Origin of the sequence: Pseudomonas sp. NPDC089918 (assembly GCF_050280605.1) — a bacterium.
Classification (GTDB): Bacteria; Pseudomonadota; Gammaproteobacteria; order Pseudomonadales; family Pseudomonadaceae; genus Aquipseudomonas.
Genome location: NZ_JBNNVP010000038.1, coordinates 1 through 56,493 on the forward strand (window position 1 = coordinate 1; position 56,493 = coordinate 56,493).

Annotated in this window: 52 protein-coding genes and 1 other RNA gene (1 of these 53 only partly in view); 35 read left to right on the top strand and 18 right to left on the bottom strand. The window is 59.2% G+C overall.

The window, feature by feature from the left end:
* The coding region (locus ACQKPC_RS23085) for a M10 family metallopeptidase C-terminal domain-containing protein (RefSeq protein ID WP_427626550.1) at positions 1 to 2,496 on the bottom strand (2,496 nt) is incomplete at its 3' end.
* A 216-nt stretch (positions 2,497 to 2,712) separates the two neighbouring features.
* On the opposite strand from ACQKPC_RS23085, the gene ACQKPC_RS23090 reads away from it, so the two are divergent.
* A complete protein-coding gene (locus tag ACQKPC_RS23090) occupies positions 2,713 to 3,357 on the top strand; it encodes an MBL fold metallo-hydrolase (protein ID WP_427626552.1) in 645 nt (214 codons plus the stop codon).
* A gap of 117 nt (positions 3,358 to 3,474) precedes the next feature.
* On the top strand, positions 3,475 to 4,200 hold the full coding sequence (locus tag ACQKPC_RS23095; RefSeq protein WP_427626554.1) for an OmpA family protein: 726 nt from the start codon (positions 3,475 to 3,477) through the stop codon (positions 4,198 to 4,200).
* 159 nt (positions 4,201 to 4,359) lie between these two features.
* On the opposite strand, the gene ACQKPC_RS23100 is transcribed toward ACQKPC_RS23095, so the two are convergent.
* A complete protein-coding gene (locus tag ACQKPC_RS23100) occupies positions 4,360 to 4,794 on the bottom strand; it encodes a YhcB family protein (protein ID WP_007905278.1) in 435 nt (144 codons plus the stop codon).
* A gap of 145 nt (positions 4,795 to 4,939) precedes the next feature.
* Between ACQKPC_RS23100 and ACQKPC_RS23105 the strand changes: the two genes are divergently transcribed.
* The 3 genes from ACQKPC_RS23105 (at position 4,940) to zapE (ending at position 8,149) form a co-directional block, all read left to right on the top strand.
* Positions 4,940 to 5,584: an alpha/beta hydrolase gene (locus ACQKPC_RS23105; protein ID WP_427626612.1), complete on the top strand. Its 645-nt coding sequence runs from the start codon at positions 4,940 to 4,942 to the stop codon at positions 5,582 to 5,584.
* A gap of 24 nt (positions 5,585 to 5,608) precedes the next feature.
* Complete coding sequence (locus ACQKPC_RS23110; RefSeq protein ID WP_427626556.1) at positions 5,609 to 6,964, top strand: tryptophan--tRNA ligase; 1,356 nt, start codon at positions 5,609 to 5,611, stop codon at positions 6,962 to 6,964.
* 90 nt (positions 6,965 to 7,054) lie between these two features.
* The gene (gene zapE / locus ACQKPC_RS23115) at positions 7,055 to 8,149 is read left to right on the top strand and encodes a cell division protein ZapE (protein ID WP_192345497.1); all 1,095 of its coding nucleotides are present in this window, start codon (positions 7,055 to 7,057) and stop codon (positions 8,147 to 8,149) included.
* A gap of 195 nt (positions 8,150 to 8,344) precedes the next feature.
* Here zapE and ACQKPC_RS23120 read toward each other — a convergent pair whose 3' ends face one another.
* Complete coding sequence (locus ACQKPC_RS23120) at positions 8,345 to 9,241, bottom strand: GlxA family transcriptional regulator (protein WP_173667540.1); 897 nt, start codon at positions 9,239 to 9,241, stop codon at positions 8,345 to 8,347.
* Positions 9,242 to 9,485: 244 nt separating this feature from the next.
* Here ACQKPC_RS23120 and ACQKPC_RS23125 point away from each other — a divergent pair, with 244 nt between their 5' ends.
* Complete coding sequence (locus ACQKPC_RS23125) at positions 9,486 to 10,622, top strand: acyl-CoA dehydrogenase family protein (RefSeq protein ID WP_008004989.1); 1,137 nt, start codon at positions 9,486 to 9,488, stop codon at positions 10,620 to 10,622.
* A 102-nt stretch (positions 10,623 to 10,724) separates the two neighbouring features.
* Here the strand turns inward: ACQKPC_RS23125 and ACQKPC_RS23130 are convergent, their stop codons facing one another.
* Positions 10,725 to 11,765 (bottom strand): NADP(H)-dependent aldo-keto reductase, encoded by a 1,041-nt coding sequence (locus ACQKPC_RS23130; RefSeq protein ID WP_008072121.1) that lies wholly within the window; start codon positions 11,763 to 11,765, stop codon positions 10,725 to 10,727.
* Positions 11,766 to 12,010: 245 nt separating this feature from the next.
* On the opposite strand from ACQKPC_RS23130, the gene rplM reads away from it, so the two are divergent.
* The 7 genes from rplM to ACQKPC_RS23165 all read left to right on the top strand — a co-directional run bounded on the left by rplM (position 12,011) and on the right by ACQKPC_RS23165 (position 16,898).
* Entirely contained in the window at positions 12,011 to 12,439 is a 429-nt protein-coding gene (gene rplM, locus ACQKPC_RS23135; protein WP_007905295.1) for a 50S ribosomal protein L13, read from the top strand.
* 14 nt (positions 12,440 to 12,453) lie between these two features.
* Positions 12,454 to 12,846 (top strand): 30S ribosomal protein S9, encoded by a 393-nt coding sequence (gene rpsI / locus ACQKPC_RS23140; RefSeq protein ID WP_002555064.1) that lies wholly within the window; start codon positions 12,454 to 12,456, stop codon positions 12,844 to 12,846.
* A 267-nt stretch (positions 12,847 to 13,113) separates the two neighbouring features.
* A complete protein-coding gene (gene petA / locus ACQKPC_RS23145) occupies positions 13,114 to 13,707 on the top strand; it encodes a ubiquinol-cytochrome c reductase iron-sulfur subunit (RefSeq protein WP_007905300.1) in 594 nt (197 codons plus the stop codon).
* Positions 13,707 to 14,918, top strand: a complete 1,212-nt coding sequence (locus ACQKPC_RS23150) for a cytochrome b (protein ID WP_008072120.1) — start codon at positions 13,707 to 13,709, stop codon at positions 14,916 to 14,918. The genes petA and ACQKPC_RS23150 overlap by 1 nt, the downstream gene beginning before the upstream one ends.
* Entirely contained in the window at positions 14,918 to 15,700 is a 783-nt protein-coding gene (locus ACQKPC_RS23155; protein WP_008072119.1) for a cytochrome c1, read from the top strand. Before ACQKPC_RS23150 ends, ACQKPC_RS23155 begins: the two co-directional genes overlap by 1 nt.
* Positions 15,701 to 15,850: 150 nt before the next feature.
* Complete coding sequence (locus tag ACQKPC_RS23160; protein ID WP_007905304.1) at positions 15,851 to 16,468, top strand: glutathione S-transferase N-terminal domain-containing protein; 618 nt, start codon at positions 15,851 to 15,853, stop codon at positions 16,466 to 16,468.
* A gap of 16 nt (positions 16,469 to 16,484) precedes the next feature.
* Positions 16,485 to 16,898, top strand: a complete 414-nt coding sequence (locus ACQKPC_RS23165; protein ID WP_008004998.1) for a ClpXP protease specificity-enhancing factor — start codon at positions 16,485 to 16,487, stop codon at positions 16,896 to 16,898.
* 113 nt (positions 16,899 to 17,011) lie between these two features.
* On the opposite strand, the gene ACQKPC_RS23170 is transcribed toward ACQKPC_RS23165, so the two are convergent.
* The 4 genes from ACQKPC_RS23170 to ACQKPC_RS23185 all read right to left on the bottom strand — a co-directional run bounded on the left by ACQKPC_RS23170 (position 17,012) and on the right by ACQKPC_RS23185 (position 20,458).
* Positions 17,012 to 17,590 carry a BON domain-containing protein gene (locus ACQKPC_RS23170; protein WP_427626562.1) on the bottom strand — a complete coding sequence of 193 codons (579 nt, stop codon included), beginning with the start codon at positions 17,588 to 17,590 and terminating at the stop codon, positions 17,012 to 17,014.
* The gene (locus ACQKPC_RS23175; protein WP_007904374.1) at positions 17,587 to 18,180 is read right to left on the bottom strand and encodes a phosphoheptose isomerase; all 594 of its coding nucleotides are present in this window, start codon (positions 18,178 to 18,180) and stop codon (positions 17,587 to 17,589) included. Before ACQKPC_RS23175 ends, ACQKPC_RS23170 begins: the two co-directional genes overlap by 4 nt.
* A 104-nt stretch (positions 18,181 to 18,284) precedes the next feature.
* Positions 18,285 to 18,647 (bottom strand): YraN family protein, encoded by a 363-nt coding sequence (locus ACQKPC_RS23180; protein ID WP_007904371.1) that lies wholly within the window; start codon positions 18,645 to 18,647, stop codon positions 18,285 to 18,287.
* Positions 18,647 to 20,458 (bottom strand): penicillin-binding protein activator, encoded by a 1,812-nt coding sequence (locus ACQKPC_RS23185; protein WP_427626564.1) that lies wholly within the window; start codon positions 20,456 to 20,458, stop codon positions 18,647 to 18,649. The genes ACQKPC_RS23180 and ACQKPC_RS23185 overlap by 1 nt, the downstream gene beginning before the upstream one ends.
* Positions 20,459 to 20,634: 176 nt before the next feature.
* On the opposite strand from ACQKPC_RS23185, the gene rsmI reads away from it, so the two are divergent.
* The 18 genes from rsmI to lpxC all read left to right on the top strand — a co-directional run bounded on the left by rsmI (position 20,635) and on the right by lpxC (position 40,145).
* Positions 20,635 to 21,540, top strand: coding sequence for a 16S rRNA (cytidine(1402)-2'-O)-methyltransferase (rsmI, locus tag ACQKPC_RS23190; RefSeq protein ID WP_427626566.1), 906 nt, complete (start codon positions 20,635 to 20,637; stop codon positions 21,538 to 21,540).
* A 73-nt stretch (positions 21,541 to 21,613) separates the two neighbouring features.
* An RNA gene (gene rnpB / locus ACQKPC_RS23195) (RNase P RNA component class A) lies at positions 21,614 to 21,967 on the top strand.
* Positions 21,968 to 22,321: 354 nt separating this feature from the next.
* Positions 22,322 to 22,777, top strand: coding sequence for a division/cell wall cluster transcriptional repressor MraZ (gene mraZ / locus ACQKPC_RS23200; protein ID WP_003205355.1), 456 nt, complete (start codon positions 22,322 to 22,324; stop codon positions 22,775 to 22,777).
* Positions 22,774 to 23,721, top strand: coding sequence for a 16S rRNA (cytosine(1402)-N(4))-methyltransferase RsmH (rsmH, locus tag ACQKPC_RS23205; RefSeq protein WP_008072115.1), 948 nt, complete (start codon positions 22,774 to 22,776; stop codon positions 23,719 to 23,721). Before mraZ ends, rsmH begins: the two co-directional genes overlap by 4 nt.
* Positions 23,718 to 24,011, top strand: a complete 294-nt coding sequence (gene ftsL / locus ACQKPC_RS23210; RefSeq protein ID WP_032830409.1) for a cell division protein FtsL — start codon at positions 23,718 to 23,720, stop codon at positions 24,009 to 24,011. Before rsmH ends, ftsL begins: the two co-directional genes overlap by 4 nt.
* Entirely contained in the window at positions 24,011 to 25,750 is a 1,740-nt protein-coding gene (locus tag ACQKPC_RS23215; RefSeq protein ID WP_177409379.1) for a peptidoglycan D,D-transpeptidase FtsI family protein, read from the top strand. Before ftsL ends, ACQKPC_RS23215 begins: the two co-directional genes overlap by 1 nt.
* The gene (locus ACQKPC_RS23220) at positions 25,750 to 27,213 is read left to right on the top strand and encodes a UDP-N-acetylmuramoyl-L-alanyl-D-glutamate--2,6-diaminopimelate ligase (protein ID WP_427626569.1); all 1,464 of its coding nucleotides are present in this window, start codon (positions 25,750 to 25,752) and stop codon (positions 27,211 to 27,213) included. The genes ACQKPC_RS23215 and ACQKPC_RS23220 overlap by 1 nt, the downstream gene beginning before the upstream one ends.
* On the top strand, positions 27,206 to 28,573 hold the full coding sequence (locus tag ACQKPC_RS23225; protein WP_401177404.1) for a UDP-N-acetylmuramoyl-tripeptide--D-alanyl-D-alanine ligase: 1,368 nt from the start codon (positions 27,206 to 27,208) through the stop codon (positions 28,571 to 28,573). The genes ACQKPC_RS23220 and ACQKPC_RS23225 overlap by 8 nt, the downstream gene beginning before the upstream one ends.
* Positions 28,573 to 29,655, top strand: a complete 1,083-nt coding sequence (gene mraY / locus ACQKPC_RS23230; protein WP_007904350.1) for a phospho-N-acetylmuramoyl-pentapeptide-transferase — start codon at positions 28,573 to 28,575, stop codon at positions 29,653 to 29,655. Before ACQKPC_RS23225 ends, mraY begins: the two co-directional genes overlap by 1 nt.
* A gap of 5 nt (positions 29,656 to 29,660) precedes the next feature.
* Positions 29,661 to 31,007 (top strand): UDP-N-acetylmuramoyl-L-alanine--D-glutamate ligase, encoded by a 1,347-nt coding sequence (gene murD / locus ACQKPC_RS23235; protein ID WP_427626572.1) that lies wholly within the window; start codon positions 29,661 to 29,663, stop codon positions 31,005 to 31,007.
* Positions 31,004 to 32,221 (top strand): putative lipid II flippase FtsW, encoded by a 1,218-nt coding sequence (gene ftsW / locus ACQKPC_RS23240; protein WP_123494465.1) that lies wholly within the window; start codon positions 31,004 to 31,006, stop codon positions 32,219 to 32,221. The genes murD and ftsW overlap by 4 nt, the downstream gene beginning before the upstream one ends.
* Positions 32,211 to 33,281, top strand: a complete 1,071-nt coding sequence (gene murG, locus ACQKPC_RS23245; RefSeq protein WP_007904335.1) for an undecaprenyldiphospho-muramoylpentapeptide beta-N-acetylglucosaminyltransferase — start codon at positions 32,211 to 32,213, stop codon at positions 33,279 to 33,281. Before ftsW ends, murG begins: the two co-directional genes overlap by 11 nt.
* A complete protein-coding gene (murC, locus tag ACQKPC_RS23250) occupies positions 33,274 to 34,734 on the top strand; it encodes a UDP-N-acetylmuramate--L-alanine ligase (RefSeq protein WP_008005018.1) in 1,461 nt (486 codons plus the stop codon). The genes murG and murC overlap by 8 nt, the downstream gene beginning before the upstream one ends.
* Positions 34,731 to 35,714: a D-alanine--D-alanine ligase gene (locus ACQKPC_RS23255; protein WP_192345504.1), complete on the top strand. Its 984-nt coding sequence runs from the start codon at positions 34,731 to 34,733 to the stop codon at positions 35,712 to 35,714. The genes murC and ACQKPC_RS23255 overlap by 4 nt, the downstream gene beginning before the upstream one ends.
* Positions 35,715 to 35,718: 4 nt before the next feature.
* Positions 35,719 to 36,585 (top strand): cell division protein FtsQ/DivIB, encoded by an 867-nt coding sequence (locus ACQKPC_RS23260; RefSeq protein WP_007904320.1) that lies wholly within the window; start codon positions 35,719 to 35,721, stop codon positions 36,583 to 36,585.
* 15 nt (positions 36,586 to 36,600) lie between these two features.
* The gene (ftsA, locus tag ACQKPC_RS23265; protein WP_007904319.1) at positions 36,601 to 37,860 is read left to right on the top strand and encodes a cell division protein FtsA; all 1,260 of its coding nucleotides are present in this window, start codon (positions 36,601 to 36,603) and stop codon (positions 37,858 to 37,860) included.
* 67 nt (positions 37,861 to 37,927) lie between these two features.
* Positions 37,928 to 39,121: a cell division protein FtsZ gene (gene ftsZ / locus ACQKPC_RS23270; RefSeq protein ID WP_007904318.1), complete on the top strand. Its 1,194-nt coding sequence runs from the start codon at positions 37,928 to 37,930 to the stop codon at positions 39,119 to 39,121.
* 112 nt (positions 39,122 to 39,233) lie between these two features.
* A complete protein-coding gene (gene lpxC, locus ACQKPC_RS23275) occupies positions 39,234 to 40,145 on the top strand; it encodes a UDP-3-O-acyl-N-acetylglucosamine deacetylase (RefSeq protein ID WP_007904315.1) in 912 nt (303 codons plus the stop codon).
* A 196-nt stretch (positions 40,146 to 40,341) separates the two neighbouring features.
* Here lpxC and ACQKPC_RS23280 read toward each other — a convergent pair whose 3' ends face one another.
* The 5 genes from ACQKPC_RS23280 to ACQKPC_RS23300 form a co-directional block, all read right to left on the bottom strand.
* Positions 40,342 to 41,835 carry a sensor domain-containing diguanylate cyclase gene (locus tag ACQKPC_RS23280; RefSeq protein WP_427626576.1) on the bottom strand — a complete coding sequence of 498 codons (1,494 nt, stop codon included), beginning with the start codon at positions 41,833 to 41,835 and terminating at the stop codon, positions 40,342 to 40,344.
* 343 nt (positions 41,836 to 42,178) lie between these two features.
* Complete coding sequence (locus ACQKPC_RS23285; protein WP_427626578.1) at positions 42,179 to 43,543, bottom strand: heavy metal sensor histidine kinase; 1,365 nt, start codon at positions 43,541 to 43,543, stop codon at positions 42,179 to 42,181.
* Positions 43,533 to 44,210: a heavy metal response regulator transcription factor gene (locus ACQKPC_RS23290; protein WP_427626580.1), complete on the bottom strand. Its 678-nt coding sequence runs from the start codon at positions 44,208 to 44,210 to the stop codon at positions 43,533 to 43,535. The genes ACQKPC_RS23285 and ACQKPC_RS23290 overlap by 11 nt, the downstream gene beginning before the upstream one ends.
* A gap of 9 nt (positions 44,211 to 44,219) precedes the next feature.
* On the bottom strand, positions 44,220 to 47,312 hold the full coding sequence (locus ACQKPC_RS23295) for a multidrug efflux RND transporter permease subunit (RefSeq protein WP_427626582.1): 3,093 nt from the start codon (positions 47,310 to 47,312) through the stop codon (positions 44,220 to 44,222).
* Complete coding sequence (locus tag ACQKPC_RS23300) at positions 47,309 to 48,469, bottom strand: efflux RND transporter periplasmic adaptor subunit (RefSeq protein WP_427626584.1); 1,161 nt, start codon at positions 48,467 to 48,469, stop codon at positions 47,309 to 47,311. The genes ACQKPC_RS23295 and ACQKPC_RS23300 overlap by 4 nt, the downstream gene beginning before the upstream one ends.
* A 609-nt stretch (positions 48,470 to 49,078) precedes the next feature.
* Between ACQKPC_RS23300 and ACQKPC_RS23305 the strand changes: the two genes are divergently transcribed.
* The 3 genes from ACQKPC_RS23305 to ACQKPC_RS23315 all read left to right on the top strand — a co-directional run bounded on the left by ACQKPC_RS23305 (position 49,079) and on the right by ACQKPC_RS23315 (position 51,276).
* The gene (locus ACQKPC_RS23305) at positions 49,079 to 49,447 is read left to right on the top strand and encodes a DUF6124 family protein (RefSeq protein WP_427626586.1); all 369 of its coding nucleotides are present in this window, start codon (positions 49,079 to 49,081) and stop codon (positions 49,445 to 49,447) included.
* Positions 49,448 to 49,733: 286 nt separating this feature from the next.
* Positions 49,734 to 49,991 carry a hypothetical protein gene (locus ACQKPC_RS23310; protein WP_007905458.1) on the top strand — a complete coding sequence of 86 codons (258 nt, stop codon included), beginning with the start codon at positions 49,734 to 49,736 and terminating at the stop codon, positions 49,989 to 49,991.
* Positions 49,992 to 50,133: 142 nt separating this feature from the next.
* The gene (locus tag ACQKPC_RS23315) at positions 50,134 to 51,276 is read left to right on the top strand and encodes a transporter substrate-binding domain-containing protein (protein WP_427626588.1); all 1,143 of its coding nucleotides are present in this window, start codon (positions 50,134 to 50,136) and stop codon (positions 51,274 to 51,276) included.
* A 53-nt stretch (positions 51,277 to 51,329) separates the two neighbouring features.
* On the opposite strand, the gene ACQKPC_RS23320 is transcribed toward ACQKPC_RS23315, so the two are convergent.
* From ACQKPC_RS23320 to norR, 5 genes are all read right to left on the bottom strand, one after another.
* Positions 51,330 to 52,079, bottom strand: a complete 750-nt coding sequence (locus ACQKPC_RS23320; RefSeq protein WP_427626590.1) for a YkgJ family cysteine cluster protein — start codon at positions 52,077 to 52,079, stop codon at positions 51,330 to 51,332.
* An 83-nt stretch (positions 52,080 to 52,162) separates the two neighbouring features.
* Positions 52,163 to 52,489 carry a hypothetical protein gene (locus tag ACQKPC_RS23325; RefSeq protein WP_427626592.1) on the bottom strand — a complete coding sequence of 109 codons (327 nt, stop codon included), beginning with the start codon at positions 52,487 to 52,489 and terminating at the stop codon, positions 52,163 to 52,165.
* Between the two features lie 178 nt (positions 52,490 to 52,667).
* Entirely contained in the window at positions 52,668 to 53,126 is a 459-nt protein-coding gene (locus ACQKPC_RS23330) for a GNAT family N-acetyltransferase (protein ID WP_427626594.1), read from the bottom strand.
* A 27-nt stretch (positions 53,127 to 53,153) separates the two neighbouring features.
* Positions 53,154 to 54,056 carry a chemotaxis protein CheV gene (locus ACQKPC_RS23335; protein WP_008072097.1) on the bottom strand — a complete coding sequence of 301 codons (903 nt, stop codon included), beginning with the start codon at positions 54,054 to 54,056 and terminating at the stop codon, positions 53,154 to 53,156.
* A gap of 291 nt (positions 54,057 to 54,347) precedes the next feature.
* A complete protein-coding gene (norR, locus tag ACQKPC_RS23340; protein ID WP_427626596.1) occupies positions 54,348 to 55,901 on the bottom strand; it encodes a nitric oxide reductase transcriptional regulator NorR in 1,554 nt (517 codons plus the stop codon).
* Between the two features lie 147 nt (positions 55,902 to 56,048).
* On the opposite strand from norR, the gene hmpA reads away from it, so the two are divergent.
* Positions 56,049 to 56,493 carry the 5' end (the start) of an NO-inducible flavohemoprotein gene (gene hmpA, locus ACQKPC_RS23345; protein ID WP_427626598.1) on the top strand. It continues 737 nt past the right edge of the window, so the window shows 445 of its 1,182 coding nt (coding positions 1-445); it begins with the start codon at positions 56,049 to 56,051; the stop codon falls past the right edge of the window.

Genomic DNA, 56,493 nt, shown 5'->3' on the forward strand with positions numbered 1-56,493 from the left:
GCCGCTGTTGCCAGTCAGCACGTTGTTCAGGGTGTTGCCGACGCCAGTGAGGTTGTCGCTGCCGGTGAGGGTGAGGTTTTCCAGGTTGGCGCCCAAGGTCCAGCTGACCGAGGAGCGCACGGTGTCGGTATCCCACAGCGAGAAGCCGGTCTCAATGACCACATCCTTGAGGTTGTCGACGATGTAGGTGTCGCTGCCGCGGTCGTCGATCATGACGTCGGCGCCAAGGCCTCCGTCCAGGGTGTTGTCGCCGAAGTTACCGACGAGGCGGTTATTCAGGGCATTACCGGTAGCATTCAGGTCGTGTAAGTAGGTAAGGGTCAGGTTCTCGAGGTTGCTGCCCAGGGTGTAGCTGATGGACGACATGACCGTGTCGATTTCGCTCTGCGAGGTGCCGCGTTCGATCACCGTGTCGCCGAGGTTGTCGACGTAGTAGGTGTCGTTGCCGGCGCCGCCGTCCAGGGCGTCGGCCCCACCCCGGCCGTCGAGGATGTTGGCGGCAGCGTTGCCGGTGAGGCTGTTGTCGAGTTTATTACCTGTGAGGCTCAGCGCTGCAGATCCGAGCAGCACGCCGTCTTCGACGTTGTCTTCTAAGTAGTAACTTATTGCCGTCTGGATCAGGTCGTGGCCTTCGTCAGCCAGTTCAGTGACTTGTACACCATAGTTGTAGATGACATAGGTGTCATCTCCGCTGCCGCCACTGAGCTTGTCAGCCCCGGCCCAGCCATCCAGCCAGTCGTTGCCGGCCCCGCCCAGCAGGGTGTTGTCGTAGTTGTTGCCAATCAAGATGTTGTTCAGGTCGTTGCCGATCACGGTGAATTCACCGAGCCCGGTGACGATGACATCCTCGACGTTTTGCAGGTTGCTTTGACTGAGATCGACAGTGTTGGTGGCCAAGGTTGATGCGTAGTTGATGTACAGCAGGTCGCTGCCTTGATCAACGTCATCCTGCAGTAGCGCCAGTTCGCCGGCCTGGTCGAGGACGTAAGTGTCGTTGCCGGCGCCGCCGCTCAGCGTGTCCAGGCCAGCCCCGCCGTTGAGGATGTTGTTGCCGCTGTTGCCGGTCAGCACGTTATTCAGGGCGTTGCCGATACCGGTGAGGTTATCGTTGCCGGTGAGGGTGAGGTTTTCCAGGTTGGCGCCGAGGGTCCAGCTGACCGAGGAACGCACGGTGTCGATTTCGCTCGCCAAGGTGCTGGTTTCGGTGACCACGTCCTTGAGGTTGTCGACGATGTAGGTGTCATTGCCGGAACCGCCAATCATCACGTCGGCGCCGAGGCTGCCGTCCAACGTGTTATTGCCAGCGTTGCCGACGAGGCGGTTGCTCAGCGCATTACCGGTACCGTCCAGATTATCGCTACCGGTGAGAGTCAGGTTCTCCAGATTGCTACTGCTGCCCAAGGTGTAGCTGATGGACGACATAACCGTGTCGATTTCGCTCAGCGAGGTGCTGGTTTCCACCACCACGTCATCAGCGTTATCCACAACATAAACGTCGTTGCCTGCACCGCCAATCATGACGTCTTGGCCGGCACCACCATCGAGAACGTTACCCAGCGCATTGCCGATCAGCTCATCGTCAAAGGCCGAACCGGTGGCATTTTCGATTTTGGTGCCAAAGGCGATCGCCAGCCCGTCATTGATCAGTTCCAGGTTCGCAATGTCGACGAATGCCTTGCCGATGTTACTGAACTCACCCTCATTCAGGTTCAGTCTGACGGCCGCCTGCTGGTTGCTGGCATCGATCGTATCGTTTCCGCCGGCATCCCAGATGGTTTCGAACACTGATTGGTCGGGTGCCCAGCTATAGACGTTGTTACCGGTTTGCCAAAGCATGTTGGCGCCGTAAATCTTCTGGATAGCGAGAATATCCAGCAGCATCGGCGTCGTCGGCTGGTAGGAATACGCATTGTTGTAGCTCATGATCGTGTAATGCGTATCATCGAGCAGAGGCGAGATCAGCGTACTGTTGGATTGGCTCGACTCAAATGGATGCTTGAGGCCCAGGGCGTGACCGATTTCATGCACGAACGTCATGAAGTCATAGGTGCCTTTGACGGGGGTAGGGTTGTTCGTATCCGGGCTGATCCAGACATCCCCGGCCAGCGGTGTCCGGTCTGGGAAGTAGGCCCAGGCAGCAGCGTCGTCGTCCATGTCCCAATAGCCGCCGAATCGCAAGTCACCCACGGTGTTGATGTTGTCACTGACCAGAGTGAACTTGACGTTGGCCACAGCGCTCCAGGCGCCAAGCGCACCGGTCACGGCGTTTTGTTGGGCCGAAGTCAGGACGAAGCTGTTCAGGTATTCATTTTCGGCGCTGTACTTGGTAGCGAAATACGATTGGCTGTTGATGAAACTATAGGTCAGCCGTGTCGCGAAGATGTCTGTGCCGAAGTCAGGACTCAGCCAAGAGGTGCCGTATATCAGACTGTCGATTTGTTGGTTACCGGTCAGAACAGATGGCTTTGTTAAAACGTAACCAAGAGGAGACGACATTCTAAATATCCTGAGAGGGATGCGACCGTCCTGTATGTGGTCGCTACAAGGAAGCGATTTTGCACCAGAGTCAGCGTCAATTGATATTACATAGCCACTATTTTTTTTATTGATGGCGTCAAAAAACTGGCCGGCAAATCTGTATCGGCGTGCGCCAGTGAGTCTTGAGGAATGCGCGCTGGTATCCTGTTCGAAATTGACTTATCAGGGCCTCCCATGAACGCTCCGAACCCAGTGCTCATCCGCGAAACCTTCCCCGTCGGCCCCCTCCAGTGCAACTGCACAATCATCGGCGACCCGATCACCAAAAAAGCCATCGTCGTCGACCCGGGCGGCAATCACGAACTGATCCTGGCGCGTCTCGACGCCTTGGGCCTGAAAGTGGTCAGCATCATTCATACCCACGCGCACCTGGATCACTTCCTGGCCTCCGGTCAGTTGAAGGAGAAAACCGGCGCGACGCTGCATCTGCATAAAGAAGATCAATTCCTCTGGGACAACCTGGAAATGCAGTGCCAGATGTTCGGCGTGCCTTACACCCCCGTGCCATCGCCAGATCGCTGGTTGGCCGACGACGAAGAGTTGGCTTGCGGGTGTGGCGTGGCGTTGCACACGCCGGGTCATACACCAGGTTCCATGAGCTTTTGGTTTTCAGAGGCTAAGCTGCTGATAGCCGGCGATACGCTGTTCAAGCGCGGGGTAGGGCGCACGGATTTATGGGGAGGCGATCAGGCGACTCTCGTGCGTTCGATCAAGCAACGGTTGTATACCCTCGACGAAGAGGCGACGGTAGTGACCGGTCATGGTCCGGACACGTGTCTGGGCGATGAAATGCGCGGTAACCCCTTTGTACGAGCCTGAAGATGCAGTTGTGAAAGGCACGACGGAATTTTTGGCGTTGGCCATGATCCAACGCCCGCAAAGGTTCATTGCTTAAGTCCGCTGCACCACAGAATGCAAAAAAAGTAGGAGCTCTCCATGTTCACCTCGCGTCGTTTGATTATTGTCGCTACTGCTGTGGCTTTGTTGTCCGGTTGCGCATCGCAGAACCCTTATGACAGCCAGGGTCAGGCTGATGGCGGCACCACGGGCATGAGCAAAACCGCCAAATACGGTGGCCTCGGCGCCTTGGCCGGTGCACTGGCCGGTGCTGCCATCAGTCACGATAACCGTGGCAAGGGCGCGCTGATTGGCGCCGCCGTGGTGGGGGCTTCTGCCGCCGGTTACGGTTACTACGCTGACCAGCAGGAGAAAAAATTGCGGGCCAGCATGGCCAACACTGGGGTTGAAGTGCAGCGCCAAGGCGATCAGATCAAGCTGATCATGCCGGGCAACATCACATTCGCCACTGATTCGGCGAATATCGCGTCGGGCTTCTACCAGCCGCTGAACAATCTGGCGGGCTCGCTCAAGGAGTTCAACCAGAACCAGATCGAGATCGTCGGCTACACCGACAGCACCGGCAGCCGTCAGCACAACATGGACTTGTCCCAGCGTCGTGCCCAGAGTGTGGCGACTTACCTGACCTCCCAGGGTGTCAGCGGCGCCAACCTGACAGCACGCGGTGCCGGGCCGGATAACCCGATTGCCAGCAATGGTGATGTGAATGGCCGGGCTCAGAACCGTCGCGTCGAGGTCAACCTGAAGGCGATTCCTGGTCAGGAATATCAGCAGCAGGGTCAACCTGTTCAGCAATATCAGTAACAGCCTGACTGAATCCCAGGCGTACAAAAAAACCGCTCGATCCTCTACAGATCGGGCGGTTTTTTGTTTTTGACAGGCAACGCAAAACGAGACAACAGAAACAAAAAAGCCCTCGAACAATCGCTTGTCCGAGGGCTTTTTGTGTCGCGCGAAACCTGATTACTTCTTCAGGCCGTAATGCTCATCAAGCATGCCCGGCGCGTTTGGGGCTTTGGGGGCGTAGTCGCGAGGCGGTTCCTGATCGCGCGGTGGCGTCAGGCGTTCCCGTGGAGCCTGCGCCGCGTCGGCGTGCAAGGCAGCCAGCAAGCGTTGGCGAGTCTGCTCGTCCAGGGCCAGACGGTTGGCACCCTCGGCGAGATGATCCTGCACTTCCTGATAGCTCGCAGTCAGTTTCTTGACCAGGTTTGCAGTGCTGTTGAAGTGGGTGACCACTTCGTTCTGATAACTGTCAAAACGTTCCTGAATGTCATCCAGCTGACGTTGCGTGCTGCTAGGCGCGGCATTCGGCACCAGGCGAGCGATCAGGAATCCAATGGCGACACCCACAACCAGGGCAAGAGTCGGCAACAACCAAACTAAGAGCGAGTGTTCCACGAGTCCTTCCTCTATAAACGGCTTTGCTTTACGTTAACGGCTCGAACCTGCGCTGTATACCGCGATTCACTCGCAATAGAATTGGCACAGACAATTGGCTAGACGAATCGACCCGATTCGAGGTCACGGAGTTCCTTCCTTGCTTATGCGCGAAACCCCTGAAGTGATTGATGGCCCGGTCGGCCAACTGGAAGCCCTGTACTTAAATAACGAGGGGTCGGATAACGAGCAACCCCGCGGCCTGGCGCTGATCTGCCACCCGAACCCGGTGCAGGGCGGCACCATGCTCAACAAAGTCGTCTCGACCTTGCAGCGCACCGCGCGCGACGCCGGTTTTATTACCTTGCGGTTCAATTACCGTGGCGTCGGCGCCAGTGAAGGTTCGCACGACATGGGCACTGGCGAAGTCGACGATGCCCAGGCGGTGGCCGAATGGCTGCGGGCCAAACATCCTGACTTGCCCCTGACCCTGTTCGGTTTCTCCTTCGGCGGATTTGTTGCAGCAAGTCTCGGCGGACGTCTGGAAGCCAAGGGCGAGCAACTCAAGCATTTGTTCATGGTGGCGCCCGCCGTCATGCGCTTGGGCGATCAGGATCAACTGCCGCAACAAGGTACGTTGACCCTGATCCAGCCGGAAACCGACGAAGTCATCGATCCGCAGCTCGTTTACGACTGGTCCGACGCACTCGATCGCCCCCATGAGCTGCTGAAAGTGGCAGAATGCGGACACTTTTTTCATGGCAAGCTGACCGATCTCAAGGATCTGATCCTGCCGCGTCTTTCGAATTGATTGCAGTCTGACAAGCGATTACCCATGACGACTCGTACCCGTATCCTCACCGGCATCACCACCACTGGCACGCCGCACCTGGGCAACTACGCCGGCGCCATCCGTCCGGCGATCATCGCCAGCCGTGACAGCAATGCCGATTCGTTCTACTTCCTGGCCGACTACCACGCCCTGATCAAATGCGATGACCCGCTGCGCATCCAGCGCTCGCGTCTGGAAATCGCCGCGACCTGGCTGGCCGGTGGGCTGGACGTGGACCGCGTGACGTTCTATCGCCAGTCCGACATCCCGGAAATCCCTGAACTGACCTGGCTGCTGACTTGCGTGGCCGCCAAGGGCCTGCTCAACCGCGCCCATGCCTACAAGGCCTCGGTGGACAAGAACGTCGAGACCGGCGAAGACCCGGACGCGGGCATCACCATGGGTTTGTACAGCTACCCGGTGTTGATGGCTGCGGACATTCTGATGTTCAACGCCCACAAGGTGCCGGTCGGCCGTGACCAGATCCAGCATGTGGAAATGGCCCGGGACATCGGCCAGCGCTTCAATCACTTGTTCGGCCAAGGCAAAGAGTTCTTCACCATGCCTGAAGCGCTGATCGAGGAAAGTGTCGCCACCTTGCCGGGCCTCGACGGTCGCAAAATGTCGAAGAGCTACGACAACACCATTCCGTTGTTCAGCAGCGCCAAAGAGATGAAAGACGCGATTTCGCGGATTGTCACCGACTCCCGTGCCCCGGGCGAAGCCAAGGATCCGGACAATTCGCACCTGTTCACCTTGTTCCAGGCTTTCGCTACGCCGGCACAATCCGACGAATTCCGCAGCGAATTGCTCCAGGGCCTGGGTTGGGGCGAGGCGAAGAATCGTCTGTTCCAGTTGCTCGACAGCGAGTTGGGCGAATCCCGCGAGCGTTATCACCAGTTGATCGAACGCCCGGCGGATCTGGAAGACATGCTGCAGATCGGCGCTAAAAAGGCGCGCTCGGTTGCGACGCCGTTCCTTCACGAACTGCGTGAGGCGGTCGGCCTGCGTTCTTTCGTCGCTCAGACCCAAGTCGTAGCGACCACCAAGAAGAAAGCTGCAAAAGCCGCGCGCTTCGTCAGCTTCCGTGAAGACGACGGCAGTTTCCGCTTCCGTCTGCTGGCGGCCGATGGCGAGCAACTGTTGCTGTCGCGCAACTTCGCTGACGGTAAAACCGCAGGGCAGGTGACCAAGCAACTGCAATCCGGTCAAGCCTTGGACGTGCGCAGTGAAGAACTGAGCTTCAGCGTCTGGCTGGAAGGCGAGTGTGTTGCCGACAGTCCGGCCTTCGCCGACAGCGCTGCTCGCGATGCTGCCATCGGTGCTTTGCGCGTTGCCCTGACACCGGTTCAGGAATAATCAACGGCTCGGTCCGACCAAGGGCCGATTGCCATTCCCACGGGCCGTCGCTACAGTGACGGCCCGTTTTTGTTGCCTTGCTAACGAATTATGACGCCCCTAGAACGATATCAAGCTGATCTGAAACGCCCGGAATTCTTCCATGACGCCGCGCAGGAAACTGCCGTGCGCCATTTGCAGCGCCTGTATGACGATCTGGTCGCGGCCTCGCAGAACAAACCGGGCCTGCTCGGCAAACTGTTTGGCAAGAAAGACCAGGTGCCGGTCAAGGGCCTGTACTTCTGGGGCGGCGTTGGTCGCGGCAAGACTTACCTGGTCGACACTTTCTTCGAAGCGCTGCCGTTCAAGGAAAAGACCCGCACTCACTTCCACCGCTTCATGAAGCGCGTGCATGAAGAGATGAAGACCCTGGGCGGCGAGAAAAACCCGCTGACCATCATCGCCAAGCGTTTCTCCGACGAGTCGCGAGTGATCTGTTTCGATGAGTTTTTCGTCTCCGATATCACCGACGCAATGATCCTTGGCACGTTGATGGAAGAGTTGTTCAAGAACGGCGTGACCCTGGTCGCGACCTCGAACATCGTGCCGGACGGCCTGTACAAGGACGGCCTGCAGCGTGCGCGTTTCCTGCCGGCCATTGCGCTGATCAAGCAGAACACCGAGATCGTCAACGTCGACAGTGGCGTCGATTACCGTCTGCGTCACCTCGAGCAAGCGGAACTGTTCCACTTTCCGCTGGATGACGCTGCCCAGGAAAGCCTGCGCAAGAGCTTCCGGGCTCTGACGCCGGAATGCACGGCAGCCATCGAGAACGACGTGCTGGTGATCGAGAACCGTGAAATCCGTGCCGTGCGCACTTGCGATGACGTGGCCTGGTTCGACTTCCGCGAGCTCTGCGACGGCCCACGCAGCCAGAACGATTACATCGAACTGGGGAAAATCTTCCACGCCGTGTTGCTCAGCGATGTCGAGCAGATGAGCGTCACCACCGACGACATCGCGCGACGCTTCATCAACATGGTCGACGAGTTCTACGACCGCAACGTGAAGCTGATCATTTCTGCCGAAGTCGAGCTCAAAGACCTCTACACCGGCGGTCGCCTGAACTTCGAGTTCCAGCGCACCCTGAGTCGTCTGCTGGAAATGCAGTCTCACGAATTCCTGTCTCGGGCGCATAAGCCGTAGACAATTCGAAAACATAAAAAGGGCCTGCATATGCAGGCCCTTTTTTGTGCGCTGTAGAAACTCTCTGGCACACCAAGATCCCTGTGGGAGCGAGCCTGCTCGCGATTGCGGTGTGTCAGTCACATCAATGTTTAATGTGATACCGCTATCGCGAGCAGGCTCGCTCCCACATGGGATGTGTGTTGGATTTGAGTATTACGCCGCCTGCTGAAACTGCTGTCGATACTGGTTCGGCGACAACTCCGTGTGCTGGCGGAACAGTCGCGCAAAGAAACTCGCGTCATCGTAACCGACCTCATAACTGATGGTCTTGATGCTCTTGCGGCTGCCGGACAACAAGCCCTTGGCCGTCTCGATGCGCAGTCGTTGCAGGTAATGCAGCGGTTTGTCGCCGGTAGCGGTCTGGAAGCGGCGCATGAAGTTGCGGATGCTCATGCCGTGTTCGCGGGCCACGTCTTCGAAGCGAAACTTGTCGGCGAAGTGTTCTTCGAGCCAGTGCTGGATCTGCAGGATGATCACATCCTGGTGCAGCTTCTGACCGCCAAAACCGATTCGTCCTGGCGCATAGCTGCGCTGCACTTCGTAGAGAATGTCGCGGGCCACGGCCTGGGCCACATTGGCGCCGCAAAAACGCTCGATCAAGTAAATGTAGAGATCGCAGGCCGAGGTGGTGCCGCCGGCGCAATACAGGTTGTCGGCGTCGGTCAGGTGTTTGTCCTGATTGAGCTGGACCTGCGGGAAGCGTTCGGCAAAGGCATTGAAGAAACGCCAGTAGGTCGTCGCTTCCTTGCCGTCGAGCAGCCCGGCCTCGGCCAGCCAGAACACACCGGTAGCTTCGCCACACAACACGGCGCCGCGTGCATGCTGCTGACGCAGCCATGGCAGGACCTGTGGATAACGTTTGCAGAGGGTGTCGAAATCGTCCCAGAAGGCGGGAAGGATGATGACGTCGGCATTCTCCAGGCCGCCGTCCACCGGCATGATCACGTCGCTGAAGCTGTTCACCGGTTTGCCGTCGGGGCTGACCAGGCGGGTTTCAAACGCCGGTGTCAGGCCGTGGCCCAGTTGTTTGCCATAGCGCAGGCTGGCCAGATGGAAGAAATCCTTGGCTTGCATGAGGGTGGAAGCGAAAACCCGGTCGATAGCCAGGATGCTGACGCGCCGCAAGGGCGTGGAGACGTGGTTAGACATAATTCAACTTTATTCTTATAGGGGAAAGTGGTCACCAGACGGCTGGATCGTCTTATTTTTTGTCGGATGTGTCCAGTGTCCTGTATCGGATACGAGGCTTAGTCTCTAAAGGTCAATTCCGGCTAACAATAACCACAGGTGCCGCATGATCCCCAGAACCTTGTTCAGTTCCGAGCACGAACTTTTTCGCGACAGCGTGCGAACGTTCCTCGAAAAAGAGGCCGTGCCGTTCCATGGGCAATGGGAAAAACAAGGCTATATCGACCGCCAACTCTGGAACAAGGCGGGGGAGGCGGGGATGCTCTGTTCGCATCTGCCGGAAGAATACGGCGGGCTGGGGGCAGACTTTCTCTACAGCGCGGTGGTGATCGAGGAGGTCGGCCGCCTGGGGCTGACCGGCATCGGTTTTTCACTTCATTCGGACATTGTGGCGCCTTACATCCTGCATTACGGCAGTGAAGCGCTGAAACACAAATACCTGCCAAAACTGGTGTCTGGCGAGATGGTCACCGCGATTGCCATGACCGAGCCGGGTGCCGGTTCCGACCTGCAAGGGGTGAAAACCACCGCTGTGCTGGATGGCGACGAATACGTGATCAACGGTTCGAAGACCTTCATCACCAATGGCTTTCTGGCTGATTTGGTGATCGTCGTGGCCAAGACCGATCCAAAGGCAGGAGCGAAGGGCACCAGTCTGTTTCTGGTAGAGGCCAATACGCCCGGCTTCGCCAAGGGCAAGCGTCTGGAAAAGGTCGGGATGAAGGCTCAGGACACCTCGGAGCTATTCTTCCAGGACGTCCGGGTACCGAAAGAAAACCTGCTGGGCCAGGCCGGGATGGGCTTCGCTTACTTGATGCAGGAACTGCCGCAGGAGCGTCTGACGGTCGCGGTAGGTGGCTTGGCGTCAGCTGAAGCGGCGTTGCAATGGACGCTGGATTACACCCGTGAGCGCAAGGCTTTCGGCAAGGCCATCGCCGACTTCCAGAACACCCGCTTCAAACTCGCTGAAATGGCGACCGAAATCCAGATCGGCCGGGTTTTCGTCGATCGCTGCCTGGAGCTGCACTTGCAAGGCAAGCTCGACGTGCCGACAGCGGCGATGGCCAAGTACTGGGGCACCGACCTGCAATGCAAGGTGCTCGATGAGTGCGTGCAGTTGCATGGCGGTTACGGGTTCATGTGGGAATACCCGATCGCCCGGGCGTGGGCGGATGCGCGGGTGCAGCGGATCTATGCCGGGACCAATGAGATCATGAAGGAGATTATTGCGCGGTCGCTTTGATTGGCGTTGCCTGGGCGGACGCCATCGCGGGCAAGCCACGCTCCCACAGGTTTGTGATTCCTGTGGGAGCGTGGCTTGCCCGCGATTGGGCCTATGAATCAATCAAGGAGCAGGATTCGGATGGTCCTGGTGAATCGCCTCGATCCCTGCCAACACTTCGTCGGAAAGTTTCAGCTCGAAGCTGGCAATGTTGCTGTCCAGTTGCTCAAGCGTGGTGGCGCCAATGATGTTGCTGGTGACGAACGGTTGCTGTGTGACGAAGGCCAGTGCCATCTGCGCCGGATCCAGACCGTGTTCACGAGCCAATGCCACATAACGGCTGCACGCTGCCTCTGACTGAGGATTGAAGTAGCGGCTGAAGCGGCTGTAGAGGCTCAGGCGACCTTTGGGCGGACGCGCGCCACCTTCGTACTTGCCCGACAGGAAACCGAACGCCAGCGGCGAGTAGGCGAGCAGGCCGCACTGTTCGCGGATGGCGATTTCCGCCAGGCCGACTTCGAAGCTGCGATTAAGCAGGTTGTAGGGGTTCTGGATCGATACGGCGCGCGGCCAGCCACGGGCTTCGGCGAGGGCGAGGAAACGCATGGTGCCCCACGGCGTTTCGTTGGACAGGCCGATGTGGCGGATCTTGCCGGCCTTGACCTGTTCGTCCAGTGCTTCGAGGGTGTCTTCCAGCGGGGTGAGGTTGACTTCGCTCGTGTGCTTGTAGCCCAGTTGTCCGAAGAAATTGGTACTGCGTTCAGGCCAGTGCAGCTGATAGAGATCGATGTAGTCGGTCTGCAAGCGCTTGAGGCTTGCATCCACGGCCTGGACGATGTTCTCGCGGTTGTGCTTGAGGTTTTTGTCGCGGATGTAGTCGATGGTGTTGCCGGGGCCGGCGATCTTGCTCGCCAGGATCCAGTCGGCGCGATCGCCGCGACTTTTGAAGTAATTGCCGATGTAGCGCTCGGTGGTGGCGTAGGTTTCGGCCTTGGGTGGCACCGGGTACATTTCGGCGGTGTCGATGAAATTGATGCCCGCGCTCTTGGCTCGTTCGATCTGGGCGAAGGCTTCAGCCTCGCTGTTTTGCTCGCCCCAGGTCATGGTGCCGAGGCAGATTGCACTCACGTTCAGATTGGTTCGGCCTAGCTGGCGATAGTCCATCGGGTGCTCCTTGGGCAAAACAATCATAAAAGCAGGTTGAAATATTTTTCGCAATCTGCATAATTGCGCACCTCTTTCTGCAGTGGAAGTGATGCGCCGCCGCCGAAGAATCTTGCCGTTGAACGGACGCGCCGACCCGAGCCCCCGAAAGCGTCTGTATCCGGCTGCCTTTGACTTGTCAAAGTACGCACTATTCAGTAAGATCCGCCGTCTAATTTACAGGGCGGCCCCTGAGGCTATAAAGAATGAAAACTTTTACTGCTAAACCGGAAACAGTACAGCGCGACTGGTTTGTCGTCGACGCTGCAGGTCAGACCCTGGGTCGTCTGGCCACCGAAATCGCGAGCCGTCTGCGTGGCAAGCATAAAGCTGAGTACACTCCTCACGTTGACACCGGCGATTACATCGTCGTTATCAACGCCGAGCAGATTCGTGTAACCGGTGCTAAAACCACCGACAAAATCTACTACTCCCACTCCGGTTTCCCGGGCGGCATCAAGTCGATCAACTTCGAAAAGCTGATCGCTAAAGCCCCTGAGCGCGTGATCGAGACCGCGGTCAAAGGCATGCTGCCTAAGAACCCGCTGGGTCGCGACATGTATCGTAAGCTGAAAGTCTATGCGGGCGCTGTACACCCTCATACTGCTCAGCAGCCCCAAGAACTGAAGTTTTAACGGAATAGTTCATTATGTCGGCGACTCAAAATTACGGCACTGGCCGTCGCAAGACCGCAACCGCACGCGTTTTCCTGCGTCCGGGTACTGGTAACATCTCCATCAACAACCGTTCGCTGGATAATTTCTTCGGCCGCGAAACTGCCCGCATGGTAGTTCGTCAGCCGCTGGAATTGACTGAGACTGTCGAGAAGTTCGACATCTACGTCACCGTGATCGGCGGTGGTGTAAGTGGTCAAGCTGGCGCAATCCGCCACGGTATCACTCGCGCACTGATGCAGTACGACGAAACCCTGCGTGGCGCTCTGCGCAAAGCTGGCTTCGTTACTCGCGATGCTCGTGAAGTTGAACGTAAGAAAGTTGGTCTGCGTAAAGCGCGTAAGCGTCCGCAGTACTCGAAGCGTTAATTCGCTTTCGCGTTCAAAAAGAACGCCCAGTTTCCTCGCGAAGCTGGGCGTTTTTTTATGGGCGCGATTTATCAAGGAATTGCGCTGTGACAACTTGCCACATCCGCAGAGGCCCTATACTGCAAGGCTTGGCAATGAAGCCCCTCGGTAATTACCTTGTCAGAATTGGGGCTTTTCATTACCATTCGGCAAAATTTTTATAAGTTCAGATTTTTACTTAGTAGACGCCTGATTTAACAGGCCACAAAGCTGATGGGAGAGGACTGAATGAGCAATGACGGCGTGAATGCAGGCCGGCGTCGCTTCTTGGTAGCAGCCACATCCGTGGTGGGTGCTGCAGGAGCGGTGGGGGCTGCGGTCCCGTTCGTGGGGTCATGGTTTCCCAGTGCCAAGGCGAAAGCCGCAGGTGCACCGGTGAAAGTGAATGTCAGCAAAATCGAGCCAGGTCAGCAAATGATTGCTGAGTGGCGCGGCCAGCCGGTGTTCATTGTCCGCCGTACCGAGGAAATCCTGGGGAATCTGAAAAAGATCGAGGGCCAGCTGTCTGACCCGACCTCCAAGAACTCGACGCAACCGACCTATGTCGACCCGGAGACGCGTTCGATCAAGCCAGAAGTTCTGCTGCTGATCGGTATCTGCACGCATCTGGGTTGCTCGCCGACTTTCCGTCCAGAAGTGGCACCTGCAGACCTGGGCAAGGATTGGGTAGGGGGGTATTTCTGTCCTTGCCACGGTTCTCACTACGATTTGGCTGGCCGCGTCTACAAGTCGCAACCTGCGCCTTTGAACCTGCCAGTTCCCCCGCATTCCTATGAGACCGATGACATCATTGTCATTGGCGTCGATACGGAGAAAGCGTGATGAGCAAGTTCATGGATTGGGTTGATGCGCGCTTCCCCGCGACCAAAATGTGGGAAGACCATCTCAGCAAGTACTACGCCCCGAAGAACTTCAACTTCTTCTATTTCTTTGGCTCCCTGGCACTGCTCGTTCTGGTCAACCAGATCGTTACCGGTGTCTGGCTGACCATGAGTTACACCCCGTCGGCGGAAGAAGCGTTTGCTTCCGTCGAATACATCATGCGCGACGTCGAGTACGGCTCGATCCTGCGTCTGCTGCACTCCACTGGCGCTTCGGCGTTCTTCATCGTGGTCTATCTGCACATGTTCCGTGGCCTGCTTTACGGTTCGTACCAGAAGCCGCGTGAGCTGGTGTGGGTGTTCGGCATGCTGATCTACCTGGCGTTGATGGCTGAGGCCTTCATGGGTTATCTGCTGCCGTGGGGCCAGATGTCCTACTGGGGTGCCCAGGTGATCATCTCGCTGTTCGGCGCGATCCCGGTCATTGGTAACGACCTGACCCAGTGGATTCGTGGTGACTACCTGATTTCCGGTATTACCCTGAACCGCTTCTTCGCCTTGCATGTGGTTGCCCTGCCGATCGTGATTCTCGGTCTGGTGGTGGTGCATATTCTGGCGCTGCACGAAGTCGGTTCGAACAATCCGGATGGCGTCGACATCAAGAAGCACAAAGACGAAAACGGTATACCGCTGGACGGCATTGCCTTCCACCCGTACTACACCGTGAAAGATATCGTCGGAGTGGTGGTGTTCCTGTTCATCTTCTGCTCGATCGTGTTCTTCTTCCCTGAAATGGGCGGCTACTTCCTCGAGAAGCCGAACTTTGAAGTGGCGAACGCCTTCAAGACCCCTGAGCACATCGCTCCGGTCTGGTACTTCACACCGTTCTACGCGATTCTGCGGGCGGTTCCGGACAAACTCCTGGGCGTAATCGCCATGGGCGCGGCCATCGCTGTGCTGTTCGTCCTGCCATGGCTGGATCGCAGCCCGGTCAAGTCGATGCGTTACAAAGGCTGGCTGAGCAAGATCTGGCTTTGGGTGTTCTGCATCTCGTTCGTGATCCTGGGTGTGTTGGGTGTTCTGGCGCCAACGCCAGGCCGTACGTTGCTGTCGCAGGTATGTACCTTCCTGTACTTCGCCTACTTCATTCTGATGCCGTTCTACACCAGGCTCGAGAAGACCAAACCGGTTCCGGAAAGGGTGACTGGCTGATGAAAAAGCTATTTGCTGTACTGATTCTTGCGGCGATGCCTGTACTGTCCTTTGCGGCCGAACACGGTGGTCCCGAACTGGAAAAAGTCGACATCGACGTTTCCGACAAGGCTGCCATGCAGGACGGCGCACGTACGTTCGCCAACTATTGCATGGGCTGCCACAGCGCGAAGTTCCAGCGCTACGAGCGTGTCGCCGATGACCTGGGCATTCCTCACGAGTTGATGCTTGAGAAGCTGGTGTTCACCGGCGCCAAGATTGGCGATCACATGAACATCGGCATGCAGCCGGCTGACGCCAAGACCTGGTTCGGTGCGGCGCCGCCCGACCTGACGCTGGTGGCTCGTGTTCGTGGCACCGACTGGCTCTACGGCTATCTGCGTTCGTTCTATGAAGACCCGTCACGTCCATGGGGCGTGAACAACAAAGTGTTCCCGAACGTCGGCATGCCTAACGTTCTGGTCGGCCTGCAGGGTCGTCAGGTGGTAGGCTGTAAACAAGTTCAAGTCGTCGAAGACGGCAAGAAGCAATACGATCCGCTGACTGGCACCGCTTTGACCCATGAAGCCTGCGATCAACTGACTGTATTGCCGAAAACCGGCACGCTGAACGAAGAGCAGTTCGACGAGAAGGTCAAGAATCTGGTGACCTTCCTGGCCTACTCGGCCAACCCGGTGAAGCTGCAGCATCAGCGCATCGGTACCTATGTGTTGCTGTACCTGGCGTTCTTCTTCGTATTCGCTTACTTGCTCAAGCGTGAATACTGGAAAGACGTCCATTGATAAAGCTGTAAGCCATTGCTGTTAATCGCGCGCGCCCAGGGGCGTCTCTGAAGGTGTAACGAGTCTGGTGATCCAGGCGTTACGGGAGGCGCCCTCTGGGCGCGCGTGTTTTTCCGTTTCCGATAATTTCAACAAGCGAGGAGGACCGCCATGGGCGTGACCAATCGGTTGGCCTGTTACTCCGACCCCGCCGACCACTATTCCCACCGAGTGCGCATCGTACTTGCAGAGAAGGGTGTCAGCGCCGAGATCATTTACGTGGAAGCTGGTCGCCAGCCGCCTAAACTGATTGAGGTGAACCCTTACGGAAGCCTGCCCACCCTGGTCGATCGTGACCTGGCGTTGTGGGAGTCGACCGTGGTGATGGAGTATCTGGATGAGCGTTACCCGCACCCGCCGCTACTGCCGGTTTATCCCGTGGCGCGTGCCAACAGTCGTCTGCTGATTCATCGTATTCAGCGTGACTGGTGTGGCCTGGTGGATCTGATTCTGGATTCGCGGACCAAGGAAGCAGCCCGTGTCGTGGCTCGTAAAGAGCTGCGCGAAAGCCTGACAGGCGTGTCGCCGTTGTTTGCCGACAAGCCGTTTTTCCTCAGTGAGGAACAAAGTCTGGTGGATTGCTGCCTATTGCCAATACTCTGGCGATTGCCGATTCTGGGTATTGAACTGCCGCGGCCTGCCAAGCCGCTGCTTGATTATATGGAGCGCTCGTTTGCGCGTGAGGCTTTCCAGGCGAGTCTGTCTGGTGTCGAACGCGATATGCGCTAAGGCTTAAGGAGCCGCTATGAACTCCAGTCGACCTTATCTGGTCCGCGCGCTCTACGAGTGGATTGTGGACAACGATTGCACCCCGCACATGCTGGTCAATTCCGAGTATCCATCGGTGCAGGTGCCTCAGGGTTTTGCCAGTGACGGACAGATTGTCCTGAACGTTTCCCCGGCAGCCGTGCGTCATCTGCATATGGACAACGAGGCAGTCAGTTTCGAGGGGCGCTTCGGTGGCGTGCCGCATACCCTGTACGTGCCTATCGCATCGATCCTGGGCATTTACGCCCGGGAGAACGGTCAGGGCATGGTGTTCGATATGGAATCGCCTCTGGAAGACGAGGAAGAGATCGAGCCGGATGATGATGTTCCGCCACCCGACAGTGAGCCGCCGCGTCCCAGCGGTCGACCGAGTTTGAAGGTGGTGAAGTAATAAAAAAGGCGATCCGAATGGATCGCCTTTTTTATTACTTCACCACTTCAAACGCGTAGAAGCTGCCGAAGGGCGATGGCGATCTCAAGGATGCCATCGCCGGTAAGCAGGTATCAGTCGATGTACTCAAACAACTTCACGATCTTCTGCACGCCGGAAACGCCTTGTACCAAATTGGTCGCCTGAGCCGCTTCCTGCTTGGTCAGCAGACCCAGCAAGTAGACGATGCCGTTTTCGGTCACAACCTTGATGCGCGAACCCGGGATGGAGGCATCGGTGAGCATCTGGGTCTTGATCTTGGTGGTCAGCCAGGTGTCGTTCTGGCGCGCCAGCAGCGAGGAGGGCGCCAGTACTTGCAGCTCGTTGTGCACCCTCTTCACGCGCTGAACGGAGGCGGCAACCTGTTCGGCCTTGGCCTTGAGATCGGCGCGCGGCGTTTGCCCGGCGAGCAGCACGACACCGTTGAAGCTGGTGACGACGATGTGCGAGTCGTTGTCCAGGGCAGGATCAGCCTTGGCGATGTTCACGCCGACCTTGGTGTCGATCAGGGAGTCGTCGATCTTGCTGCCGAAGGTGCGGGTGCCGCGGTCATCATCGATCGGCGCTTCACGGCTGGCGTTAACCACCGACGTGCAGCCGCTGATGCCAAGGCACAGGGTCAAGGCCAGAAGGCCTAGGCGATTAGGGGTCATTCTTCACTCCCGAACAGTTGGCTGTCGATCAGATCGCAAAGGCAATGGATCGCCAGCAGGTGGACTTCCTGAATACGTGCGGTGACGTTGGCCGGTACGCGAATCTCGACGTCCTCAGGCAATAGCAGTGACGCCATGCCGCCGCCATCACGACCGGTCAATGCTACGACAATCATTTCGCGATCATGTGCGGCCTGGATCGCTTGAATTATGTTTGCCGAGTTGCCGCTGGTGGAAATCGCCAGCAAAACATCACCCGGCTGACCGAGGGCGCGGATCTGTTTGGAGAAGATTTCGTTGTAGCTGTAATCGTTGGCGATCGAGGTGATCGTCGAGCTGTCGGTGGTCAGCGCGATGGCGGGCAGGCTCGGGCGCTCGCGTTCGAAGCGGTTGAGCAGCTCGGAGGAGAAGTGCTGTGCGTCACCGGCGGAGCCGCCGTTGCCGCAGGACAGCATTTTGCCCTCGTTAAGCAGGGCGTTGACCATGACCTGGCTGGCTTGCTCGATGTGCGGTGCAAGTACGTCCATCGCCTGTTGCTTGGTGTCGATACTGGCCTGAAAAAGCTGGCGAATTCGCGATTGCATGTCCATCTGTGTGACCTTAATTAGCGCGGCTACTCGGCACATGAATGTGCAGCCCGCAAAGCAAAGAGCAAAAGTGTTGGGTGAAGGTGTCCGGTTCGGGACGCAAGCGATCAGCTGTCGAAGGCATTCTGCAACCAGTTCAACTGATCAAGGTTGCTGTCGATGGCAACCACGTCGAAGCGGCAGGGGGAATTGGCCCAACGCGACTCGCGCTGAAGAAAATACTGCGCGGCAAAAATCAGTTTCTGCCGTTTGCGCCCATCGATGCTATCGAGCGCACCACCCCATTGGGTGTTTTTTCTATAGCGGACTTCGACGAATACTACTGTATCGCCATCAAGCATGACCAGATCAAGCTCGCCGCGTTTACACAACCAGTTCTGCGCCAGCAGGCGCAGACCTTGTTGCTGAAGATGCTCGAGCGCATGACGCTCGGCATCTTTACCGCTTTGCTGGCGTGACCTGTCGGGCATCAGCGTGAGGTGTCCGGCAGGCGTTGAACCTGACCGTTAGTGAATTCTGCCCATGGCAACTGACGCTCGACCCGTTGACTCTGAGTCATGCCCAGGCTGCCCGATTGACCCTGGATGCGGCTATCCGGCAAGGCCTTGAGTTGCCCCAGGCGCGGTGCCAGGCGATAGGCGTCAACGCCCATCGCGTACAGACGGCCCAGGCTGCCGCCGGCTTGTGGCCATTGTGCAGTGACCTGTTTGCGCAGCGGGTCATTGGCATCCAGTAGCCATGGGGTTTCGCAGAAGCGAATACCGTTCATGTCGTTGTACTGGTTCTGATCGCCACTGGCGCTGAATACGTGGGAGGTGGCGTAAACCGGCACATCACCCGCGTACTGGAAGTTCAGGGTCGGTTTGATCTGTTGAGCCTGTTGCGGCGTCGCGGCCAGGAAGATGAACTCGATGTCCTGACGACGCGAAGGTTGTGCGGCAACCTGCGAGCCAACGGTGCTTTGCAGGCTCTTGGCACGGCCTTCGCTCTGGCGCAGCTGGAACATGTCGGCAATCTGCTGGGCCAGTTGTACCGGCTGGTCGACGCGCTCGGTAGCGACAATGCTGCCACCGTTGGCTTGCCAATCCTGGCTGAACGCCTTGTAGACGCGGTCGCCCCATTCGCCTTTCGGCACCATGATCGCGGCGCGATGCAGGCCATCGGCGCGTGCACGGCGAGACACTTCGCGGGCTTCGTCTTCAGCGGCAAGACCGAACTGGAACAGTTGGGCCGGACCTTGTGCGCCTTCGCTGTAGTTCAGGGCCAGGGTAGTGATCGGCAGTTGCGGGCGGGCGCTGAGCTGTTTGACCAGCGGCTTCTCCAGCGGACCGACTACCAGTTGCACGCCATCGGCCTGGGCCTTGCGATAGAACTCGTCGAGGGAGGTCAGGCGCGAGCTGTCATAGAACTCGATGGCTGGCGGCTTCTGCCCGGCTTGTTGCGCCTGGTAGTGAGCAGCCATGAAGCCTTCACGCAGTGCTTTGCCGACCGAAGCCAGCGGGCCGTCTTGCGGCAGCAGCAGGGCAATCTTGCTCAGGGGCTGGCTGGCCAGTTCCTTGAGTTTGGTCAGTGGTAGCGGCAGCTGGATGGCAGCCGGGTGTTTTGGATTCTGCTCGCGCCAGTTGTCGATCGCGGCTTGCTGCTGTTCCAGGGTGCCGGCCGTTTTCACCACCAGCGCCAGACGGATCCAGCCGCCGAGGTCATCGTCGGTGGTCGGCTGCAATTGATCGGTCGGCAGCGAAGCGATCAGGGTCCAGATCGCTTCGTGGTTTTTGCTGGCTGCTTCACCTTCAAGCATCGGCGCAATAAAGATGCGCTCCCGTGCGGCGGCCAGGGTCTGGCCGTCGGCCTCAAGGGCGCGGGCATGAACGGTGCCGGTGCGAACCTGTTGTTCGACGGGCAGTTCGCTCAGGCGTTGCAGGCTCGGATGGCTCAGGGCAGTCAGCGCCGCTTTGGGCTGATTGCGGGTCATGGCCAGTTCAGCCGCCAGGGTGTTGGCGAAGACTTGTTGGCCAGGCTTGAGTTGTTCCACCGGCACCTGTTGCAGGATTTGCGCGGACTGGCCGGCATTGCCCTGGCGATAAGCCAGGTCTGCCGCGCTCAAGCGCAGTAGAGCGGCTTTTTCCGGGTCTTTGCTTCGAGTGGCCTGTTCGAGCAGTTGCTCGATACTGGCATCCGGGGTCCGTGGAAGTTCGCCAAGGCTGGAAGAGGGCGAGCTGGCGCAAGCCGCCAGCAAGGCAGCGAGGCAGAGGGCAGTGAACAGCCGCAGGCAAGCGATCATGTAGTGTTCCTGATACTCGATCAAATTAGCGTGGAATTGTACCCAAGCACTGGCCGGGGCGCGATGTTACTGGCGTGAATCGATCAATTTAGCTCATGCAAATGTTGCAGCACTGCACAAAAGGCTGGAAAAACCGCGGAGGGGGAGGCGTATCGCAAGCGCCGCTACGCGCTACAATGTCGCCTTTTACCGATCATGAGGTGTGCGCTTTGACTGTTCCAGGTGCTTTGAATTCCGCTGCTGGCTCGCTTTATGTGGTGGCGACGCCCATCGGCAACCTGGACGACATCAGTGCGCGTGCGCTGAAGATCCTGCGTGAGGTCGCCTTGATCGCGGCCGAAGACACTCGCCATTCCCAGCGATTGATGCAGCATTTCGGTATCCCCACACCGCTGGCGGCCTGCCATGAACACAATGAGCGTGAGGAGGGTAACCGCTTTATCATGCGTCTGCTGGCGGGCGATGATGTGGCGTTGATTTCCGACGCTGGGACGCCGCTGATTTCCGATCCGGGTTATCACCTGGTGCGTCAGGCTCGTGCCGCAGGGATCAATGTGGTGCCGGTTCCGGGGGCGTGTGCCTTGATTGCGGCATTGTCGGCCGCGGGCCTGCCGTCCGACCGTTTCATCTTCGAAGGTTTTTTGCCGGCCAAGGCTGTCGGCCGACGGGCTCGTTTGGAGCTCGTTAAAGAAGAGCCGCGCACGCTGATTTTCTATGAAGCACCGCACCGCATCCTCGAGTGCCTGCAAGACATGGAGCTGGTATTTGGTGCCGAGCGTCCGGCGTTGCTGGCGCGGGAACTGACCAAGACCTTCGAAACCCTCAAAGGCTTGCCGCTGGCCGAGTTGCGCGAGTTCGTCGAATCGGACAGCAATCAGCAGCGTGGCGAGTGTGTAGTGCTGGTGGCGGGCTGGACTGCCCCTGAGACCGAAGACGCTGTCAGCAGTGAAGCCATGCGTATTCTCAATCTGTTACTCGAAGAGATGCCGCTCAAGCGTGCGGCGGCATTGGCGGCGCAAATTACCGGCGAACGCAAGAATGTGCTCTATCAGGTCGCGCTGGATAAACAGAAGGGCGAGTAAACCGACGTGCAGCGCCGGCCAGAGGCTTTTAGCGCTTGTTCTTCGGTCGCTCTGCCGTTAATCTTCGCGGCGGAGAGTCGATCGGACAGTCGCTGCCCTCTATGAAAATTAGGGGGGGGAGGAAAGTCCGGGCTCCATAGGGCGAAGTGCCAGGTAATGCCTGGGAGGCGTGAGCCTACGGAAAGTGCCACAGAAAATAACCGCCTAAGCGCTTCGGCGCCGGTAAGGGTGAAAAGGTGCGGTAAGAGCGCACCGCACGTCTGGCAACAGTTCGTGGCTAGGTAAACCCCACTTGGAGCAAGACCAAATAGGGTCCCAAGGCGTGGCCCGCGCTGGGACCGGGTAGGTTGCTAAAGATGTCCAGTGATGGCCATCGTAGACGAATGACTGTTCAAGACAGAACCCGGCTTACAGATCGACTCTCCACCTTTTTTTCCTCTCTGCCGAGTCATTGGCAGCGATGTGTGTAATGGCAATTTCCCTCCCTGCTGAATCAATAGCAGAAGCGCTTTTGTAATACCGAAAAAATCTTACTCTTAACAAACTACTTTAACTTCTGAACGCAGCCTTCTGTGCTGATTCAAGTTATTGAGTGAATTCATCCGTCAGATTCTCGTTAACCCTCCTTTTACGCTCCTAAATCTCCGTTCTGTAAGGCTTTTCCTTTAATCCGCGCCTTGACGGTGTGGTGGGCGCATTCCTATAGTGTGCGCAAGTGGCGGAAAGTGGCATGAAGTGGGTTTTTTGAGCGTAAAACGCTAATATTTGGAGAAACGCTGACGTGTTTCGCGGAGCTAACGCTATCAGTCTCGATGCAAAGGGCCGTCTCGCTATGCCGAGCCGGTACCGTGACGAGCTGGTTTCGCGTAGTTCCGGTCAATTAATCGTCACCATCGATGCCGTTGATCCGTGTTTGTGTGTTTATCCCCTCGATGAGTGGGAAATTATCGAAACCAAACTGCGCGCACTGCCTTCGCTTCGCGAAGAGAACCGCCGCCTGCAACGTTTACTGATTGGTAATGCCGTCGACCTCGAGCTCGATGGCAGTGGTCGTTTTCTGGTTCCGCCGCGTCTTCGCGAATATGCCAAGTTGGATAAGCGCGCGATGTTGGTAGGCCAACTGAACAAGTTCCAATTGTGGGACGAGGATGCCTGGAATGCGGTTTCTGCCGCTGACCTGGCTGCTATTCAACAACCGGGCGCCATGCCTGATGAACTGCGTGATTTAATCCTGTGACTATTGATAGCGGCTTTAACCACATCACCGTACTGCTTGACGAAGCCGTCGAGGCTCTCGCCGTACGTCCTGATGGCTGCTATCTGGACGGTACGTTCGGACGTGGCGGGCACAGTCGGTTGATCCTCAGCCAGCTCGGGCCTGATGGCCGGTTGCTCGGATTCGACAAAGATCCTCAAGCGATTGCCACCGGGCAAACGCTAGCGGCCGAAGACGGCCGCTTTGTCGTTGTGCAGCGCAGCTTTGCCGAGCTCGGCTCGGAAGTCGCCGAACGCGGTCTGGCCGGCAAGGTCAGTGGTGTTCTGCTCGACCTCGGCGTGTCTTCGCCGCAGCTCGACGATCCTGAACGCGGCTTCAGCTTCCTCAACGACGGTCCGTTGGACATGCGCATGGACCCGTCCCGCGGGATCAGCGCCGCCGAGTTCGTCAACACCGCGCCGGTGGAAGAAATTGCCCGGGTGTTCAAGCAATACGGCGAGGAGCGTTTCTCCGGACGCATGGCGCGTGCCGTGGCCGAGCGTCGCGACATCAAGCCGTTCGAGCGCACTGGCGATCTGGCTGAAGTGCTGAAAGTCGCCAACCCCGCATGGGAAAAGGGCAAGAACCCGGCCACCCGTGCATTCCAGGGCCTGCGTATTCACGTCAACAACGAACTGGGCGATCTGGAAGCCGGCCTCGAAGCGGCGCTGGAATGCCTGGAAGTGGGCGGCCGTCTGGTTGTCATCAGCTTCCACTCGCTGGAAGACCGCATCGTCAAACTGTTCATGCGCAAACTGGTGAAAGGCGAAGCCGACAACCTGCCGCGCAACCTGCCGGTCCGTCACGTTGCTTTCGAACCGGTAATCAAAATCCATGGCAAAGCGCAGACCGCCTCGGAGGCCGAACTCAAAGCCAACCCACGTTCCCGTAGTGCCGTCATGCGTGTCGCGGAGAAGTTGCGGTGAGCAAGCTTTTCGCCAAGCCACTTCCCGGCGGAAGCTTTTTCATGCTGCTGTTGTTTGCCGGCGTGCTTGTGTCGGCTATAGGCGTGTCCTATAGCGCGCACTGGAACCGTCAGTTGCTCAATTCGCTGTACGGCGAATTGAGCGTGCGCGACAAGGCGCAGGCGGAGTGGGGCCGGTTGATTCTCGAGCAGAGTACCTGGACCGCCCATAGCCGCATCGAAGTCCTGGCCACCGAGCAACTGAAGATGCGCATTCCCGGCGCCGCTGAAGTGCAGATGGTGGCGCCATGATGAAACTCGAAGGCGCGCTTTTTCCATGGCGGTTCCGTCTGGTGGTCGGGTTGCTCGGCATCATGGTGGCGGCGATTGCCTGGCGCATCATCGATTTGCAAGTGGTCGACCGTGCCTTCCTTAAAGGTCAGGGCGATGCGCGCAGTGTTCGTCATATTCCAATTCCGGCTCACCGTGGTCTGATCACCGACCGTAACGGCGAGCCGTTGGCCGTGAGTACCCCGGTCACCACCCTGTGGGCCAACGCCAAGGAAATGCAAACGGCCAAAGAGAAGTGGCCGGCACTGGCGGCTGCCTTGGGGCAGGACCCGAAAGCCCTGGCCGAACGTCTCGAAGCCCAGGCCAACAAAGAATTCATTTATCTGGTGCGCGGGCTGACCCCCGAGCAGGGCCAGGCTGTGCTCGATCTGAAAGTGCCGGGCGTTTATGGCATCGAAGAGTTCCGGCGTTTCTACCCGGCCGGTGAAGTCACCGCCCACATGGTCGGCTTTACCGACATCGATGACCACGGACGCGAAGGCGTCGAGTTGGCCTACGACGAATGGCTGGCTGGCGTCCCCGGCAAGCGGCAGGTGATCAAGGACCGGCGCGGCCGGCTGATCAAAGATGTCCAGGTCACCAAAAACGCCAAGGCCGGCAAGCCCTTGGCGTTGTCCATTGACCTGCGTCTGCAATATCTGGCCAACCGTGAACTGCGCAATGCGATCATCGAGAATGGCGCCAAGGCCGGTAGCCTGGTGATCATGGACGTGAAGACCGGCGAGATCCTCGCCATGGTCAACCAGCCGACCTACAACCCGAACAACCGTCGCAACCTGCAACCGGCGATGATGCGCAACCGCGCGATGATCGACGTATTCGAGCCGGGTTCGACCATGAAAGCGATCTCCATGAGTGCCGCGATTGAAACCGGGCGCTGGAAGCCGACCGATACCGTCGAAGTGTATCCAGGCACCTTGCAGATTGGTAAGTACACCATCAAGGACGTATCGAAGAGTGAAGGCCCGGTACTCGACCTGACCGGTATCCTGATCAATTCCAGTAACGTCGGCATGAGTAAGGTCGCATTCGATATCGGCGGCGAAACGATTTTCCGCCTGGCGCAGAAAGTCGGCCTCGGCCAGGATACCGGGCTCGGATTCCCGGGCGAGCGCGTCGGCAACCTGCCGAACTACCGCGAATGGCGCAAGGCTGAAACCGCCACGCTGTCCTACGGCTACGGTATTTCCGTGACTGCGATCCAGTTGGTCCACGCCTTCTCGGCCCTGGCCAACAATGGTCGCCTTGCGCCGCTGACCCTGATCAAAACCGACAAGGCACCGCAAACCACGCAGGTATTGCCGGAAGCTGTCGCGAAAACCATGCAAACCATGCTGCAACAAGTGATCGAAGCCCCGCGCGGTGTATTCCGTGCGCAGGTGCCGGCGTATCACGTGGGCGGCAAGTCGGGTACCGCGCGTAAAACGTCGGTCGGCACCAAAGGCTACGCCGAGAATTCCTACCGCTCGCTGTTCGCCGGCTTCGGCCCGATGAACGATCCGCGCTACGCAATCGTGGTGGTGATCGATGAACCGACCAAGGCCGGTTACTTCGGTGGTCTGGTATCGGCCCCGGTGTTCAGCAAAGTGATGTCCGGGACCCTGCGCCTGATGAACATCACCCCAGACAACCTGCCTGCCACTCAACAAGCGAACGCCGCACCGGTCGTTCCGCTGAAAGCTAATGGAGGGCGCGGCTGATGTCGCTGAGCCTGAACAAGATTTTCGCCCACGCCGGCCGCGATCTGTTGATCCGCGAATTGGCGCTGGACAGCCGCAACGTACGAGCAGGCGATCTGTTTCTCGCGGTTCCTGGTGGCAAGTTCGACGGGCGTGCGCACATCGCCGACGCCTTGCAACGCGGCGCTGCTGCCGTGGCTTATGAAGTCGAAGGCGCGACTGTGCTGCCGATCACCGACGTGCCGCTGATTCCGGTCAAAGGCCTGGCGGCGCAGCTGTCGGACATCGCCGGGCGCTTTTATGGCGACCCGAGCCGTCATTTGAACCTGATCGGCGTGACTGGCACCAACGGTAAAACCAGCGTGACGCAATTGATCGCCCAGGCGCTCGACCTGCTGGGGCAGCACTGCGGCATTGTCGGCACCCTGGGCTCCGGTTTCTACGGTGCGCTGGAAAGCGGTCTGCACACCACGCCAAACCCGATTGCGGTGCAAGCGACCCTCGCCGACCTGAAAAAAGCCGGCGCCAAAGCCGTGGCCATGGAAGTCTCTTCCCACGGCCTGGATCAGGGCCGCGTGAGCGCGTTGGCCTTCGATGTGGCGGTGATGACCAATCTGTCGCGCGATCATCTGGATTACCACGGCACCATGCAGGCCTATGGCGAAACCAAGGCCAAGTTGTTTGCCTGGAATGATCTGAAGTGCCGGGTGGTCAACCTGGACGACGATTTCGGCCGGCAACTGGCTGCCGATGAAGGCGAGTCGCGACTGATCACTTACAGCCTGGAAGATTCCGGCGCCTACCTGTATTGCCGCCAGGCGCAGTTCGACGACGAAGGTGTGCGCGCCACGCTGGTCACGCCGCAAGGCGAGCACCATTTGCGCAGCACCTTGCTCGGCCGTTTCAACCTGAGCAACGTGTTGGCCGCGATCGGCGCCTTGCTCGGGCTGGACTACGCGCTGGACGAAATCCTCAAAGTACTGCCGAAACTCGAAGGTCCGGCTGGTCGCATGCAGCGCCTGGGCGGCGGTACTCAGCCGTTGGTGGTGGTCGATTATGCCCACACACCGGATGCGCTGGAAAAAGTCTTGATGGCCCTGCGTCCTCACGCCAAAGGCCGGTTGCTGTGCCTGTTCGGTTGCGGCGGTGATCGGGATCGCGGCAAGCGTCCGCTGATGGCTGAAGTGGTCGAGCGTCTGGCCGATGGCGTACTGGTCACCGATGACAATCCGCGCACCGAAGACCCTACGGTGATTTTCGACGACATCCGCGCCGGTTTCACCGCTGTGGATAAAGTCACCTTCGTCGCCGGCCGTGGCCAGGCGATTGCCCAATTGATCGCCAGCGCATCGGCCGATGACGTGATTGTCCTGGCCGGTAAAGGTCACGAGGACTATCAGGAAATCAACGGTGAGCGCCACGCTTTCTCCGATCTGGTCGAGGCCGATCACGCCCTGACCGCGTGGGAGGTGGCCCATGCTTAAAGCCTTGAAACTGAGCGAGCTGACCAGTGCATTGAATGGCCGTCTGATTGCCAGCGACGCCAGCTTCGACGGCGTCAGCATCGACAGCCGCGCGATCAAGCCCGGCCAACTGTTTATTGCCCTGGCCGGCCCGCGTTTCGATGGCCATGACTACCTCAATGACGTCGCCGCCAAAGGCGCCGTGGGTGCCTTGGTCGAGCGCGAGGTTGCCAACAGCGCGCTGCCGCAACTGCTGGTCAAGGACACCCGCCAGGCCCTCGGCCAATTGGGCGCGATGAACCGCGCTGCGTTCACTCATCCGGTCGCGGCCATCACCGGTTCCAGCGGCAAGACCACGGTCAAGGAAATGCTTGCGAGCATCCTGCGCACGCGCGGTCCGGTGCTGGCGACCCGTGGCAACCTGAACAACGACCTCGGTGTTCCGCTGACCCTGCTCGAACTGGCGCCGGAACACACGGCGGCGGTCATCGAGTTGGGGGCTTCGCGTCTTGGCGAGATTGCCTACACCGTTGCCATGACCAAACCGCATGTCGCTGTGCTGAACAATGCCGGCACTGCCCACGTCGGTGAGTTCGGCGGCCCGGAAAAAATCGTCGAGGCCAAGGGCGAGATTATTGAAGGGCTTGATGCCTCGGGCATCGCCGTGCTGAATCTCGACGACAAGGCGTTCCCGATCTGGAAGGCCCGTGCCGCTGCCCGACGGGTGCTGAGTTTCTCTCAGCTGGATGCCACCGCAGATTTCCATGCCAGCTTCATCGTTTCCGATGCACGCGGCTGCCCTGCATTCGAACTGCACACGCCGCAAGGTATTGCCCGGATTCAATTGAACCTGCTCGGCGGGCACAACGTCACCAACGCAGTCGCCGCCGCCGCGGCGGCTCACGCCCTGGGCGTGTCCTTGTCGCATATCGCTTCGGGGCTCAATGCAGTGCAACCGGTCAAGGGTCGTGCCGTCGCGCAACTGGCAACTAACGGTATGCGCGTGATCGATGACACGTACAACGCAAACCCCACCTCCATGTGCGCCGCCGTTGATATACTCGCCGGCTTTTCCGGTCGCACCGTTTTGGTGCTCGGAGATATCGGCGAGTTGGGCGATTGGGCGGAGCAGGGGCACCGTGATGTGGGCGAGTACGCCCGCGGCAAGGTTTCCGCGCTTTACGCGGTCGGGCCAATGATGACCCACGCCGTAAACGCTTTCGGCGAGCAGGCTTTTCACTTCAGCACTCAGGCTGAGCTGATCAAGGCCCTGGAAGCCGAGCAGGACCCAAACACCACCATTTTGATCAAGGGCTCGCGCAGCGCCGCGATGGAAAACATCGTCGCCGCTTTGTGCGGGACCCGTCTGGAGAAACATTAATGCTGCTGCTGCTAGCGGAGTATCTGCAACAGTTCTACAAAGGCTTCGCGGTCTTTCAGTACCTGACCCTGCGCGGGATTCTCGGTGTGCTGACCGCGCTGGTCTTGTCGCTGTGCTATGGCCCGTGGATGATCCGCACTTTGCAGAACCGTCAGATCGGTCAATCCGTTCGCAACGACGGCCCGCAATCGCACCTGTCCAAATCCGGCACCCCGACCATGGGCGGCGCGCTGATTCTTTCGTCCATCGGTGTCAGCACCTTGCTTTGGGCCGACCTGGCCAACCGTTACGTTTGGGTGGTGTTGTTGGTCACCCTGCTGTTCGGTGCCATCGGCTGGGTAGACGACTACCGCAAAGTCATCGAGAAAAACTCCCGTGGCCTTCCGAGCCGCTGGAAGTATTTCTGGCAGTCGGTGTTCGGCCTGGGCGCGGCGATCTTCCTTTATATGACTGCCGCGACGCCGGTAGAAACCACCCTGATCCTGCCGATGCTCAAGGACTACAGCATTCCACTGGGCGCGGGTTTCATCGTCCTGACCTATTTCGTGATTGTCGGCTCGAGCAACGCGGTCAACCTGACCGATGGCCTCGACGGTCTGGCGATCATGCCTACCGTGATGGTCGGCGGCGGTTTGGGGATCTTCTGCTACCTGTCGGGTAACGTGAAATTCGCTGAATACCTGCTGATCCCTTACGTACCGGGCGCGGGTGAGTTGATCGTGTTCTGCGGCGCGTTGATCGGCGCGGGCCTGGGGTTCCTGTGGTTCAACACCTATCCGGCCCAAGTGTTCATGGGCGACGTCGGCGCACTGGCGCTGGGCGCGGCTTTGGGCACCATCGCAGTGATCGTCCGTCAGGAAATCGTCCTGTTCATCATGGGCGGCGTGTTCGTGATGGAGACCCTGTCAGTCGTCATTCAGGTTGCCTCCTTTAAGCTGACCGGTCGCCGTGTATTCCGCATGGCGCCGATACACCACCACTTTGAACTCAAGGGCTGGCCCGAGCCGCGCGTGATCGTCCGTTTCTGGATCATCACCGTGATTCTGGTACTGGTCGGCCTTGCCACCCTGAAGCTGAGGTAGAACGAGTGTCTCTGATCGCTTCTGACCACTTCCGCATCGTTGTCGGCCTCGGCAAGAGCGGCATGTCCCTGGTTCGCTTCCTGGCGAACCGGGGCGTGTCGTTTGCTGTCGCCGATACGCGGGAAAATCCACCGGAACTGGCCACGCTCAAGCGTGACTATCCGCACGTGGAAGTGCGTTGTGGCGAGCTGGACGTCGAATTCCTGTGCCGTGCCGACGAGCTCTACGTGAGCCCCGGCCTGGCGCTGGCGACCCCGGCCCTGCAGGCTGCCGCCGCCCGTGGCGTGAAGTTGTCCGGCGACATCGAGCTGTTCGCGCGTAACGCGAAGGCGCCGATTGTCGCCATCAGCGGTTCCAACGCCAAAAGCACCGTCACCACCCTGGTCGGCGAAATGGCGGCTGCGGCCGGCAAGCGTGTTGCTGTCGGCGGCAATCTCGGCACACCGGCGCTGGATTTGCTCAGCGACGACATCGAGTTGTACGTGATGGAGTTGTCGAGCTTCCAGCTCGAAACCACCGATCAACTCAACGCCGAAGTGGCGACCGTGCTCAACATCAGCGAAGACCACATGGACCGCTACAGCGGTCTGCCGGCCTATCACTTGGCCAAGCACCGGATCTTCCGGGGTGCCAGGCAGTTTGTGGTCAACCGTCAGGACGCCTTGAGCCGTCCGCTGATGGGCGAAGGTCAGCCGTGCTGGACCTTCGGTTTGAGCAAACCCGATTTCAAGGCCTTCGGGATCCGGGAAGAAGACGGCGAGAAATACCTGGCCTTCGAATTCCAGAACCTGATGCCTGTGCGCGAGTTGAAAGTTCGTGGCGCGCATAACCAGTCCAACGCTCTGGCGGCCTTGGCACTGGGGCATGCCATCGGCCTGCCGTTCGACGCCATGCTTTCGGCCCTGCGCAATTTCGCCGGGCTCGAGCATCGCTGCCAATGGGTACGCGAGCTGAATGGCGTGAGCTTCTACAACGACTCCAAAGCCACCAACGTCGGTGCTGCTCTGGCCGCCATCGAAGGCCTGGGCGCGGACATCGACGGCAAGCTGGTGCTGATCGCCGGTGGCGATGGCAAGGGCGCCGAATTCAAGGATTTGCGTGATCCGGTGGCGGCCAACTGCCGCGCCGTCATTTTGATGGGCCGTGATTCCGACAAGATCGGCGAGGCCATCGGCGATGCCGTGCCACTGATTCGCGTCGGCTCGCTGATCGAAGCGGTCGCGCAATGCCGCGCCATCGCCGAAAAGGGCGACGCGGTGCTGCTGTCCCCAGCCTGCGCCAGTTTCGACATGTTCAAGAACTACGAAGATCGCGGTCACCAGTTTGTCCGCGCCGTGGAGGACTTGGCATGAGCCTCCTGAATATCATCAAGCCGTACCCGTCGCCGATCATCACCGGGCGCGGCATCGACCTCGATTTCCCGATGCTCGCCGGTTGCCTGGCGTTGCTGGGCCTGGGGCTGGTCATGATTGCATCGGCATCCACTGAAGTGGCAGCGGTGCAATCGGGCAGTGCCCTGTATTACATGATCCGCCACCTTATCTACGTGGTGCTGGGACTTGGCGCCTGCATCGTCACCATGATGATTCCGATCGCTACCTGGCAACGCCTGGGCTGGCTGATGCTGATTGGTGCATTCGGTTTGCTGGTGATGGTGATCATCCCCGGCATTGGCCGTGAAGTGAACGGTTCGATGCGCTGGATCGGCTTCAGCTTTTTCAACGTTCAGCCTTCCGAGATCGCCAAGGTGTTCGTGGTGATCTACCTCGCCGGTTATCTGGTGCGTCGCCAGAAAGAAGTGCGTGAAAGCTGGATGGGTTTCTTCAAGCCGTTCATCGTTCTGCTGCCGATGGCGGGGCTGTTGCTGATGGAGCCGGACTTCGGTGCCACCGTTGTAATGATGGGGGCGGCTGCAGCGATGCTGTTCCTCGGCGGCGTCGGGCTGTTCCGTTTTTCCTTGATGGTTGTCCTGGCTGTCGGTGCGGTGGTGTTGTTGATTCAGATGCAGCCGTATCGAATGGCGCGACTGACCAACTTTGCGGACCCGTGGGCCGACCAGTTCGGTGCGGGCTATCAGTTGTCTCAAGCCTTGATCGCTTTCGGTCGCGGCGAATGGCTGGGCGTTGGCCTGGGCAACAGCGTGCAGAAACAGTTCTACCTGCCGGAAGCCCACACTGACTTCGTGTTCTCGGTCCTGGCCGAAGAACTGGGTGCCGTGGGTTCGTTGTGCACCTTGGCGCTGTTCGTCTTTGTCTGTATTCGTGGCATGTACATCGGTTATTGGGCCGAGAAGGCCAAACAATTTTTCGCCGCTTACATCGCGTATGGCTTGTCGTTCCTGTGGATCGGTCAGTTCCTGATCAACATCGGAGTGAACGTAGGCCTATTGCCGACCAAGGGGCTGACTCTGCCATTCCTCAGTTATGGCGGCAGTTCGTTGGTGATCTGCTGTGCCTGTCTTGGCTTGTTGCTGCGCATCGAGTGGGAGAGTCGAACCCACTTGGGCAGTGAAGAGATGGAATTCCATGAGAGCGACTTCGCCGAGGAGCCGAACCATGGGCGCTAACGTATTGATCATGGCTGGCGGCACCGGGGGCCACGTGTTCCCGGCACTGGCCTGCGCTCGCGAGTTCCAGGCCCGCGGTTACACCGTGCACTGGTTGGGCACGCCGCGCGGGATCGAGAACGATCTGGTGCCGGCGGCCGGCCTTCAATTGCATCGGATCAACGCCAGCGGTTTGCGCGGCAAGGGCAAATTGTCCCTGCTCAAGGCACCGTTCATGTTGCTCAAGTCGATCTGGCAGGCGCGGGCGATCATTCGTCAGCTGCGACCGGTGTGTGTGGTCGGCTTCGGTGGTTACGTGACCGGCCCCGGCGGCGTTGCAGCCAAATTGGCCGGCGTGCCGGTGATCGTTCATGAACAGAACGCTGTGGCCGGTACCGCCAATCGGTTGCTGGTGCCGTTGGCCGCCCGAGTCTGTGAAGCGTTCCCCGACACCTTTACCCTGTCGAACAGCCGTCGTACCACCGGTAACCCGGTGCGCACCGAGCTGTTCCTCGAAACACCGCGACCTGCCCTGGCCGGTCGCAAGGCGCGTTTGCTGATCCTGGGCGGAAGCCTGGGCGCAGAGCCGTTGAACAAGTTGCTGCCTGAAGCCCTGTCGCAAGTCGCTCCCGACCTGCGTCCGGACGTGTTTCATCAGGCCGGCAAAAACCACGATGAAGTGACTGCAGAGCGCTATCGCGCAGCTGGCGTCGAGGCGCAAGTGCAGCCTTTCATCAAAGACATGGCCCAAGCCTATGGCTGGGCCGACCTGGTGGTGTGCCGTGCAGGCGCATTGACCATCAGTGAACTGGCGGCTGCCGGTCTGCCCTCGATGCTGGTGCCTTTGCCCCACGCGATCGACGATCACCAGACCCGCAACGCCGATTATTTGGCCCGTGAAGGCGCTGCCTTCCTGATGCCGCAAAGAACGACTGGCGCAGCGGATCTTGCCGCTCGCCTGACAGAGGTCTTGATGCAACCGCAACGACTCAACGACATGGCCACCGCGGCACGCCGCCTGGCCAAACCCGATGCCACTCGTAACGTGGTCGATACCTGCCTGGAGGTGGCCCATGGTTGAGAACAAGAAAGCCATGCCGCACCCGGAAATGCGCCGCATCCGTCGCATCCACTTCGTCGGTATCGGCGGCGTGGGTATGTGCGGCATTGCCGAAGTGTTGCTGAACCTGGGCTATGAAGTGTCCGGTTCCGACCTCAAAGCATCGCCGGTGACCGAGCGCCTGGAATCCTTCGGTGCCCACATCTATATCGGCCACCGTGCCGAGAACGCCGCGAACGCCGATGTGCTGGTCACCTCCAGCGCTGTGAACACTTCCAACCCGGAAGTTGCCACCGCCCTGGAACGCCGGATTCCGGTGGTGCCGCGTGCCGAGATGCTGGCTGAGCTGATGCGCTACCGCCACGGCATCGCCGTCGCCGGTACCCACGGCAAAACCACCACGACCAGCCTGATCGCTTCGGTGTTCGCCGCCGGTGGCCTGGACCCGACATTCGTGATCGGTGGTCGTCTGAATGCCGCGGGCACCAATGCCCAGCTCGGCACCAGCCGCTACCTGATCGCCGAAGCCGACGAAAGCGATGCCAGCTTCCTGCATTTGCAGCCGCTGGTGGCCGTGGTCACCAACATCGATGCCGACCACATGGCGACCTACGACGGCGACTTCAACAAACTGAAGAAAACCTTCGTCGAGTTCCTGCACAACCTGCCGTTCTACGGTCTGGCAGTGGTGTGCCTGGACGATCCGGTGGTGCGTGAAATCCTCCCGCAGGTGAAACGTCCGACGGTCACTTACGGCTTTGGCGACGATGCCGATGTGCGTGCCATCAATGTGCGCCAACAAGGCATGCAGACCTTCTTTACCGTGCTGCGCCCTGATCGTGAGCCGCTGGATGTGTCGGTGAACATGCCGGGCAATCACAACGTGCTGAACGCGCTGGCGACCATTTGCATCGCCACCGACGAAGGCGTCAGCGATGAAGCCATCGTCCAGGGCCTGTCCGGGTTCCAGGGTGTCGGTCGTCGCTTCCAGGTGTACGGCGAACTGCCGGTTGAAGGTGGCAACGTGATGCTGGTGGACGACTACGGTCACCACCCGACCGAAGTCGCGGCCGTGATCAAAGCCGTGCGCGGTGGCTGGCCGGAGCGCCGTCTGGTGATGGTTTACCAGCCGCACCGTTACAGCCGCACCCGCGACCTGTACGACGATTTCGTCAATGTGCTGGCTGACGCCAACGTGTTGCTATTGATGGAAGTCTACCCGGCCGGCGAAGAGCCGATTCCGGGCGCCGACAGCCGCAAGCTGTGCAACAGCATTCGCCAGCGCGGTCAGCTCGACCCGATCTACATCGAGCGTGGCATCGACCTCGCACCAATCGTCAAGCCGCTGCTGCGTGCCGGCGACATTCTGTTGTGCCAGGGCGCCGGTGATATCGGCGGTCTCGCACCGAAACTATTGAACAGTCCGTTGTTCGCTGGCGCGGTTGCCGCGCCAAGCGTGGGGAAGTTGAAATGACTGCTGCTTACGCCAACCTCGTCTCCACTATCGCGCCGAAAGACTTCGGCCGTGTCGCCGTGCTGTTCGGCGGCAAGAGTGCCGAGCGTGAAGTCTCCCTGAAGTCGGGTAACGCGGTGCTCGATGCATTGCAAAGCGCCGGTGTGGATGCCTTCGGTCTTGATGTGGGCGATGACCTGCTGCAGCGTCTGCTGAACGAAAAAATCGACCGCGCCTTCATCATCCTCCACGGTCGTGGCGGTGAAGACGGCAGCATGCAGGGCCTGCTCGAATGCCTTGGCATTCCGTACACCGGCAGCGGCATTCTGGCCTCGGCACTGGCCATGGACAAACTGCGCACCAAGCAGGTCTGGCACAGCCTCGGGATTCCGACGCCACGCCATGCGGTACTGAGCTGCGAGGCCGATTGTATTTCGGCGGCCACGGAACTGGGCTTCCCTTTGATCGTCAAACCGGCCCATGAAGGTTCCAGTATCGGGATGGCCAAAGTGACCTCCGCGTCCGAATTGATCGACGCATGGAAAGCGGCCAGTACCTACGATTCGCAAGTGTTGGTCGAGCAATGGATTCAAGGTCCGGAGTTCACCATCGCCACCCTGCGTGACCAGGTGTTGCCTCCAATCGCCCTGGGCACAACCCACAGTTTCTACGACTACGACGCCAAGTACGTGGCTTCCGATACCCAGTACCGGATCCCGTGTGGCCTGGACAGCAACAAAGAAAAAGAACTCATGGACCTCACGGCCAAAGCCTGTGAGGCGCTGGGTATCGCCGGTTGGGGCAGGGCAGACGTGATGCAGGACGCCGACGGGCAGTTCTGGTTCCTGGAAGTCAACACCGCACCGGGCATGACCGATCACAGTCTGGTTCCGATGGCGGCCCGTGCCGCTGGCCTGGATTTCCAGCAACTGGTTCTGGCGATTCTGGCCGCCAGCGTTACCGGCAATGCTGCCGGTAACCAAGAGCCGACAAGAGGTTAAGACCATGCAAGGCGCTCAGCTACGTCATCAGCCTTCCGCACCCGGCCGCAAGCCGGTGCCGCGGGGTGCCAGCCGAATGGTGGCCAAAGAGCCGATGTCCGCGCGCCTGCCGAAAGCCAATTTTGGTTTTCTGAAAAGTCTGTTCTGGCCCGTGCTGTTGGTCGCGCTGGGGTTCGGCACTTATGAAGGCGCACAGCGTTTGCTGCCGTACGCCGACCGGCCGATCACCAAGATCGCGGTGCAGGGCGATTTGAGTTACATCAGCCAGCAAGCGGTGCAGCAGCGGATCGCCCCCTACGTGGCGTCGAGCTTCTTCACTATCGACCTGGAGAGCATGCGTACCGAGCTTGAACAGATGCCATGGATTGCCCACGCCGAAGTGCGTCGGGTGTGGCCGGATCAGGTGGTGATTCGCCTGGAAGAACAACTGCCGGTGGCCCGCTGGGGCGATGAGTCGCTGCTGAACAACCAGGGGCAGGCGTTCACCCCGCGCGAGCTGGCGAACTACGAACACTTGCCACAGCTGTTCGGCCCGCAGCGGGCCCAGCAGCAAGTGATGCAGCAATACCAGGTGCTGAGCCAGATGCTCAGGCCATTGGGCTTCTCGATTGCACGCCTGGAGTTGCGTGAACGAGGCAGTTGGTTCCTGACCACCGGCGCCGGCAGCGCGGGCCCGGGAATCGAACTGCTGCTGGGACGCGGCAAGCTGGTGGAAAAGATGCGCCGCTTCATTGCCATCTATGACAAGACGCTCAAAGAGCAGATTACGAACATTGCGCGCATCGATCTGCGCTACGCCAACGGCCTCGCTGTTGGCTGGCGGGAACCTGTAGCGCCCACGACAGCCCAACCCGCTGTCGCGAAGAATTAAGAAGAGGCAGGACCCATGGCAAACGTGCAAAGCGGCAAAATGATCGTCGGTCTCGATATCGGCACCTCCAAGGTGGTGGCGCTGGTCGGCGAGGTCTCGGACGACGGCACGCTCGAAATCGTCGGGATCGGTACTCATCCGTCCCGCGGCCTGAAAAAAGGCGTAGTGGTGAACATTGAGTCCACCGTCCAGTCGATCCAGCGCGCTATTGAAGAAGCGCAGCTGATGGCCGGTTGCCGGATTCACTCGGCGTTTGTCGGCGTGGCCGGCAATCACATCCGCAGCTTGAACTCCCATGGCATCGTGGCGATTCGTGATCGCGAAGTCAGCTCCGCCGACCTTGAGCGCGTTCTCGACGCTGCCCAGGCTGTGGCGATCCCGGCTGACCAGCGCGTTCTGCACACACTGCCGCAGGATTATGTGATTGATAACCAGGAAGGCGTTCGCGAGCCGCTGGGCATGTCCGGCGTGCGTCTGGAAGCCAAGGTTCACGTCGTCACTTGCGCCGTCAACGCCGCACAGAACATTGAAAAATGCGTGCGCCGCTGCGGTCTGGAAATCGACGACATCATTCTCGAGCAGTTGGCCTCGGCCTACTCGGTCCTGACCGACGACGAGAAAGAGCTGGGCGTGTGCCTGGTGGACATCGGCGGCGGCACCACCGACATCGCGATCTTCACCGAAGGCGCGATCCGTCACACCGCGGTGATCCCGATTGCGGGCGACCAGGTGACCAACGACATCGCCATGGCGCTGCGCACCCCGACCCAGTACGCCGAAGAAATCAAGATTCGCTACGCCTGCGCCCTGGCCAAACTGGCCGGTGCCGGTGAAACCATCAAGGTGCCGAGCGTCGGCGACCGTCCACCGCGCGAGCTGTCCCGTCAGGCCCTGGCCGAAGTGGTCGAGCCGCGTTACGACGAGCTGTTCACCCTGATCCAGGCCGAACTGCGTCGCAGTGGCTACGAAGACCTGATCCCGGCCGGCATCGTGCTGACTGGCGGTACGTCGAAGATGGAAGGCGCGGTGGAACTGGCCGAAGAAATCTTCCACATGCCGGTTCGCCTGGGCGTGCCGCATGGCGTCAAGGGCCTGGACGACGTGGTCCGCAACCCGATTTATTCCACCGGCGTTGGCCTGTTGATGTACGGCCTGCAGAAGCAGTCCGACGGGATTTCATTCTCGGGCATCGGCAGCCGCGACAGCTACAGCAATGACGAACCGAAAGTCGCCTTGCTCGATCGCTTCAAGAGCTGGGTACAAGGCAATTTCTAAAGCTTTACCGCAACACCGCTTCAAACAGCAGTAGGCGAAAAAACTAGAGAATGTAAGGAGAGGGAAAATGTTCGAACTCGTAGACAACATCCCCGCAAGCCCGGTAATTAAAGTTATCGGTGTTGGCGGTGGCGGCGGCAACGCTGTCAATCACATGGTCAAGAGCAACATTGAAGGCGTTGAATTCATCTGCGCCAACACTGATGCCCAAGCGCTGAAAAGCATCGGCGCGCGGACCATCCTGCAACTGGGCACCGGCGTGACCAAAGGCCTGGGCGCCGGCGCCAACCCTGAAGTAGGTCGTCAGGCCGCTCTCGAAGACCGTGAGCGCATTGCCGAAGTCCTGCAGGGCACCAATATGGTGTTCATCACAACCGGCATGGGCGGTGGTACCGGTACCGGTGCTGCGCCGATCATTGCCGAAGTGGCCAAGGAAATGGGGATCCTCACCGTTGCGGTGGTGACCCGTCCGTTCCCGTTCGAAGGTCGCAAGCGTATGCAGATCGCCGACGAAGGCATTCGTCTGCTGTCTGAAAGCGTCGACTCGTTGATCACCATTCCCAACGAGAAGCTGCTGACCATCCTCGGTAAAGACGCAAGCCTGCTGTCGGCTTTCGCCAAGGCCGACGATGTACTGGCCGGTGCCGTTCGCGGTATCTCCGACATCATCAAGCGTCCGGGCATGATCAACGTCGACTTTGCCGACGTGCGTACGGTGATGAGCGAAATGGGCATGGCGATGATGGGCACTGGCTGCGCCAGCGGTCCGAACCGTGCACGCGAGGCCACCGAAGCGGCCATTCGCAACCCGTTGCTCGAAGACGTGAACCTGCAAGGCGCACGCGGCATCCTGGTGAACATCACCGCCGGTCCTGACCTGTCCCTGGGTGAGTACTCCGACGTGGGTAGCATCATCGAAGCCTTCGCTTCCGAGCACGCAATGGTCAAGGTCGGTACCGTTATCGATCCGGACATGCGCGACGAGCTGCACGTGACTGTTGTTGCCACCGGTTTAGGCGCTAAAATCGAGAAGCCTGTGAAGGTCATCGACAATACCGTTCACACCTCGATGGCTTCCCAGCCACAACAACAAGCCCCTGTTCGTCAAGAACAGCCTGCGGTGAATTACCGTGACCTGGATCGTCCGACCGTCATGCGCAACCAGGCTCAGGCCGGTGCTGCGACTGCCGCGAAGATGAACCCGCAAGATGACCTGGACTACCTGGACATCCCGGCTTTCCTGCGTCGTCAGGCCGATTGATGAAATGTATCAGGGGTATTAGGGTGATTGGTGTTCAGCAAAGGTCTGGTCTGCTATCATCGCCAGCCTTTGTTGATACCAGTTCGCAATTTGCGCTGAAGCGGCCCATGCCATGATAAAACAACGCACCCTGAAGAATATTATCCGTGCCACAGGTGTCGGCCTGCACTCCGGGGAGAAGGTCTACCTGACCCTCAAGCCAGCGCCCGTCGACACCGGCATTGTGTTTTGTCGTGCTGACCTCGACCCTGTGGTGCAGATTCCTGCCCGCGCGGAAAACGTTGGCGAAACCACTATGTCGACCACGCTTGTTAGCGGTGACGTCAAAGTGGACACGGTGGAGCACCTGCTCTCGGCCATGGCTGGCCTGGGCATCGATAACGCCTACGTCGAGCTCTCCGCGTCCGAAGTCCCGATCATGGATGGTAGCGCTGGACCCTTCGTATTCCTGATTCAATCGGCCGGCCTGGAAGAACAGGACGCCGCCAAGAAGTTCATCCGGATCCTGCGGGAAGTGACAGTGGAAGACGGCGACAAGCGCGCCACTTTCGTCCCTTTCGAAGGTTTCAAAGTGAGCTTCGAGATCGATTTCGATCACCCGGTTTTCCGTGACCGCACACAAAGTGCAAGCGTGGATTTTTCCAGCACTTCGTTCGTAAAAGAAGTCAGCCGCGCCCGTACCTTTGGTTTCATGAGTGACATCGAGTACCTGCGCAAGCACAACCTCGCACTCGGCGGCAGCGTTGAAAACGCTATTGTGGTCGACGCGGATGGTGTACTGAACGAAGACGGCCTTCGCTATGAAGACGAATTCGTGAAGCACAAGATCCTCGATGCAATTGGTGACCTCTACCTGCTGGGCAATAGCCTGATTGGTGAGTTCAAGGGCTTCAAGTCCGGACATGCATTGAACAACCAGCTGCTGCGCAAGTTGATTGAGCAGACAGATGCTTGGGAAGTCGTGACTTTCGAAGACGCCAGCACTGCACCGATCTCTTACATGCGTCCTGTTGCGGCCGTGTAAGCAAAAAACCTCTCTAGTTTTTTAAAGGCTACCTTCGGGTGGCCTTTTTTTATGGCTTCGGGAAAGTGGTATTTTGTGGTGTCTGTCGGCCTCTTCGCGGGCAAGCCCGCTCTGCGTCGTGCCCGAATCCGCGTCAACCGCAGAACCTGTGGGAGCCGGGCTTGCCCGCGATAGGGCCAGCCGTCACAACGCAGATCTATGTAGCGACCACCCGATTCCGCCCACTTTCCTTGGCCTGATACAGCGCCTTGTCTGCCGTATACAACAACTGCTCCAGGCTGATATCGGATGCTGTCGTCCAGGTACTGATACCGATACTGACAGTAATCGGCGACGTATCGCCCCCCACCAACGGCAACTGCTCCACTGCTGCGCGGATGGTGTCGGCAATCTGTTGCGCGCCGACGCTGTCGGTTTCGGCCAGGATCACCGAAAACTCCTCGCCACCGTAACGGGCGACCAGATCCGCCGGCCGTCGAACATGGGTGCCGATCACTTTGGCCACCCAGCGCAAGGCATCGTCGCCGCCCTGATGGCCATGGCGATCGTTGAACGCCTTGAAGTGATCGACATCAATCATCAGCACCGACAATGGCAGACCGGAACGTTGGGCGCGAAACCATTCATGGTGCAAGGCCTGATCCAGGCTTCGACGGTTGGCCAGACCGGTCAAAGGGTCGGTAGCGGCCAGTTGTGCCAGTTCCTGCTCGGCACTTTGACGCCGACGCAATTCCCGGCAGAGCAACCAGGTCAGCCACAGCAAGCTCACACACAAGGCAATGGTCGCGAAGCTGACCACCACAGCAGTGCGCTTCCAGGCCGCAAAGACCTCATCACTGGACAGCGCAACGATGACAATCAGCGGCAGGTTCCCGACCTTGGAGAAGGTGTACAAGCGCTTGTCACGGTATCGATCGGACATGCTGGTGAAGCTGCCGTTTCCTTCTTTGACGATGCGTTGGAAATTGGGACGGTGACTGAAGTTTTTGCCGATCAGCTCTTCGGCCAGACGTGGTTGCTGAGCCAGAAGAGTCCCGTCCTTGCTGATCAGATTGACCGTGCTGTCGCGGCCGATGCTCAAACTGTTGAACAACTGATCGAAGTAACTCAACCGCATGGCGGCTTCGGCCACGCCCAGGAACTCACCCTGGGGGCCGTTCACCCGGCGACTGAAACTGATACGCCAATCCTGTTCGGGCAACCTGGCTCTGAAGGGGGGACTGATGAACATGCCCGGGTCCGGGTTGTTCACGTGAGACTGGAAGTATTCGCGATCGGCATAGTTGCCCTGCCTGGGCTCCACCGAGGCCGAGTCGGCGATCACGTCACCCTTGTTGTCGAGCAACAAAATGTTGCCCTTGTACGGCGCGGCAGTGGCGCGGTCGAAATAGGCCAGATGGCGAATGGCTGGAGAAACGCTCTTGAGGTCTTCTCGCTGGGAGGCAGCGATCAAACCCAGCAGGGACACATCATAGAGTTCGACATTGCGCAGCACGTCGGCGTCGATCAATTGCACGATATTGTTGGCGGCGCGAGCAGCGGACAATTCGGCATTGGCGCGTTCACGGATCAGCAGAAAGGTCACGATGCTGAGTATCGCAATCACCAACAACAAACTGCCGAGAACCAGAAGCCGCTCCGATCGTGTCGAACGGATCGGATGTTGAGATTTCGCACTGCTCACACTCATGGTTCTGACTTCTGCAAATAAGGCGTTATGAAAGTTCTTTTACAAGAATCGGGCAGAGTCCCAGAAACCGGTCGCGTTCAGAGCGCCTGTATAAATGCCGGATAAAAAAAAGGCCAGCAAAACATGCTGGCCTTTTGCTAATTGAAGCTTAGAAGACATTCAGCGGGTAGTCGATAATTACCCGGTGTTGGTGGTTTGGTAGTTTTGTGGCGAGGGGGCTTGCCCCCGTTGGGCTGCGAAGCGGCCCCTAAACCGCGTTACATCATGCACACCGCGCAAGCCCGTTTACGACTGCTTCGCAGCCGAACGGGGGCAAGCCCCCTCGCCACGGGATTCTGTGTGATCAGACCGGGAGGTAGATGCCGAAAGTATTCATCCCATGATCACTGCGCACAAACACATCCCCGCCATGCATCAGCGCAATCGCCTTGACGATTGCCAGCCCCAGGCCATGGTTGTTGCCACTGTTGCTGCGCGACGCATCGACCCGGTAGAAGCGCTCGAACAATCGCGGCAGGTGCTCATTGGCAATCGGCGACCCGGGGTTGGCGACGCCGATGCTGACCTGATGCTCTTCGACTTCGATCCGTACCTCAATCACTTGCCCGGGCTCGGTGTGCTGCACCGCGTTGCTCAGCAAGTTGATCAACGCCCGACGCAAATGGGCGATCTCGATCCGCACCTGCGCATCGCCACTGACCTCGACCTGAACCTGCGCATCCTCAAGGATGAAATCCAGATACTCCAGCGTCGTCGCCACTTCGTCGGCCAGTGAGGTAGACGTCAGTTTAGTGGCCTTGCTGCCCTGGTCGGCGCAGGCGAGGAACAGCATGTCGTTGATGATCGAGCGCAGCCGTTCGAGCTCTTCGAGGTTCGATTGCAGGACTTCGAAATAGTGTTCGGCCGAACGCCCGCGTGTCAGCGCAACCTGGGTCTGGCCGATCAGGTTGGTCAGTGGTGAACGCAGTTCATGGGCCACGTCGGCGTTGAACGATTCCAGCCGCGAGTAAGCCTGTTCGACCCGCTCCAGCGTGGCGTTGAACGAGCTGACGAACTGATTCAGTTCCGGTGGCAATGGCGACAGTTGCAGACGGCCGGACAGCCTGGGTGGCGCCAGGCGCTGGGCTTCCTGCGATAACTTGATCAGCGGCTTGAGGCCGATCCGGGCCACCCAGTAACCGAGTAGCGAGGCCAGTAATACACCCACGATCGCCAGGCTGATCAGGGCGACCAACAAGTGGTGCTGCGTCTCGTAAAAGGTTTCGGTGTTGATGCCGATCATGAAGCGTAGCGGTGGGCGCTGGTCCTTGGCTGGCAGCTCAGTGACCAGCACTTTCAGCGGGTACGGATGGTCGGGCAGCTCCATGTCGCGCATGCCCAATGGGCCTTGAGCGAAAGCGCGGATCGGCGCGTCGGGTTGGCCGTATTCATAACCGGGATTGCCGCTGACCACCCAAAAGCGGATGCGCTTGTCTTCTTCGCTCAGCAGCTTGAGCTTGGCGTTGATCTTCACCCAATGCTCGGGCGTGCCGTAACGGTTGAGCGCCGATTCGAGCACGCTATAACGCGCGTCCAGCTCGGCTTCGGGCAACAGGCCCAAACCCTTGTCGACCTGTTGATACAGCGCACCGCCGATCAACAGGAACACTAAAAGCGCCACCAGCGTAAACATCCCGCTCAGGCGCAGTGCGATCGAATTACTGGACACCACGGCTCTCCAGCACATAACCCATGCCACGAATCGTGTGCAGCAGTTTCTCGTCAAACGGCCCATCGAGTTTGGCCCGCAGGCGTTTGATCGCGACTTCGACCACGTTGGCGTCGCTGTCGAAATTGATGTCCCAGACCATCTCGGCGATGGCGGTTTTCGAGAGGATTTCCCCTTGCCGCCGCGCCAGCACGCTGAGCAGCGAAAACTCCTTGGCGGTCAGATCCAGGCGAGTACCGGCGCGGGTGGCCTTGCGGCTGATCAAATCTATCCACAGGTCGGCGATGCTCACCTGCACCGGTTCGTGGCCACCGCTGCGACGGGTCAGCGCTTGCAGGCGCGCCACCAGTTCGAGGAAGGAAAACGGTTTGCCGAGGTAATCGTCGGCACCATCGCGCAGGCCTTTGATGCGGTCTTCCACCCGCTCGCGAGCGGTGAGCATGATCACCGGCGTTTGTTTGCGTGCCCGCAGCGCACGCAATACGCCAAAGCCGTCGAGGCCCGGCAACATGACGTCGAGGACAATCACTGCGTAATCGCTTTCCAGCGCCAGGTGCAGGCCTTCGACGCCATCGCCGGCCAGGTCCACGGTGTAGCCCTGTTCCGTCAAACCACGGTGCAGATAGTCCGCGGTTTTTTCTTCGTCTTCGATAATCAGAACGCGCATGACCCCGCCTCAGTCTGTGGTCGCCATCGCCTGCAGCGGTGCGGGCTTAGGCCGATGGAATAGCCGCTCGAGCCACAAGTATATGACCGGCGTGGTGAACAACGTCAGCGCCTGGCTCACCAGCAAGCCGCCGACCACCGCGATGCCCAATGGCTGGCGCAGTTCGGCGCCAGTGCCGTAGCCGAGCATCAGCGGCAGGGCGCCGAGCAAGGCGGCGAGGGTGGTCATGATGATCGGCCGGAACCGCGTCATACACGCCTCATAGATCGCCTCTTCGGGAGGCAAGCCACGGTTACGTTGGGCGTCCAGCGCGAAGTCGATCATCAGGATGCCGTTCTTCTTGACGATGCCGATCAGCAGCACCAGCCCGATCAGCGCCATGATCGAAAAGTCCTGGCCGCAGATCCATAGCATGATCACTGCCCCGAGCCCCGCCGAGGGCAGGGTCGAGATGATCGTCAGCGGGTGCACGAAGCTTTCGTACAGAACGCCAAGAATGATGTACACCGCCACCAGCGCCGCCAGAATCAGCCACGGCTGGCTGGCCAGCGAACTCTGAAACGCCTGGGCTGCGCCCTGGAAATTACCGCTGATGGCCACCGGCATGCCGATGTCGGTCTTGGCCTGATTGAGCATGATCACCGCATCGCCCAACGCGACGCCCGGCGCCAGGTTGAACGACAGGTTGGCCGCCGGGAACATCCCGTCGTGAGCGATGGACAACGGGCCGATGGTTGGCGCATCGAATTTCGCCAGGGCCGACAGCGGCACCATTTCTCCGCTCAGCGGCGAGCGCAGGTAAAAATAATTGAGGCTTTCGGCCTTGCCGCGCTGCTTGGTGTCCAGTTCCAGAATGACGTTGTACTGGTTGGTCTGGGTCTGGAACTCGTTGATCTGCCGCTGGCCGAAGGCGTCGTACAGCGCTTCGTCGACATCACTGGCGGTCAGGCCGAAACGCGCCGCTGCACTGCGGTCGATGCTGATGTGGGTGATGCTGCCGCCCAGTTGCAGGTCATTGGAAATGTCGCGAAACGCCGGGTTGCCGCGCAGTTTTTCGGTCAGGCGCTGGGTCCAGGTGCTCAGGAGTGCCCCGTCGTTGCTCTTGAGCACGTATTGGTACTGCGCACGGCTCGGGCCGGAGCTGAGGTTGATGTCTTGCCCGGCGCGCAGGTACAACACGATGCCCGGGACTTTCATCAGTTGCGGGCGAATCCGGTCGATGAACTGGCTGGCGGACACGTCACGGTCGCCGCGTTTTTTCAGTGAAATCCAGAACCGTCCGTTGGCGATAGTCTGGTTGCTGCCCGCAACGCCGACCGAGTGTGAGAACGTCTCGACAGCGGGGTCGGCGGCGACGATTTCTGCCATTGCCAGGTGTTTTTTCACCATGTCGCCGTAGGAAATATCAGCGGCTGCTTCGGTGGTGCCAAGGACGAAACCGGTGTCCTGCACCGGGAAGAAACCCTTCGGAATGAAAATGTACCCGGCGATCGCCAGGCCGAGGGACAGGCCGAACACACCGATCATCAATTTCTGATGGGCGAGGGCGCGGCGCAGGCCTTTCTCATACAGCGCCAGCAAGCGCTCGCCGAAGCCCGATTGGCTGTGTTCCGGCGCACGCATGAATAGCGCGGCCAACGTCGGTGCGAGCGTCAGGGACACCACCACAGAAATCATGATGGTCGAGGTGGCGGTCAGGGCGAACTCCTTGAACAACCGCCCGACCACGCCGCCCATGAACAGCAGCGGAATGAACGCCGCCACCAGCGAGAAACTGATCGAGACCACGGTAAAACCGATCTCGCCGGCGCCCTTGATGGCCGCCTCGCGCATGCCGTCGCCGGCTTCCAGGTGACGGTGAATGTTTTCCACCACCACAATCGCATCGTCCACCACAAACCCGACGGACACTACGATCGCCACCAGCGTCAGGTTATTCAGGCTGAAGCCCATGATGTACATCAGGGCAAAACTGGCGATCAACGACACGCCGAGCACCGACGCCACGATCAGGGTCGCCGACAACTGCCGCAGGAACAGCGCCATCACCGCCACCACCAGCAGGATCGCGATCAGCAGAGTGACTTCCACTTCATGCAGCGAAGCGCGGATGGTCTGGGTGCGGTCGATCAACACCTTGACCTGCACCGATGCCGGCAGCATGGCCTCCAGCGTCGGCAGGGCCGCTTGAATACGGTCGACGGTCTCGACGATGTTGGCCCCCGGTTGCCGGAAAATCACCAGATTCACCCCCGGCTGACCGTCAGCCCAGGCCTGGATGTAGGCGTCTTCCGAACCGTTGACGACTTTGGCTACATCCTTGAGATGAACCGGTGCGCCGTCCTTGTAGGAAACAATCAACTGACCGTATTCCTGGGGGTGGAACAATTGGTCGTTGGTGGACAAGGTCGAAATGCTCGACTCGCCATACAACGCACCCTTGGCCAGGTTGAGGCTGGTTTGCTGGATCGCCAAGCGAATGTCCGCCAGGGTCAGGCCAATGGCGGCGAGTTTGTCCGCCGAGGCCTGCACGCGGATCGCCGGACGCTGCTGACCGGTGATGTTGATATTGCCTACGCCGTCGATCTGGCTGATCTGACGGGCGAGCAGGGTTTCCACCAGGTCACTGACTTCGGTGCCGGGCATTTGCGGCGAATTGATGCTGAGGATCAGCACCGGGCTGTCGGCCGGGTTGACCTTCCTCCAGTTCGGCAGGTTCGGCATGTCTTTGGGCAGTTTGCCGGCTGCGGTGTTGATCGCGGCCTGGACTTCCTGCGCGGCGGTGTCGATGCTTTTGTCGAGGGTGAATTGCAAGGTCAGGATGGTCGAGCCCAGGGCGCTGCTTGAGGTCATCTGGGTCACGCCGGGGATGGCGCTGAATTGCACTTCAAGTGGTGTGGCCACCGACGAGGCCATGGTTTCGGGGTTGGCGCCGGGCAGTTGCGCGGCCACCTGGATGGTCGGGAATTCTGCTTCCGGCAGTGGCGCAATCGACAGTCGCGGAAAGGCGATTACCCCCAGCAACACCAAGGCAAAGGTCAGCAGGACCGTCGCCACCGGATGATCGATGCACCATGCTGAAATCGAGCCATGGCCCTTCATGGTTTCGGCTCCGATTGCACCATTTGCGGCGGGTCGGTCACTACCTGCACGGTCGAACCAGGTTTGAGCCTCGACTGGCCATCGCTGACCAGCACATCACCCGGTTTCACGCCTTTGATGAGGTCCTGGCCGCTGCCTTGATAAACCATCTGCACCTGAACGGCTTCGACCTTGTCGCCATTGACCCGGTAGACGAAATGTTGATCGAGGCCACGTTGTACGACGGTGGGTGGCACCACCAGCGCATTTTTATCCAGTGCTGTCTGAATTTTTACCGTTACCAGCAGGCCCGGCCAGAGTTTCTGTGCGGGGTTGGCGAACTCGGCCTTGGCGCGGATGGTCCCGGTGTTGGCGTTGATCTGGTTGTCGATCAGGGTCAGATGACCTTCGCCCAGAAGGTTGCCGGTTTCGCCGTCGGTGTCGGCACCGATGTAAGCCTTGACCGGCGTGTGCTGGGGATCGTTGATCAGGCCTTGCAGGGTCGGCAACAGGTGTTGCGGCAGGGAAAATTCCACGGCGATCGGGTCTATCTGGGTCACGGTGAACAAGCCTTGGGTGTCAGTCATTCGCAGGAAATTGCCTTCATCCACTGTGCGAATACCGACGCGACCGGTGACCGGGGAGCGAATCTGTGTGTAAGAAAGCTGCACCAGAGCGGCGTCGATCGATGCCTGATTGCCTTGGGCGGTGGCTTTGAGTTGGTTGACCAGGGCTTGTTGCTGGTCATAGGTCTGCTTGGACACGCCGTCGTCGACGCTCAGCAGTTTGTAACGTTTGAGGTTGACCTGCGCCACTTGCAGTTGCGCCTGGCTTTCGCCCAGTTGCGCCCGGGCCTGGTCGAGGCTGGCGCGGATCGAGCGGTCGTCGATGGTGGCCAGCAGATCACCTTTGTTCACCAGTTGGCCTTCCTTGACCAGCAGTTTGGTGAGGATGCCGTCGATCTGCGGGCGCACGACCACGCTATGCAGCGAAAGCACCGAGCCAATGCCACTGATGTAGCGGGGCACGTCTTTTTCGGCGACGCTGATCACTCGCACGGGGATGGCGGTGGAGGGGGCCAGTTTGGTCGTGGCGGGTTTGGCGGCATACCACACGCCCAGGGCTGCCAGGGTGATCAGAAGGGCGGCGAACAGGGCGTTTTTTTTATGAATTCGCATGCGAGTGGGGCGCCGGGCAGAGTGGTCGGAGTTTTGTCAGGCTTATACCTTCCTTTATAAACCTGTTAGCCCGTCAGGAGAGTGACTGGTAACTGACGGCGCTGTCAGTTTGGACCTCTTTGGATTGATGCTGATTCCCCATGATCAAAAGATCGCAGCCTCGTCTCACTCGACAGCTCCTACAGTCATCAGTGTCAGACGAATTCGGTGTCAGACGTGGGATTGATCGTTCTCACGCTCCCGCGTGGGAATGCTGCCAGGGACGCTCCGCGTTCCGCTTTGAATGTTTAACGGATGTGTCAAAACATGGAACTTTCCCACGCATTTTTCAGGTTGTCGGTCGGACGCGGGCCCAATAACCTTTGGCTGTCGCTGACAACTCAGCGATCGGGTGTGAGATCCCCGGCAACTAGTATGCATCTAGCGCCAATGCCACCATAATTGGCGCCAGCTTATCCGCTGCCTGTAAATGCGTTATGGCAGCTGTGTGCGGGCAGACTTCGGTCTGGCCGGTTGCCTGCTCCGGTGGATCTCACTCTGCACATAGCTGCCACCTCCTCGTCGCTTGAGATCCGGCGAGTGGTGGCACCCATTTCAGCAGGAGTTTGTATGGATAAGTTAATCCCCGACCCACCCTTCAACACCACCACCACCAACGCCGAAGCCTCGCGCACCGAAGAATTACTCAAAGACCGCGAAGCCATAAAACGCGCCCTCGATTACTACCTCGATCCCCCGGCGCCATACACCGAAAAAGAACGTCGCCCCAGCACTCTGTTCATGGTTGTCCCTAATGCCAACACCGAAAGCCTGCTGGCCCACGCCTGTGAATCGTTGGCCTCAGCGAGTGTCCTGGCCAGCGATTTCGCCAACAACCTGACCGGCCCGCAGCGCCACACGGCGTTGGCGATCCAGCAGGTCATCATGCTGGCGGAGTTGGTAGTGAATCGGGCGCTGGATAACGTCGATCCGGCGTAGACCGCGTTATCGTTCATCGCGAGCAGGCTCGCTCCCACAGGATTTGTGTCATACACAGATTTTGTATATGACCGCTCCCACAGGGTTCATCGTCGTTCGCAGATTCGGTGTACGACACAATGCACCTGTAGGAGCGAGGCTTGCCCGCGAAGGCGACAGGTCTGTCAGCACAAAACCCGACGGACTCGCTTGCGGCGTGAAGCTTGCGGCTCCCGACACAGGTATACTGCCGCCTTTCGCGGCTCGCCTACCGGGCCCGACTCTTTAAGCATCACCCGGAGCTTTCATGACTTCCCCGACACAACCGCCGGTTGCCGACGCTTTGAGCGACGACCAGGCAGACCTGCCAGACAGCGTCGACTCCAGCGCAGACAGCGAAACCAAAGCGGCGATCCCAGCGTTCAAGTTTCCGTTCAAACCAGGTGAATTGGCTGCGGCGAAGAATGCCAGCCAGCCTTGGTACAAGAATGGCGCGAAGAATGGCCATACCAAGACTCCCGGCGCAGCACCTCCCGGCACGCGTCGTTCGATGGGTAAACGCTGATAGTCAGGTATTTTGTTGGCGGGTAACTATTCCTCCCTCCAATGAGACAGTTCCCACAAGGACGCGCGATTACTCCTCTAGGAAAGACTGTTGTCATTCATCAAGAATTCACGCCCTGTGAATTTTTGATGAAGGTCGCCAGATGTCTCTGCTGAAAAACCTGTCCCTGCTCTCTCTGATGGCCCTGACCACCGGCTGCGTGTCCTCTGCGGTCGATCCGCAGATCCGCTTCGGGGTCGAAGCCCTGGTTCCACCGTTCGAGAGCCGTAACGACAAAGGTGAGCTAGTCGGATTGAACATCGAGTTGGGCAACGCACTGTGTGCTGAGCTCCAATCCCGCTGTGTCTGGATCGATCAGGATTACGCGACTAACCTCCATGCCCTTGAAGCCGGCCGCTTCGACGTGATCATGCCGATGACAGCTACACAGGCGCGGCGCGAGCGGGTCGATTTCACCGACAATCTTTATCCCCTGAGTAGCCGTCTGGTAGCGCGCAAAGGCGCGACGTTGCAACCGGATGTGCAATCGCTCAAAGGCAAGCGTATCGGCGTCCTGGCGGGCACCAGTCGTGAAGCGTTCGCCAAGGCGCGTTGGGCGGACGCAGGCGTAACGGTGCGCAGTTTTCAATTCAACAATCAGTTGATTGCCAGTCTTCTGGCGGGCGAGATCGATGCCACCCTGCAAGACTCCATCGAAATCACTCAAGCCTTGCTAAGCCAACCTCAAGGACAGGCGTTCGACTTTGCCGGTCCTGCCCTCAACGATCCGATGCTGGGCAATGGTGTGGCGATGGCTGTGCGCAAAAGCGACACCCGCTTGCGCGATAACCTGAATGCGGCCCTTGAGCGTCTCAAGCAAAATGGCCAGTACCAAGCGATTACCGAGCGCTACTTGCCGCCAGCAGTACCCGATTCACCACGTTACTTTCCGAATGAAGAAGGCTTGCCATTTTCCGATGCGGTACAGGCCGGTGAGACCCTTTATCTTTCCGGGATGCTCGGTCTGGATGCTGATGGCCAACTGGTCAAGGGCGGGATTGGCCCGCAAATGACCCAGGCCATGGAGAACCTGCGCACCGAACTGCAACGTCGAGGCTCATCCCTCGCTCATGTGGCCAAATGCACGGTCATACTTGCCGATATCAAAGACTTCGATGCCATGAATGCGGTTTACCGCCGGACTTTCCCAGCCGATCGCCTACCTGCCCGGACAACGTTCGCGGCTAAAAAACTGCTGGCGAATGCTCGGGTGGAAGTCGAATGCCTTGCGGTTGCTGCTCGCTGACTCATCATCAGACAAGCCACTGTGCAACTAAAGTTGTGCAGTGGTTGGGTGTTTCAGGCTGCCCGCAACGAAATAAACGCATAGCTAACCGGTGTGTCGGTTGCCACCTGTGCGCCCGCCGCCTGCACTTGCCCGGCAATATCCTCACCCGACACGTGAAACAGCCAATCACTGCTCGACTCCATCTGCGATTGTGCTGAAATCTGATCGATAACCGTGGCAAACGCGTTCATATCCGGCAAATAAGCGGTAAATCCATCGCCCTTCAACGCTGTCGTCCGAATCCCCAATAACGCGCAAATCGCCTCCTTGGTCTGAATCTCATCGCGATCGGCCTGACGGGAGCGCTGGATCAATCCCGTCAGTTCCTGATCCACCAGCTCACCCCCGATGATCAAATCCGGCCCTGTTACCCAGGACTCGGGCGGGCATTCCTTGATAGATGGGTTGAGCGGGATGTGCGGGTTGATTTCCATCGGATAGATGCGGCACACCAGCGGTCGGCGTTCGTAGATGCGGCAGAGGTTGTCGTCGTCAAGATTCCGGCAGGGGCCGACGTTGTACGCGGCAAAGGTGATCGCCACATGCGCCTCACAGGCGCCGCTTCGAACCACCACCGAACGGCGTTCGGCGTGTTCACGTTGCTGCGCGGGCAGGCCCAGGCCATTGGCGAGGAAGGCCTCCACCAGCACGATCACCTGTCCGCCATCGGCCGCCCACATCCGGGCTTCGGCCAGTGTCAGGGGCACGTGGTGGTCGTTGCAGCATTTGCCACAACCTACGCAGGAAAACGTTGTATTCATTGAACGGCCAGTCACCTGTGAGGGCATGAAATGGCGACAAAAAGCCACCGCAAGGGCCTGTGCCGAAGCAAGTTATGCGCCAGTCACTGCGCTTTTGCTGTTGGGCGGATGGAGTCCCACTCGGTTATGTAGGCGGTTTTGCTTTTCTTGTTGTAGAGGCACAGCTCGGTGCCTTGCTGGCCTTTCATGTGTTTTTGCGGGTACTGGCCTTGCAGCAGGAGCGCGGTATAACCGACCCGGTCATCGAACTGCGCGGCGTTGCCGACGGGTTTGGCGTTCTTCAGGCCGCTGGCCTTGGTGCAACTGGCGAGCACGGCTTTGTCGTAGGCGGCCCAGGCGTCGGGGCTGGAGGCGTGGGCTTGGGTGGCTAGGGCGGTGAGGCAGAGGAAGGTCAGGGTTGTAGCTTTCATGGTTTGGGCATCCTTGGCGTGTAGTGGCCGAGGTCAGGAGTATGTCTGATGGATCGATGTTGGTTGTGCCGGCCTCTTCGCGAGCAAGCCCGCTCCCACAGTTGATTTGCGTCGTACACCGAATCTGTGAACGACGACGAACCACTGTGGGAGCGGGCTTGCTCGCGAAAGCGGTGTGTCAGACAGGCACGGGCTCCCGACGGACCACATACATCCCGGCACTTTCATACAAACGCTGGGCCCGAAGGTTGTTTTCCAGCACCTTCAGATCCACAAAGCCTTCGCGGCGTTGCTGAAACACGTTGAAAGCATTTAGCAGCAGCGCACGGCCAAGTCCGAGGCCTTGAGCGCGCGGATGCACCACCAGGCTCTTGATGTAGGCACTGGTCCAGCACTGGGCAACGCCGACGATTCCTTCGGCGTCGAACGCGATGAAGCACAGGGACGGATCGTATTCGGGATCGGTTTCGAAACGCTGTTGCCAGACTTCCAGCGCCGGTACGCGACCGCCACCTTCTCGATAGCCGAGTTCCATCAAGTGATGGACGGCTTCGGCGAGTTCAGGACGGTACTCGGTCAACTCAATGCCATTTGGCCAAGTGCAAGGCGGCACATCCTCAGCGAGGTTGCGCCGCATCAGAAAACAAAAGTCCTCGGCCACAACTCAGTGACCTTGTTCAGTGACGGCCCTGGCCGCCGCGATCAGGCATTTGGTCAGTTCCGGTGAGGAGAATTTGGTCAGCACCGCGTTGGCCCCGGCCAGTCGAGCCTTCTCGCTGTTCATCGCGCTGTCCAGCGAGGTGTGCAGCAACACATAGAGGTGCGAGAAGTCGGGGGTTTCGCGCAGTGTGCGGGTGAGGGCATAACCGTCCATTTCCGACATTTCGATATCGGAGACGATCAGATTGATCTGCTGGGCAGTGCCTTGCAGGTCCAGCAGGCAGTCGATGGCTTCCTTGGCGCTGCGAGCGGTGTGGCATTGCAGACCGAGGTTGCGCAGGGTGTGCACCGATTGTTGCAGGGCGACCTGGCTGTCATCGACCACCAGGATTCGCGCGTTGCCAAGGACTTCGGCGTCTTCCATGCTCAACTCGGTGGGGGCCGTTTCGATCTGTGCCGGAGCGATGCCGTGGATGACCTTTTCGATGTCCAGCACCTGCACCAAAGTGCCGTCGACCGATGTCACGCCAGTGATATACGAGCGCACGCCGCCGGAGCCGAAGGGTGGTGGACGGATGTCGGTGGTCAGACAATGGACGATCTTGCTCACCGCCTGAACGTGCAGGCCCTGCTTGGAGCGGCTGACGTCGGTGACGATCAGGCAGCCACCGTTCGGGTCCTCCAGTGGTCGTTCGCCGATGGCGCGGCTCAGGTCGATCACCGACAGCGATGCGCCACGCAGGGTGGCGATACCTTTGACGTGGGGGTGCGACTCCGGCAGCTTGGTCAGCGGCGGGCAGGGGATGATTTCGCTGACTTTCAGCAGGTTGATCGCCATCAGCTTGCCGCTGCGCAAGGTAAACAGCAGAAGCGAAAGTGAATCTGCGCGGGCTTTGTTGGAAGACATAAAAACCTTCTGTGGAAAAAGGTGATGGGCGATTGTGAAGATCGCCAACAGCTATCGATGCCGGGTTATCGACTTGTCGGGGGCAGGCTTTAGGGGAAATGCCCACTGCCAGCCAAACGGTGAACCCCTGTGGCGAGGGAGCTTGCCTGTGGCGAGGGGGCTTGCCCCCGTTGGAGTGCGAAGCGCTCCCGTTTTTTTTTCAAGACTAACCTAATCACGTTTCACGACCGCTTCGCGGCCGAACGGGGGCAAGCCCCCTCGCCACAGAAGTACCTAACCATGATGTCGGGGTTACTTCATCCCCAACCGCTTGGCCATCCGTCCAAGGTTCGCCCGATCCAGACCCAGCTCCCGCGCCGCGCTGGCCCAGTTGTTCTGGTGCCGTTGCAGGCAAGCGCTGATCAGTTGGCGCTGATAATGCTCGGTGGCCTCACGCAAATCCCCTGCAATTAATGCAGCCGCCGGTGCCGCAACCACCGGTTCTGGCGCGGGTTCAACGCTGCCATTGGGTAAGTCCAGATCTGCCGCACTCAAACTGAGAATCTTCGGCCGTTGCTTGCAGTTACCCAACGCCTTCAATGCACTGCGACCAATCAAATGCTCCAGTTCCCGCACGTTCCCCGGCCAGTCATACGCCAATAGTGCCGCTTGCGCATCACTGGTCAGGCGCAGGCTGTTGAGGCCCATGCGTGAGCGGTTTTGTTCCAGGAAGTAGCCGCTGAGCAGCAGCACATCCCGACCGCGATCGCGCAGTGCGGGCACCAGCAGCGGGTAAACGCTCAAGCGATGATAGAAGTCGGCACGGTAGCGACCGCTGCGCACTTCTTCAGCCAGGTCACGGTTGGTCGCGGCGATCAATCGCACGTCGACCTGATGTTCCTGGTCCGACCCCAGCCGCTGCAATTGCCCGCTCTGCAGCACTCGCAGCAATTTGGCCTGCACCGTCAGCGACAGTTCGCCGACTTCATCGAGGAACAACGTACCGCCATTGGCCAGCTCGAACTTGCCGCGCCGATCATTCGTCGCGCCGGTGAAAGCCCCGCGCACATGGCCGAACAATTCGCTCTCCACCAGCGTGTCTGGCAGGGCGGCGCAATTGAGGCTGATGATCGGTTTATCGGCCCGTGGGGACGCTGCGTGGATAGCCTGGGCCACCAGCTCTTTGCCAACTCCGGTTTCGCCGGTGATTAGCACCGTCAGGTCGCTGCCGCCCACCAGGCTGATCTCTTCCACCAGTCGTTTGTAAGTCTTGCTCTGGCCGATCATTTCGCGGTTCTGTTGGCCGCTGGCCTGACGGTAAACCTCGGCGCGCTGATGTTCGTCCTCGACGCGGTTGGCCAGCCGCTCGATGCGCTCGGCGGCGTTGACCGTGGCGGCGGCGAGGCTGGCGAAGGCTTGCAGAGCGTCCAGTTCGATCGGTTCAAAACGTTCAGGGTCGAGCGCGTCGAGAGTCAACAAACCCCACGGGCGCTCGTCGATAAACAGCGGGCAGCCCATGCAGTCGTGAACTTCCAGGTGATCGTGAAGACCATCGACCAGGCCGTCATAAGGATCGGGCAAATCACTGTCGGCGGCGAAGCGAGTCGGGCCGGGGCTGCTGAGCAACGCTTCGAAGCGCGGGTGTTCGCTGACCTTGAAACGTCGGCCGAGGGTGTCGGTGCTCAACCCGTCCACCGCCAGCGGCACCAGCCATTCGCCATCGAGTCGCAGCAGGGCCGCGGCGTCGCACGGGAGCAGGGCGCGCATGGCTTCGAGCAAGCGTCGGTAGCGCTCGCCTTCGGGCAGTTCGCGGGACAGGTCGGAGACCAGGGGCAGCAACGTCGTGAGCAGTAATTTTGCAGTCATAATGACTCCGTGTAGTCGGTGTGACTATAAAGCGTTGCGTGTCGATATGACTACTATGTTTTTAACTTAATGATTTATAAGGTTTTAATTGTTGGCATGGAAACTGATACGTAAAGGTTATTCATATAAAGCCCAGGGGTTGCTCTTATGCTTAGCGTTCAAGACCGTGCCATCGTCAAGTCCACCGTGCCGTTGCTGGAAAGCGGCGGCGAAGCGCTGATCACTCACTTCTACCGCATGATGCTCTCCGAATATCCGGAAGTCCGTCCGCTGTTCAACCAGGCCCACCAGGCCAGCGGCGATCAGCCTCGCGCCCTGGCCAACGGTGTATTGATGTATGCGCGGCACATCGACCAGCTCGATCAATTGGGCGATCTGGTGGCCAAGATCATTAACAAACACGTGGCCCTGCAAATCCTCCCGGAACATTACCCAATCGTGGGTAGCTGCCTGTTGCGAGCGATCTCCGAAGTGCTGGGCGAAGAGATTGCCACGCCTGAAGTGATGAGCGCGTGGGGCGCGGCCTACGGTCAATTGGCCGAGATCCTGATTGGCGCCGAAGCCAGCATCTACGACCAGAAAGCCCAGGCGC

Excerpts from the sequence above, each read along its gene's own strand:
- ACQKPC_RS23090 (WP_427626552.1), top strand. The coding sequence starts at position 2,713 with ATGAACGCTCCGAACCCAGTGCTCATCCGCGAAACCTTCCCCGTCGGC.
- ACQKPC_RS23095 (WP_427626554.1), top strand. The coding sequence starts at position 3,475 with ATGTTCACCTCGCGTCGTTTGATTATTGTCGCTACTGCTGTGGCTTTG.
- ACQKPC_RS23105 (WP_427626612.1), top strand. The coding sequence starts at position 4,940 with ATGCGCGAAACCCCTGAAGTGATTGATGGCCCGGTCGGCCAACTGGAA.
- ACQKPC_RS23110 (WP_427626556.1), top strand. The coding sequence starts at position 5,609 with ATGACGACTCGTACCCGTATCCTCACCGGCATCACCACCACTGGCACG.
- zapE (WP_192345497.1), top strand. The coding sequence starts at position 7,055 with ATGACGCCCCTAGAACGATATCAAGCTGATCTGAAACGCCCGGAATTC.
- ACQKPC_RS23125 (WP_008004989.1), top strand. The coding sequence starts at position 9,486 with ATGATCCCCAGAACCTTGTTCAGTTCCGAGCACGAACTTTTTCGCGAC.
- ACQKPC_RS23130 (WP_008072121.1), bottom strand. The coding sequence starts at position 11,765 with ATGGACTATCGCCAGCTAGGCCGAACCAATCTGAACGTGAGTGCAATC.
- rplM (WP_007905295.1), top strand. The coding sequence starts at position 12,011 with ATGAAAACTTTTACTGCTAAACCGGAAACAGTACAGCGCGACTGGTTT.
- rpsI (WP_002555064.1), top strand. The coding sequence starts at position 12,454 with ATGTCGGCGACTCAAAATTACGGCACTGGCCGTCGCAAGACCGCAACC.
- petA (WP_007905300.1), top strand. The coding sequence starts at position 13,114 with ATGAGCAATGACGGCGTGAATGCAGGCCGGCGTCGCTTCTTGGTAGCA.
- ACQKPC_RS23150 (WP_008072120.1), top strand. The coding sequence starts at position 13,707 with ATGAGCAAGTTCATGGATTGGGTTGATGCGCGCTTCCCCGCGACCAAA.
- ACQKPC_RS23155 (WP_008072119.1), top strand. The coding sequence starts at position 14,918 with ATGAAAAAGCTATTTGCTGTACTGATTCTTGCGGCGATGCCTGTACTG.
- ACQKPC_RS23160 (WP_007905304.1), top strand. The coding sequence starts at position 15,851 with ATGGGCGTGACCAATCGGTTGGCCTGTTACTCCGACCCCGCCGACCAC.
- ACQKPC_RS23165 (WP_008004998.1), top strand. The coding sequence starts at position 16,485 with ATGAACTCCAGTCGACCTTATCTGGTCCGCGCGCTCTACGAGTGGATT.
- ACQKPC_RS23170 (WP_427626562.1), bottom strand. The coding sequence starts at position 17,590 with ATGACCCCTAATCGCCTAGGCCTTCTGGCCTTGACCCTGTGCCTTGGC.
- ACQKPC_RS23175 (WP_007904374.1), bottom strand. The coding sequence starts at position 18,180 with ATGGACATGCAATCGCGAATTCGCCAGCTTTTTCAGGCCAGTATCGAC.
- ACQKPC_RS23180 (WP_007904371.1), bottom strand. The coding sequence starts at position 18,647 with ATGCCCGACAGGTCACGCCAGCAAAGCGGTAAAGATGCCGAGCGTCAT.
- ACQKPC_RS23185 (WP_427626564.1), bottom strand. The coding sequence starts at position 20,458 with ATGATCGCTTGCCTGCGGCTGTTCACTGCCCTCTGCCTCGCTGCCTTG.
- rsmI (WP_427626566.1), top strand. The coding sequence starts at position 20,635 with ATGTCGCCTTTTACCGATCATGAGGTGTGCGCTTTGACTGTTCCAGGT.
- ACQKPC_RS23215 (WP_177409379.1), top strand. The coding sequence starts at position 24,011 with ATGAAACTCGAAGGCGCGCTTTTTCCATGGCGGTTCCGTCTGGTGGTC.
- ACQKPC_RS23220 (WP_427626569.1), top strand. The coding sequence starts at position 25,750 with ATGTCGCTGAGCCTGAACAAGATTTTCGCCCACGCCGGCCGCGATCTG.
- ACQKPC_RS23225 (WP_401177404.1), top strand. The coding sequence starts at position 27,206 with ATGCTTAAAGCCTTGAAACTGAGCGAGCTGACCAGTGCATTGAATGGC.
- mraY (WP_007904350.1), top strand. The coding sequence starts at position 28,573 with ATGCTGCTGCTGCTAGCGGAGTATCTGCAACAGTTCTACAAAGGCTTC.
- ftsW (WP_123494465.1), top strand. The coding sequence starts at position 31,004 with ATGAGCCTCCTGAATATCATCAAGCCGTACCCGTCGCCGATCATCACC.
- murG (WP_007904335.1), top strand. The coding sequence starts at position 32,211 with ATGGGCGCTAACGTATTGATCATGGCTGGCGGCACCGGGGGCCACGTG.
- murC (WP_008005018.1), top strand. The coding sequence starts at position 33,274 with ATGGTTGAGAACAAGAAAGCCATGCCGCACCCGGAAATGCGCCGCATC.
- ACQKPC_RS23255 (WP_192345504.1), top strand. The coding sequence starts at position 34,731 with ATGACTGCTGCTTACGCCAACCTCGTCTCCACTATCGCGCCGAAAGAC.
- ACQKPC_RS23260 (WP_007904320.1), top strand. The coding sequence starts at position 35,719 with ATGCAAGGCGCTCAGCTACGTCATCAGCCTTCCGCACCCGGCCGCAAG.
- ftsA (WP_007904319.1), top strand. The coding sequence starts at position 36,601 with ATGGCAAACGTGCAAAGCGGCAAAATGATCGTCGGTCTCGATATCGGC.
- ftsZ (WP_007904318.1), top strand. The coding sequence starts at position 37,928 with ATGTTCGAACTCGTAGACAACATCCCCGCAAGCCCGGTAATTAAAGTT.
- lpxC (WP_007904315.1), top strand. The coding sequence starts at position 39,234 with ATGATAAAACAACGCACCCTGAAGAATATTATCCGTGCCACAGGTGTC.
- ACQKPC_RS23280 (WP_427626576.1), bottom strand. The coding sequence starts at position 41,835 with ATGAGTGTGAGCAGTGCGAAATCTCAACATCCGATCCGTTCGACACGA.
- ACQKPC_RS23290 (WP_427626580.1), bottom strand. The coding sequence starts at position 44,210 with ATGCGCGTTCTGATTATCGAAGACGAAGAAAAAACCGCGGACTATCTG.
- ACQKPC_RS23295 (WP_427626582.1), bottom strand. The coding sequence starts at position 47,312 with ATGAAGGGCCATGGCTCGATTTCAGCATGGTGCATCGATCATCCGGTG.
- ACQKPC_RS23300 (WP_427626584.1), bottom strand. The coding sequence starts at position 48,469 with ATGCGAATTCATAAAAAAAACGCCCTGTTCGCCGCCCTTCTGATCACC.
- ACQKPC_RS23305 (WP_427626586.1), top strand. The coding sequence starts at position 49,079 with ATGGATAAGTTAATCCCCGACCCACCCTTCAACACCACCACCACCAAC.
- ACQKPC_RS23310 (WP_007905458.1), top strand. The coding sequence starts at position 49,734 with ATGACTTCCCCGACACAACCGCCGGTTGCCGACGCTTTGAGCGACGAC.
- ACQKPC_RS23315 (WP_427626588.1), top strand. The coding sequence starts at position 50,134 with ATGTCTCTGCTGAAAAACCTGTCCCTGCTCTCTCTGATGGCCCTGACC.
- ACQKPC_RS23320 (WP_427626590.1), bottom strand. The coding sequence starts at position 52,079 with ATGAATACAACGTTTTCCTGCGTAGGTTGTGGCAAATGCTGCAACGAC.
- ACQKPC_RS23325 (WP_427626592.1), bottom strand. The coding sequence starts at position 52,489 with ATGAAAGCTACAACCCTGACCTTCCTCTGCCTCACCGCCCTAGCCACC.
- ACQKPC_RS23330 (WP_427626594.1), bottom strand. The coding sequence starts at position 53,126 with ATGCGGCGCAACCTCGCTGAGGATGTGCCGCCTTGCACTTGGCCAAAT.
- ACQKPC_RS23335 (WP_008072097.1), bottom strand. The coding sequence starts at position 54,056 with ATGTCTTCCAACAAAGCCCGCGCAGATTCACTTTCGCTTCTGCTGTTT.
- norR (WP_427626596.1), bottom strand. The coding sequence starts at position 55,901 with ATGACTGCAAAATTACTGCTCACGACGTTGCTGCCCCTGGTCTCCGAC.